The following is a 57,671-nucleotide window of genomic DNA, read 5'->3' on the forward strand; positions in this document are numbered from 1 at the left end:
TTAACCAATATCGTCCGGCAACAGCAGCAGAGGTAATCCTCATCTTCCAACTGCTGTGCCTCCCTATCCCTTTACACAGTTATCTAAACACTACCTCTATAAGGGTCGGGATATCCTCGGCTTATCCTTGGCTTATGTATGGGTTATTGTTGTGAGATGTCAGGATTTGATCCCCTTCAGACTTATCGTCATTTAAGATATTTGCTTATTTAAGGCTGAATCATCCATTGGTGTCCATTTTTTACATTTAAGTCTTCGGCTTTTGACTTATTTCATACCCTTACCTGCTTCAAGTCATACCCCAAACACCGGGAATAGATTTGTTTCGTATATCCAACCATATGACTCCGGTTTTGTTAACCTTTTGAAGGATGCCATCTTTTGGCAAAAAAGTAAATATTTTTACAGCTTTAAACATCCTTAATGCAAATACCTGCCGGACCGCTTTTACAAACGATCAATTCGCCTGAGGACCTGAAAAAGGTTCCCAAGGAGCAATTACACCAGGTGTGTGATGAATTGCGTCAATTCATTGTTGACGTGGTCAGTGTGCATGGAGGACATTTTGCAGCCAGCCTTGGCGTGGTGGAACTCAGTGTAGCCCTCCACTATATCTATAATACGCCTTACGACCAACTGGTATGGGATGTGGGTCACCAGGCCTATGGTCATAAAATACTAACAGGCAGAAGAGATAATTTCATCAGCAACAGGAAATACAAAGGGCTGAGCGGCTTTCCTAAAAGATCGGAAAGTGAATATGATACATTTGGAGTAGGACATTCCTCCACTTCCATTTCTGCTGCTCTAGGCATGGCCATGGCAGCAAAGTATAAGGGTGAAACCGACCGCAAATCGGTAGCCATTATTGGTGATGGTTCCATGACGGCTGGGATGGCCTTTGAGGCACTGAACCATGCGGGAGTCACTGATGCTGACATGCTGGTGATACTCAATGATAACTGCATGAGCATTGACCCAAATGTGGGCGCTTTAAAAGAATACCTGACTGATATAACTACCTCCCCAACTTATAATAAACTTAGGGATGATGTCTGGAACCTGCTGGGCAAGCTGCCGGTGGGCAAACGTTTTACCCGGGATATGGCCAGCAAGCTGGAAGCCGGCATTAAGGGAATGGTGACACGAAGCAGCAACCTGTTTGAAGCCCTCAACTTCAGGTATTTTGGCCCAATAGATGGCCACAATATCACGAAACTGGTTGATACACTAAAAGATCTGCGTAGCATACCAGGGCCTAAGTTGCTTCACATTATCACCGTAAAAGGAAAAGGGTATGCCCTGGCTGAAAAGGACCAGACCAAATGGCATGCACCAGGCCTTTTCGATAAGATCACCGGTGAGATCTTTAAAAAGAAATATGATATTCCACAGCCTCCCAAATACCAGGATGTCTTTGGATATTCCATAATTGAACTGGCGGAACAGAATAAAAAAATATTTGGTATCACACCCGCCATGCCTTCAGGCTCTTCCCTTAAATTCATGATGGAGAAAATGCCTGACAGGGCTTTTGATGTGGGTATCTGCGAACAACACGCCGTTACGCTGAGTGCCGGCATGGCTACACAGGGGATGAAGGTTTTCTGCAACATATACTCCTCCTTTATGCAAAGGGCCTTTGACCAGGTGGTTCATGATGTCGCCATTCAAAAACTGCCAGTGGTCTTTTGCCTGGACCGTGGCGGATTGGTTGGTGAAGACGGGCCTACGCATCATGGGGCCTACGACATTGCCTATTTCAGGTGCATTCCCAATATGATCATCTCTGCTCCAATGAACGAGCAGGAGTTGCGCAACCTGATGTACACGGCACAACTGGATAGTACAAAACTTCCTTTCGTTATCAGATATCCGCGTGGTGAAGGTGTAATGCCGGAATGGAAGAAACCGTTCGAGGAAATACAGATAGGTAAGGGAAGGAAATTAAGGGATGGAAAAGACATTGCTATCCTCACCATTGGGCATCCAGGTAATTTTGCAGCAGCTGCTATCCGTGATCTACGCCATGATGGTATTACCCCGGCGCATTTTGACATGCGCTTTGCTAAGCCACTGGATGAAGAATTATTGCATGAGGCACTACAGGGTTATTCGAAAATTATTACCGTTGAAGATGGAACTATTGTTGGTGGTTTTGGAAGCGCTGTCGCTGAATTTATCACTGAGCATGGTTATAAGAACGACCTGAAAATATTGGGTATCCCAGACCGGGTTGTTGAACATGGCACATTGAAAGACCTGCATCGCGAATGTGGCTATGACGCACAGGGCATAGCAGACGCGGTTAGAGATCTGGTCAAAGAAACATCGACTGTTTATAGTTTATAGTTTTTTGTTTCTGGTTCCTTAAAACATACCTGTTAGATTCCAGTTTGTTTTAGGTCAGAGACCAATTATTTAGGTAAAAGACTACAATTAAATGTTACCAATCTTTCTATGGTGTTTAATTTTATAGCTTAGGAGTTTTATTGATCTAAGGCAAATTTTTCTTTTTGCCTTTCTTCCTTTTCAACCTGTTAACCTGTCAACCCTATACCTTTGCCAACTACAACAGTCTCATATGCTCTTCATCAGTAAGACCCTCTTCTGCTTCGTTGTACTCAATAATGAAATTATTCTTGCCTTCACCAATCATGATGCGCAGAAACTTTCCCTGCACCAGTTCCAGCATGGATAGAAATATGAAAATGGCCTGTACCCTGTTCTCAATGGCATCAAAAACTCTTTCAAAAGAAAGTGTTCTTTCACTTTGAGCTTTGGATATCAGGTCAGTCTTGCTTTGTTCGATAGAATAATTGTAACGCACGACAGTATGCATTGGTTTATTGAACCGGTCGTGGTAGCGTTGCATCACCCGCTCAAAGGCCTTCATCAGCTTGAACATGGTAATGGTTTGTACTTCGGTTCCTTCGCTGGCTTCTTCACCTATTGAAGAAAGTTCCTTTTGAATATTGCCCCTTTTGATCATCAGCATCCTGTCGGCTTCCATTTCGGCCATGCGTGCGGATACTTCCTTATATTTTTTATACTCCAGGATCTTATCCACCAGTTCCTGCCTGGGGTCGATCTCGTTGCCCTGTGCATCTATTTCCTTCCTAGGCAGCAACATTTTAGCCTTAATGCGCATCAGTGTGGATATGAAAAGGATGAACTCACTGGAGAGCTCAATATTCAGGGACTCCTGTGAATGAATAAAATCCAGGAAGTCATTAATGATCTTTGTGATGGGAATATTATAAATATCCAGTTCATCCCTTTCAATGAAGAAAAGGAGGAGGTCAAAAGGGCCTTCGAACTGGTCTAGCTTTATCTGGTAAGTACTCACGGTCAATATTTAAAAGAAAAGTCCCGTTAATAAACGGGACTCGTCAAAAATACGATTTATAGCCCAATCAGGACCAGGTATAGTTATTTCCTCAATGAATCCCTGATCTCCATTAAGAGTTTTTCCTGCAGGGAATATTCCGGAGGTGCAGGGGCAACTTCTTCTTTCTTACGCTTCATTTTATTGATTCCCTGGATAATCAGGAATAAAACCATGGCTACCAACAAAAACTTTATGACTGCAGCCAGGAACTTGCCGTATTTAACAGCGCCCCAGGTGAGCTTGTCCAGGTCCTCAGCATGGGCAGCTTTTAAAGCAGGAGTTAAAAGAAGCGGTGTGATCACATCATCTACCAGTGACGAAACTATAGCACCAAATGCAGCACCTATGATTACTGCAATGGCAAGGTCTATAACATTGCCTTTAAGTGCAAATTCCCTGAATTCTTTTGCAAATCCCATAATAGTTAGTTTTTTGTTTAGCTAATTTAAGGTAATTGGATAGTTTATTTGACTTCCTCCTGGATTTGTGGATATTTCATATCCAGCCTGGTTAAAGCCTCTACCACTTCTTTGGCTATAACATATTCCTTGTACCAGTTCTGATCTGCAGGGACAATGGTCCATGGAATAACATTACAATTCTGAAAAACATCTTCATAGGCATTCATGTATTTCTCCCACATTGCGGCTTCTTCAAAATCCCTTTTATTGTATTTCCATTGTTTGCGTGGATCTTCCATTCTTTCCTTAAATCTTTCCTGTTGCTCTTCAGGAGATATGTGCAGGTAAAATTTAAATACCAGGGTATTATTATGAACAGTGAGCAATTGCTCAAAATTATTAATGGCATCAAAGCGTTTGAAAGCCGTTTCATCATCGCACCAGCCATGAACACGGGTGACGAGCACATCTTCATACTGGCTCCGGTTAAATATCTGGATCATCCCCTTTTCGGGTGCATTCCTATGGATACGCCAAAGGAAATCATGCTTTAATTCCTCTTCCGAAGGAACCTTATAAGATTTCACCTGTACACCCTGTGGGTTCAATTGGCCAAATACTTTACTGACCACACCATCCTTACCACTGGCATCCAGGCCCTGCAGTATTACCAATACAGCATGTTTGCTTTCAGCATACAACAAGTTTTGCAGTTCATCAAAGCGCTTAATGAGTTTGGCAGTTTCTCCCTTTATCTTTTCTTTATCAAGATCTTTAGGCGCTTTAGTACTTATGTCTGTTAACCGGCTCATGAAAAATATTTATTGTATTCAAATGTAATCCTTCTGCACTTTTGCAAACTCATTCTCCGCATGCTTGTTTCAGGAGAATGAGCCAATTAGAATTATGACCACACAAAAATTAAGGAGCTGGGGAATCTTCGTCCTGCTTTCGTTGATCTGGGGCAGTTCCTTCATTTTAATGAAAAAAGGGTCTGAAAACCTTACCGGCATTCAAATAGGTGCATTAAGAATCTTTTCAGCAGGTTTTGTCTTTATACCGTTTGCAGTATTTCATATTTCAAAGATTCCCAGGCAAAAATTACCCCTTGTAATAACTTCCGGTTTATTGGGCAATTTCTTCCCTGCCTTTCTCTTTGCCATTGCGATAGAGCATATTGAAAGTTCAATGGAAGGCATATTGAACTCGCTCACACCGCTTTTTGTGATCATCATCGGAATACTGTTCTTTAAGGCCAAAATGCCCAACCGAAAGATAGCAGGTGTATTAATAGGATTTATAGGACTATTGATCTTAAGTATTTCTAAAGGATCGGTTAGTGCGGTTAATTTAGGCTATACATTACTGATACTGCTTGCTACTTTCTTTTACGGATTAAATGTGAACATAGTGAGCCATTACCTGAAAGAAGTAGATCCATTGAAAATGGCCACTGTTTCCCTGGCCATTCTTTCAATACCAGCAGGCATCATTGCCTGGCAGCAAAATGTATTTGTCATTGCCCGATTTGATGAAGGCGCACAATGGTCCATTGCAGCATCGGTTTTATTGGGCGTGGTTGGAAGTGCTGTTGCTACGGTATTGTTCTATGGATTAATAAAAAATGCCGGGGGATTATTTGCCTCGTTGGTCACTTATGCCATTCCAATAGTCTCCATACTTTGGGGCATCCTTGATCATGAAAATGTTACTTTGATACAGGTAGGTTGCCTGGGAATCATCCTTGGGGGAGTATACCTGGCCAATAAATAGGGCCTACAGTTTATAATTAGCTGTGAGGAACATTAAAACTGCAGGCCTTTCAATAATTCAGACCACCATTATTTCTTTTTCTTTCGTTGCCAGGTGTTTATCTACCAGGGCAATATATTTATCTGTAACTACCTGGATGTCTGCCTCAGCATCTTTAGCAGCATCCTCGCTCAGGCCATTCTTCTGGGCTTTTTTAATGCTTTCGATGGCATCACGACGGATGTTACGAATAGCTATCCTCGAATGTTCGCCTTCACCCATGCTTCTTTTTACCAGTTCCCTGCGGCGTTCTTCTGTAAGAGGAGGAAGAAAGAGACGGATGATCACACCATCGTTCTGGGGATTAATGCCTATGTTGGAGTTAATGATTGCTCTTTCAATGGGCTGAAGCATATTCTTTTCCCAGGGCTGAATGGTTAATGTGCGGGCATCCAGGACACTGATATTACCAACCTGGCCAATAGGAGTAGGAGAACCATAGTAATCCACCACAATCCCCTCCAGCATTTGGGGATTGGCCTTACCTGCACGGATCTTTCCTAATTCTGCTTCCAGGTGACTAATAGCCTTTTTCATCGAGTCTTCGGCTACTTCAAGCGTTAACGACACTTCTTCTGCTGACATTCCTTTCAATTTTGTAGCGCAAATCTAATAAAGGATAGAGATTTTTGATCAACTCTTTGAACTATTGCCTGGCCACGGCAGCCTCATTTGTTATGGAAACCACCTTGGAAGAAATCTGTGGTTTATGATCAGTACCAGTTTGTACCAACACTAATTGCGGCTTGGTCTTCCATACGTAGATCAATGCCCCGATCAATGCAAACCAGCCAGTAATCATGGCGGCGAGTAACAAAGTGGAGCCCATGGAACGACCCAGGAAGGCCAAAGCTATAAAAGCTATATTCAATCCTACGCAGGAAAGAGTTACACTACTGTGATTGAGCCCCCTATCGAGCAATAAGTGGTGAATATGGTTCCGGTCCGGGGAAAAGGGAGAACGACCATTAAAAATACGTATGCTGAAAACCCTTAGCGTATCGAGCAGGGGTACGATCAATATGGAAAATCCAATAGCTACAGATGATGTCAGCGGTAATATAACACCCTTGGCATCTGCAGCGCTGATAAATTTGATCACCAGGATTGCGTTTACCATCCCGAGGAGCAGGGAACCTGAATCGCCCATAAAGATCCTGGCCGGGTGATAGTTGAAATACAAAAATGCTAACAGGCTGGCAGTCATGGCAAAAGAAAGCATGGAATAGGCTATTAGTCCTGCCATAAAGAAATAAATGCCAAACACCGTTGTAGAAACTACTCCCAGGCATGCCGCCAATCCGTCCACCCCATCAATCAGGTTAAATGCATTGATTATAACTATGATAGTAGCGTAGGAAAGGAAAATACTTGCCATTTCAGGCAATTGGTATACTCCCAGGAAGCCATGCATGCTATCAATTCGGATATGTGCCAGGTGAACAAGAATAGAGGTTGCAAGCAATTGGCCCAGGAACTTTTTAGTGGCTGAAATAATAAGAATGTCGTCCTTCAGGCCCAGGAAAAAGATCACCAGCGCAGAGGCAAAAAAATATTGAAAAGGAATATTGTCCTTATTTGAGATCAGTAAAAGGGTGGAAATAAAGAAACCCAGGAAAATGCCAACGCCTCCAAGGGATGCTATGGTTTTAGTGTGGAGTTTTCTTTCATCTGGCAGATCGAACAATTTTTTTTCGTCTGCTACCCTGATTATAGCAGGTAACGCTACGAAGGTGATCATGAAAGAAACAACTCCTGTCAATAGCACATTTAGCATTCAGCAGGGTTTAGGTGTGTAAATATAGGTTCCATCAGTTAAGCCCCACAATTTTTATGTGAATCCTGGTATAGGGATGTCAAAGGTAATGAGTTAAGCAAAACAGTTTTTAATAAAAAGGTTGCACATTTGCAACTCGGATTGCCAGCATACCTGGTAACCAGGACAATAAGTTATAAATTTTTATGCCAAGTCTAGTTGAAACAGCTTCACAAGTAAGGAGAGATATATTAAGAATGGTACATGGTGCCAACAGCGGTCACCCTGGTGGGTCACTGGGTTGCGCTGATTTTCTTACAGCACTGTATTTTAAAGAAATGAAGCATGACCCTAAAGTTTTTGATATGGATGCACGTGAGCAGGATGTATTTATTTTGTCCAACGGGCATATCTCCCCGGTATTTTATTCGGTCCTGGCAAGATCCGGCTATTTCAATGTGGCTGAACTGGCTACTTTCCGTAAGCTCGATTCAAGGCTACAGGGACATCCCACCACGCATGAAGGTTTACCTGGAGTGCGCATAGCTTCGGGATCCCTGGGCCAGGGAATGAGTGTGGCCATTGGAGCCGCCCTGACAAAGAAATTGAATAATGAACAGACCATCGTATATTCTTTGCATGGTGATGGCGAATTACAGGAAGGTCAAAACTGGGAAGCCATCATGTTTGCCCCTAACCATCATGTTGATAACCTGATTTCTGCCATTGACTGGAATGGACAACAGATAGACGGGCCAACATATAAAGTGAATGACCTTGGGGACATTAAACAGAAATTTGAAGCTTTTGGCTGGCACACCCTGGAAATGGATGGTAATAATATGGATGATGTGGTAAAAACTTTGGAGGAAGCCAGGTCATTGACGGGAAAGGGCAAACCCATTGCGATTATTATGAAAACCATAATGGGTAAAGGCGTTGACTTTATGGAAAACGACCACAACTGGCATGGCGTTGCTCCTAATGACGAACAATTAAAGACCGCTCTTGCCCAATTACCTGAAACTTTAGGGGACTATTAAACAATAGTAATGGGGTGAATTTATTCACTTCTTAAAATGAACTGCTGGGAAGCAGCTTTCCTGGCAGGGATATATGAGGCAATCAAGGCGATCACAATTACGGTTACACTTACCAGGATAAAATCGGTATATACCATTTTTACAGGAAAATAATTGACCATGAAGGTATTACCCTCCAGTGGTACCAGGTGATATTTCGTTTGTGCTGTACCAATCAGGAAGGCTAACAACATGCCGGCTCCCCCACCTAAAAAAGCCAGCAATAATCCACTGGTAAGAAAAATACGCTGTATAAAGGAACGGTCGGCTCCCAGCGCATGTAACACACTGATATCCTGCTTTTTTTCAAGCACCAGCATGGTCAGCGCACCGATCATATTAAAAGCTGCCACCACCAGGATAAGAGAAAGTATGGCATAAATCATCCATTTTTCTACCTGCATCACAGAAAACAAGCTGGCATTTTGCTCATAGCGATTCTGAACCACATACTCTTTACCAAGAAGTTTTTTTACAGCATCCTGGATGCCGTCCGCATTCAAATTATTGTTAATGGACACTTCGGCTCCTCCATAAGTGTCAGGCCCCATGCCCAGCATTTTTTTTACAAAGGCCAGGTTGGTCAATCCATATTTATTATCAAAATCCTGCTGGATCAAAAAAGTTCCGGAAGTATTGATAGTATCAACACTTAATGATTTGAAAGGGTCGGACAAACTGACCTCGCCCTTCCGGGGCAGGTAAATGGCCAGGGGTACCAGGTTCCTGTCTGTCTGCACGCCTACAGCACTTTCAATGCCAGCACCTAATACCAGTAAGGCATCATCAGCTGTTCCTGTATTAAAATCTCCTTTTACGATCTGGTCCCGGATATTCGTGACGGCTGTATAATTATCATCTACCCCCTTTAAGCTTATGATAGATTGGTAATCACCGTTTTTTAAAAGGGCTTTTTCTTCCACTACCAGGGAGACATTCCGTACACCCTTGACCGATCTTAATTTTTGAAGTTGCTCAAGTGTCAACACCATTTCTTTTCCAGAAGCAGGAGAAATTTTCAGATCCGGGTAAAAAGAGGAATACAATGATTTTACCAGCCCCTCAAAACCATTGAAAACACTTAGCACAAGGATAAGGGAAGCAGTGCCGATCACAATGGCCAGGATGCTTATCCATGAGATAACATTGATGGCATTGGTAGTTTTCTTTGCTTTAAAATATCTCCAGGCAAAAAGAAAATTCACTGCTTTGGGAGGTTTTGAGGTTGTCTTTTCAGTTGTTGAAATATTGATTATTCTTTGGTTGGTTGATTATCCCCTTCAGGTTTATCACCTTCCTCTTTCTTGATCTGCTTGAATAATTCTTCCATTTTGAAAACATGATCAAGGGTGTCGTCAAGGAAATATTTCATTTCAGGAATCCGGCGGAGTTGGTGTTTAACACGCGCTGCCAGTTCTTTTTTTACTTCCCAGGCCCTGTCCTCGATCTTCTTAAGCGCCGCTTTATTATCCTTTGCGTTAAAAATACTCAGGTAAACCCTGGCTTCTAACAGGTCCGGGGTTATTTTAACTGATGATATGGATACCATTCCACCATCAATGATATTCAAACCAAGATGCTGGAAGATGGTCGCCAATTCTTCATTGATCAATCCGCCAATCTGCTTCTGTCTTTTATTTTCCTGCATAACTTATCTTTTTCTAATGGTACTGTTATCGGGATGCAATTCGTCGATCTGCTGTTTTGTCCACTTATCATATAAGCTGATAAGATTTTGCTGATCGGCAAATGGCTTGCGTTTAACAGCATATTTTAAGGTCATCTTGCCATAATGATGAATAAAGGCACCAAGGGCTATCTGGCAAGGTTTGATATCCTTGTGGGTTTGCGCCCTGGTCTTTGTGCGCATGAACAGGTCAAAATCGGCTTCCTGCATACGTTCATCCCAAAGACCTACAAGGTTCAGGCCATGCCTGGTGATCATGACATTATTGCCAACAATGCCTTCCACAATATCCCAATGATACCTCTGAAACCTTGAAGCACAAAATTTTTCCCAGTTGCCATACATCAGCCTGTGCATAAAGGCCAGGTTCCTCCTTCCAAAGCCAAAAGCCATTAATGGATTCTTTGTGCGCTTCCATTTCCTGTCTATTTTCTGTGTATCCTTTTTATTACCCAGGTTCTCAATACCTGAGGCTGAAAGAACATCCACCTGGTGGCGCTCAGAAACTTCAATCAATATCGAATCCCATTTGGGAGATAAAATCAGGTCATTGTTTAAAAAGAACAGGTAATCTCCCCTGGCCGCAGAGATGCCCTGGTTCTGGCAATAAGGATAGGAGTAATTTACTTCATTGCAAATAACAATGGCTCCAGCATCCTGGAAATACTCACGACTGCCATCAGTAGAGGCATTATCTACTATGATTAACTCATATGGGTGTACAGTGTATTTTGAGAGTGATTCGAAAAAGAGCTGGTTAAATGCTAAGCCATTATGTATGGCGGTAATGATACTGATCAGGGGCATTCCATTTATTTATATTAACACGCTTTGAGCCAGCACAGCAGGTTTTTCACGTATTTTGCAAAAGTATATAATTAATAACAGCACAGCTTTCATGAAAATTTTCTTCCGGCTCTTACAATTTTCCAAACCCTATAGACACTATATCCCTGAATATTGTATTTATATTTTCTTTTACATCATTTTCGGCCTTCTCAATTTTGCACTCATCATTCCCTTGCTAGATGTATTATTTGAAACCAGGAAGCAGGTAGTGGTGACTTCCCTGCCTCCCTTCCATTTATCAGCGGAGTATTTTAAGGCAGCATTTTATTATAACCTGAATTACTACATTCAAACCACCAGCAAGATCAGTGTCCTGGCTTATGTATGCGCAGTCATGCTTTTATTCGTTTTTCTTAAAAACCTTTTTGGGTTCTTAAGCCAGAAAGTATTGACCAGGATGCGGGTAAACCTGGTGAAACGGATCAGGGAAGACCTTTTTCATCGTTACAGCACACAATCACTACAGTTTTTTCATACCCAGAAAAAAGGGAACCTACTGTCCATCATTAGTAATGATGTGGGTGAGATAGAAACAACTGTGGTGAGCGCTATACAGACACTTTTCCGCGACCCCCTTGTAGTGATAGCCACATTTGCCTTCCTGTTTTACCTGTCTCCTCAACTTACATTTTTTACGCTGGTTTTTTTCCCTGTTTCAGGCCTGATCATATCATCCATATCTAAAAGGTTGAGAAAGAAATCCCACCTGGGACAAAGCCTGTTTGGTACCATATTGAACCTTTCTGAAGAGACTATCAGTGGGATCCGTATCATTAAAGCATTTAATGCTGAAAATTTTATAAACAGGAAATTCCTGGTAGAAAGCAACAAGCTGGCGCGTACCACCAAATCTATTACCAACCAGAGGGAACTTGCTTCCCCATTATCTGAATTTCTTGGAGTGACTGTGATCGTTGTGATCATTATTTATGGCGGTTACCTGATATTGGAAGGAAGAAGTAATATGACTGCATCGGCATTCATTGCCTATATCGGTTTTTATTACCAGATCATTAATCCTGTAAAAAACATTTCTGTTGCTATCACTAACCTGCAAAGAGGGCTTGTGGCGGGTGAGCGGGTATTGAACATTTTGGACGAACCACAAAAGATCCAGGAGAAAGAAAATGCCTTACCTGTGCATGCATTCAACAGTGCCATTCATTTAAAAAATGTGGGGTTTTCCTATATGCAGGAGAATGTTTTGCACCATATTGACCTTTCCATTCCAAAGGGAAAAATGATTGCCTTGGTGGGTGAAAGTGGTGCCGGCAAATCCACGCTGGCTGACCTGATCCCCCGTTTTTATGATGTTACTGAAGGTTCCATACTTTTAGATGATACGGACCTCAGGGATTTTAAGGTTCATGACCTGCGGTCACTAATGGCCATTGTGTCTCAGGAAGCCATCCTTTTTAATGATTCCGTACTTAACAATATCACTTTTGGGAATACGATAGCAGACAGAGATTTAGCTATTGCTGCAGCAAAGGCCGCCAATGCACATAATTTTATTGCTGAACTGGAAGAAGGCTACGATACTATGATCGGTGACAGGGGAATGCGGTTAAGCGGTGGTCAGCGGCAACGACTTACCATTGCACGGGCCATTTACAAAAACGCACCTATACTGATAATGGATGAAGCAACATCAGCGTTGGATACAGAAAGTGAAAGGCTGGTGCAGGATGCCATCAATAAAATGATGGAGAACCGTACTTCAATTGTTATCGCTCACAGGCTCTCCACGATCAGGCATGCCGACGAGATCATCGTGTTGCAAAAGGGGGTTATAGTGGAAAGGGGAACGCATGAACAGCTTTTAGAGAAAAAAGGTTATTACCATAAGTTGGTGCAGATGCAGGAAGTAAAATAAATAAACCCTGGCGATGGATACGCCAGGGCTCCAAATATTATTGATTACTCAGGCTTTCAATACTTCCCTCGAAATGACAAGTTTTTGTATTTCACTGGTACCTTCTCCAATGGTACACAATTTAGAATCCCTGTAAAATTTCTCTACCGGAAAATCTTTTGTATAACCATAACCTCCAAACACCTGTACGGCATCATTGGAGACTTTCACTGCTACTTCACTGGCATAATACTTAGCCATTGCAGCCACTTCAGTCACTGGCTCATGTCTGTTCTTCAGGTCACAGGCTTTCAGCGTCAACAGTTCTGCAGCCTTGATCTCAGTGGCCATGTCAGCCAATTTGAATGAGATGCCCTGGAATGAAGCAATAGGTTTGTCAAACTGTTGGCGCTCCTGCGCATATTGAACTGCAGCCTCAAATGCCCCTTTGGCTATTCCCAGCGAAAGGGAGGCTATGGATATCCTTCCGCCATCCAGGACCTTCATGGCCTGCTTGAATCCTTCCCCAACTTCTCCCAATCGGTTGGCATCGGGAATAACGCAATTTTCGAAGATCATTTCAGCAGTTTCAGAGGCACGCATGCCCAGCTTATTTTCTTTTTTTCCTCCACTGAATCCGGCTGTTCCTCTATCCACAACAAATGCGGTAGCATTATTCTTTTCCCGTGGTTCGCCTGTGCGACAGATAACCACGGCAACATCACCACTGCGTCCATGAGTGATCCAGTTTTTAGTGCCATTTAAGATCCAGTTATCCCCATCTTTCACTGCAGTGCATTTCATATTTCCTGCATCGCTACCGGTATTAGGCTCTGTTAAGCCCCAGGCTCCCAGCCATTCACCAGTCGCAAGTTTTGGCAGGTAATGTTGCTTTTGTTTTTCATTGGCAAACAAAAGGATATGACCTGTGCATAAGGAATTGTGGGCAGCTACACTTAAACCAATGGAGCCATCCACTTTAGCTATTTCTTCAATAATGGTTTTGTATTCAAAATAGGAAAGGCCTGCGCCTCCGTATTGTTCCGGCACCAATACACCCATCATTCCCAACTGGCCTAATTGTTTAAATAACTGTATGGGAAATTCCTGGCTTTCATCCCATTCCATCACATGCGGCTTAATGTGTTGGCGGGCAAAGTCGCGGGCCGTATGGGCCACCTGGAGTGTTATTTCGTCGGGTTCAAAATTCATGTAGCAATCGTGTTAAGGGTGACAAATGTAATCGAATAGTTGGTATGATAAAAGCTGCATCAGACATGAATGACCAATCCATCATAAGCAAGGTGCCTGTTTTCAGGCAAAAGGAACTCTACCTCTGCATGACGCCCCAACTGGTGGGAAATATGGGTAAAATACCCTTTAGGAATTTGAAGTTTGTCAACCATTTCAACTGCCTCATTGAGATTATAATGTGAGATATGTTTTTCTTTTCTAAGTGCATTTAATACCAGCACTTCACTACCCCAGATCTTTTCCATTTCAGCTTCCTCGATCATATTGGCATCCGTGATATAGGTAAACTTCCCAAAGCGAAATCCGTATACAGGCATTTTCAGGTGCCATACCAACACGGGTGTAATAGGAATATCACCTATAGTAAAAGGCTCCATATCAATGGTGTTCAATTCAAGGTTGGGAACACCGGGATACTTTTTATCTGCAAATGCATAGGCAAATTCCCGCATGAGGGCATCAATGGTCATCTGGTTGGCATAGACCTGCATGGCCTGTTCCTGGAAAAAATTATACGCCCTTACATCATCCAGTCCCGCAATATGGTCTTTATGAGGGTGAGTAAACAGAACGGCATCCAGTGTTTTAATATTTTCCCTTAGCATCTGGATCCTGAAATCGGGTGTCGTATCCACTACGATGGTTGTACGTGCTGACTGCACCAGGATACTGCTTCGAAGCCGCTTGTCTTCTTTTGCGGGGGAAGAACATACCTCGCAATCGCAGGCTATCATTGGAACTCCGCTACTGGTTCCGGTGCCAAGAAATGTTATTTTTAAAGGGGGACAATGTTGCACAGGACAGTGTTTACAGATTCATCTTCAATCCGCTATTGATTATTGCTTAAATTTTCTTCCTCTCCTTTTCCTGCATGGTAACGACCCATAATATCATCAAATACCTTCCTGCTTTCAGGGGATAGTGCACCTGCATCGATCTTCAATTGTGGAATGAGCTCAATAAGTGTGTTGATACGACCTTCCAGTTGCAGGAATTTATTCAGGACAACCACCTTTCTATCTTCCAGAATGCAAAACCCGCTTTGAAAGGTGCCTCTTTCATAACGGATGATGTAGCCCATTTCTTCGATCACCTTTTCAATCTTATCGAGTGTATTCTGTGTATATTTCATGGAAAGGCAAAAGTAAAAACTAAAAGTTAATCCTTACATCTACGAAAACCAGCTATTTACTCACCATATGAATGACCGGGACGATCATCTCCTCCAGGCTGATTCCACCATGCTGAAATGTATTCCGGTAATAATTGACATAATGGTTGTAATTATTGGGATAGCAAAGGAAAACATCCTCCCCGGCAAAAATGTAGGAAGAATTGATGGTTGGTGATGGAAGGCCACCATCTTTGGGTTCACGGAAAGCCAACACTTCCTTTGGGTCATAATTAAGATTGCGTCCATGTTTGTACCGCAGGTTAGTGGTTGTTTGCTTATCACCAATCACTTTAACAGGTGTTTTCACCCGCACACTGCCATGGTCTGTGGCCAGGATGATCTTTACATTTTTATCAGCGATCTTCTTTAATGCCTGGTGCAGCGGGGAGTGTTCAAACCAGGAAGCTGTAATACTTCGGTAACTTACTTCATCACCCGCCAGTTCTTTCAGCACTTCCATTTCTGTTCGGGCATGAGAGAGCATATCAACAAAATTGTAAACGATCACGTTCAGATCATTTGACAATAAGTTATGGACATTATTGACAAGGTCCAGGCCAGCCTGGTTGTTGAGGACTTTTGTATACGAAGTCCTGAGCTGCTCCTCTCCCATTGATTTCAATTGAGCCTTGAAGAATTCCTCCTCACTTAAATTTTTACCGCCTTCCTCATCATCGTTTTTCCATTGCTGGGGAAATTTCTTTTCAATATCAATAGGTAGCATACCCGCGAATATGGCATTACGGGCGTAATGAGTAGCTGTTGGCAAAATGCTATAGAAAGTATCTTCCTCCACCAGCCTGAAGCTTTCCAGGAAAATGGGCATAATGGTGCGCCACTGGTCGAAACGAAGGTTATCTATCAGCACAAAAAAAGTAGATACGCCCTTTTCCACTGCAGGCAAAACCTTTTCACGGATCAGGGTATGTGACATCACAGGCTTACTTCCCCCTTTTTCTTTGATCCACGACAGGTAATTACGGGAAATGAATTTAAAGAATTCAGTATTCGCCTCATTTTTCTGTGTCAGGAATACTTCCTGCATTTCGGGACTATCACTGCGTTGAAGACTGAGTTCCCAATGCACCAACTCTTTATAGATCCCCATCCATTCATTAAAGTCAGGGCTGCTATTCAGGGCCATAAACAAATTCCGAAACTGCTGCTGGTAGGCCGTGGTTGTTTTTTCAGCTACTAATCTTCGGTTGTCAATGATCTTTTTCAGGGAAAGCCATACCTGGTTAGGATTCACCGGTTTGATCAGGTAGTCAGATATCTGGCTGCCAATAGCCTCATTCATAAGGTTCTCGGTTTCGTTCTTGGTTATAAGCACCACGGGTATCTGGGCATTCACTTCCTTGATCTTGGCCAGGGTTTCCAGGCCGGTTATACCGGGCATGGATTCATCGATCAATACTACATCAACAACATTTTCCTTTATATAATCAATGGCATCAAAGCCATTAGTAAGGGTTTGCACCTGGTAGCCCTTGTTTTCCAGAAATATCTTTTGCGATTGTAAACTTTCTATTTCATCGTCAACCCACAGAATTTTTGCCTGGCTCATGTAAATCCTATTATTTAATTGGTAAATCAAAAACGACCACCCCAGTTAGTTGTGCTCAAAGTGCCTGAAGAAACTTTGCACAACCTTTACGTCATTACGTACTTTGCGGTGAAAATCATTACAAGCTAACAAATTTACACAACCCTACAGGCATGTAATTTTAAAGCGGGGAATTATTAACAAAGCAGTTTCTCATGGCATATGTACGGAAGATAATTAATGACCCTGTTTACGGATTTATTACTATAGATGATCCACTGATATTTGAGATCATTTCCCATCCTTACTACCAGCGTTTGCGGAGAATACACCAAATGGCCTTTGCTTCCCTGGTCTATCCCGGTGCAGTTCATACCCGCCTGCACCATTCCCTGGGAGCCTACCATCTAATGGGCCTGGCTTTAACGGAACTACGCAATAAAGGGGTAGAAATATCAAAAGAGGAAGAACAAGGCGCCAAAATAGCCATCCTGCTCCATGATATTGGCCATGGCCCCTACTCACACGCACTGGAAAGAAAGCTCATCAAGGGTGTGCACCATGAAGATATCTCCTCCCTGATATTGCAATTATTAAATGAACAATTCAATGGCAAACTGGCCATGGCTATTGAGATCTTCAGTGGCACCTACCCCAAACAGTTTCTTCACCAACTGGTTTCTGGCCAGCTGGATGTAGACAGGATGGATTATTTAACCCGTGATTCTTTTTTCACCGGCGTTATTGAGGGCGCTATCGGCTATGATAGAATATTAAAAATGCTCACTGTTCATGAAGGCGAATTGATGATAGAGGAAAAGGCTATTTATACGGTTGAGAAATTCCTGGTTTCAAGAAGACTTATGTACTGGCAGGTTTACCTGCACAAGACTGTTGTAGCAGCAGAAAAAATGCTGGTTAAGATAGTGGATCGGGCCAATGAACTTATAGCCAGCGGAATAGAATTGCAAACTGCTTCCACAAACCTAAATTTCTTTTTGAAAGAGCACCAGCCTGATGGCAATTTTATCAAGCACCTGGAAAGATTTACCCAGTTGGATGACACAGATGTTATGTGCACACTTAAAAACTGGTGTGGTCATTTTGACCCTGTGCTGGGCCGGTTGTGCAAGGGATTGGTGGACCGGAAACTGATAAAGATCAAATTACAGTCAGACCCTTTTGACGACCTGTTGGTGGAAGCCTTACGGACCGACCTTGCCGAAAGGTTAAAAATATCCCTGGAAGAAGCCTCAAACTTCATTTTTACCGGTGAAGCGGTGAACACTACCTATAACCCGGACGATGAACATATTAAGATTCTTTACAAGGACGGGACCATCTCGGATATATCAAAGGTGGATAATGCCCTGATCCATCAACAAGTATCCTCCCCTGTCAAAAAATATTACCTTTGCTATTTCCGCTGAGCGGACAAAAGTTAAAAGTTTAAAATATTTACAGAAAACAATTAATAAAGCGTTTTTGTGTTATTGATGCCCGGAACTTTGAACTTTGAACAACCAATTTGAACTTTTACTTTTAATCTATGCAGTTTACAGCCGCCCAGATCTCTATATTACTGAACGGAAGAATTGAGGGGAATGCCGAAGTGACTGTTTCTTCATTTGGAAAAATAGAAGAAGCACAGGAAGGGCAGCTTACTTTTTTAGCCAATCCCAAATACGAGGATTTCCTTTATTCAACCAATGCGTCTATTGCAATCGTAAATGAGAACTATGAGCTAAGAGACCCTGTAAAACCAACCCTGATCAGGGTACCGGATGCATACACAGGTTTCGCTCAATTGCTGGGAAAATACCAGGAAATGGCTACACAAAAAATGAAGGGAATTCAGCAACCATGCTATATCTCTCCTTCGGCCAAACTTGAAGAAGATGTTTTCGTGGGCGCCTTCTCATATATAGGCGAAAATGTAAGGGTAGGAAAAAATACAAAGATCTTCCCCAATTCCTTCTTAGGGGATAATGTTCAGATAGGGGACGATTGCCTTATTCACCCCGGGGTAAAGATCTACCATGATTGTGTTTTGCAAAACCGGGTGATACTCCATGCAGGGACAGTTATTGGCAGTGATGGATTTGGTTTTGCGCCCCAGGCAGATGGATCCTTCAAAAAAGTACCACAGATCGGGAATGTACTGGTTGAAAAAGATGTTGAAATAGGTGCCAATACCACCATTGACAGGGCTACCATGGGCTCTACCTGTATTAAAGCAGGCGCCAAACTGGATAATCTTATCCAGATAGCCCACAATGTTGAAGTTGGGGAAAGTACAGTAATCGCAGCACAGGTAGGTATATCCGGATCAACCAAGGTTGGAAAAAATGTTATGATCGGGGGACAGGCAGGAATAGTTGGCCATATCCAGATTGCTGATGGTTCACGTATTAATGCCCAAAGCGGCGTTAGCAAATCGATGAAAGAACCATATGGTACTGTTACAGGATCTCCGGCGGCTGACTATAGCAGCGTTTTAAGGAGCCAGGCGATTTTCCGCAATCTGCCGGAAATGGAAAAGCGCATCTACGAACTTGAAAAAATAGTACGGCAGCTAATGGCTGAAAAGATGAATGGGGTTGCCAGGTAGTTGCTAAAACTTTCTCAGGGAACCATAATGCCATTAATCCATTCTTCAATTTGTTCCGGCCCGTATTCCGGGCAAGCTCCTTGTTTTGAAGCTATAAAGGCACCCACGGCATTAGCATATTGCAGTTGTTCATCTGGCCTGGCACCTTTAAGAGATTTATAAATAAAGGCCGCCAAAAAAGCATCCCCGCTTCCAACCGTATCACACACTGTAACCTTAAATCCTCCATGATTCAATAGTTCTCCATCATTGCAAAGAATGGCTCCATTACCGCCCCTTGTTACTATAACAACAGGTATGGAGAATTTATCCTGTAAAAACCTGATCTTATCATCGATCATGGAAAGGGAATGATGCGACTGGGTAATAAAATCCAATTCATGGTCATTTAACTTTACTATGTCTGCATTCCTCAACAGGTCATCTAGCAGTTCCGTATTGAAATGAGGGGGACGAAGGTTAATATCCAATACTCTTTTATGAGCCGCTTCCCTCAGCTTAAAAAGCGTTTTCCTGGATGTTTCATTCCGGGCAGCCAGGCTACCATAAACAAATACGGTTGATTCTTCCACAAGAGTTTGCATGGAAGCATTCCATTCAATAAAATCCCAGGCCACGGGGAAAACAATATCATACAAAACCTCGTTATTAGGCCTGAAAGTAGCATTGACAACCCCTGTTTCATGCTGCTCATCGGCCTGAACATATTCCAGGGAAATCCCGTTTTGGCGTAAAATATTTTTCAGCTGTTCCCCCCGGTCATCCTTACCAACCCTCGAGATCATTGCAGTATTAACTCCTAACTTTTGAAGGTGATACGCAACATTCATAGGAGCACCTCCGGGTAAAGCTCCCGTTGGCAAAACGTCCCACAACACTTCGCCGAAACATACTACTTCAGGTTTTTGTTTCATGGTTGATTATTTAAGTTGAACTTTAAGGATGCAAGCATTTTATCTGAGGTAAAAAGTGGAAGTTTTGCACATCAAAAAAGCCTTTTTAAAATCAAAAAAATATTTAATCGAGGCCTCTCAATTACTTTATCACCCTACCCTATTCACAATGAATTTAATGAAAAAACAAAGAACGCAGCAGCAAGGTTCATATTGATTTTTGGTTGCTTAAAAATGAAAACCAGAAACCATGGGAAAAAGCTGGTTTTTAACGTCTTTTCCATTGGTTATGAGGGCCTTTTTCGATACATTTGCAAGAATGGACCTGCACCATCCCCGGTGCTTAAATTTAAGCTTGAAATGAGTGATATTTTAGATTCAGTTGTAAGTACTTCCACACCTACAGTAATGCCCTCTTATGGCGCCGATTCCATCCAGGTATTAGAAGGCCTGGAAGCCGTTCGTAAGCGCCCTGCCATGTATATTGGCGATATTGGAGTTAAAGGTTTACACCACCTTGTTTACGAGGTCGTAGATAACTCAATTGATGAAGCCCTGGCAGGACATTGTAAAAACATCCTTGTCACCATTCATGAGGATAATTCAGTATCCGTTGAAGATGATGGTCGTGGTATCCCAACAGGTATCAATACCAAGGAAGGAAGATCTGCATTGGAAGTAGTAATGACCGTATTGCATGCCGGTGGAAAATTTGATAAGGATTCCTATAAGGTGTCAGGTGGCCTTCACGGTGTGGGTGTGAGTTGCGTGAATGCATTGAGTAAAAAACTTCATGTTACAGTATTTCGTGAAGGGAAAATATTCGAACAGGAATATCGTATTGGTGTCCCTCAATATACGGTTAGGGAGATAGGTGAATCTGAGAAGAGAGGAACAAAAGTTCATTTCTGGCCTGATGATACGATTTTCATTACTTCGCTATACATCAAAGACATCCTTGAAAGCCGCCTACGTGAGCTAAGCTTTTTGAACAAAGGCCTGAGCATTACCTTAAATGATCTTCGGGAAAAGGATGACGAAAGCGGGTTAACCTATTCCAAAACTTTTTACAGTGAAGGGGGTATAGTAGAATTTGTGGAAATGCTGGATGCCAATGCCGGTAGGCAAAGCCTTTTACCCAAGCCCCTTTTTGTAGAAGGCAGGGATGAGAAAAATAATGTAGCGGTTGAAGTGGCTATGACCTACAATACCAGCTATAATGAGCATATTTATTCTTATGTAAATAATATCAATACCATTGAGGGGGGTACCCACGTAGCTGGCTTCAGGCGTTCTTTGACCAGGGTGTTTAAAAGCTATGGCGATAAGAATGGCATGTTCGAAAAGGCTAAGGTTACTATTGAAGGGGATGACTTCCGCGAAGGATTAAGCGCTGTTATTTCTGTAAAAGTTCCTGAACCCCAGTTTGAAGGACAAACGAAAACAAAGCTTGGCAACAATGAGGTCATGGGTATTGTCGATACAACAGTTTCCAAGGTCATTGAAGCCTACCTGGAAGAAAATCCTAGAGAAGCTAAGAATATTATTCAGAAGGTGATATTAGCTGCGCAGGCAAGAGCTGCAGCTAAAAAAGCCAGGGAAATGGTACAGCGTAAATCCGTTTTAAGCGGAGGTGGATTGCCTGGTAAACTGGCTGACTGTTCTGACAGGGATCCTGAACGTTGCGAACTTTACCTGGTTGAGGGTGATTCGGCAGGTGGTACGGCAAAACAAGGCCGTGACAGGAGTTTCCAGGCTATTCTTCCCTTGCGTGGTAAGATCCTGAACGTGGAGAAAGCAATGGAGCACAAGATCTACGAGAATGAGGAAATACGAAATATGTATACAGCCCTTGGAGTAACCGTGGGTACACCCGAAGATCCGAAGGCATTGAACCTGGCTAAGCTTCGTTATCATAAATTGATCATTATGACGGATGCTGATGTGGATGGAAGTCACATTGCCACTCTTATCCTGACCTTCATCTACCGTTATATGAAAGAGATGGTCGAACAGGGATACGTATTTATTGCCCAGCCACCTTTATACCTGGTAAAGAAAGGTAAAGAACAGGCTTACGCTTATAATGAAGAACAACGCAAACTGCTGGTTGAAAAACTGGGCGGTGGGAATGAAGGCGCTGTGAACATTCAACGTTACAAAGGTCTTGGAGAAATGAACTCAGAACAATTATGGGAAACGACCATGAATCCAGGCACCCGCACATTAAAGCAGGTAACAATTGAAAGCGCCGCAGAAGCAGACCGCATATTCAGCATGCTGATGGGAGATGAAGTAGCTCCACGTCGTGAGTTTATAGAAAGCCATGCGAAGTATGCAAGAATTGATGTATAATCATTCAACACATTTTAATAGTAATAAGCCCGGATAACCTCCGGGCTTTATTTATGAATAATATTAAACATTCCTTAGTCTAAGCCTACCATGATCAAAAGGCGATTCTCATTCAATTTCCATTAAAGAATAAACTGCTTTATCAGTTTCAGTTAATTTTAGAGAATAATTCTTCAATATGAACTATACCCCTGATCCAGACAGGTATAATGAAATGCAATACAGGCGTTGCGGCAATAGTGGTTTGATGCTTCCAGCCCTATCATTGGGTCTTTGGCACAACTTCGGAGAGATTGATGATTTTGAAAAATGCAGGGAAATTGTTCATACCGCTTTCGATAATGGTATTACACATTTTGACCTTGCCAACAATTATGGACCACCCCCGGGAGGCGCTGAAGTCACTTTTGGTAAGATACTTTCAAGAGACCTATTGTCTTACAGGGATGAATTGATCATTTCGTCTAAGGCCGGATGGCCTATGTGGGCGGGCCCTTATGGTGACTGGGGATCAAAAAAATATTTGATGGCCAGCCTTGATCAAAGCCTTAAACGTATGGGTCTTGAGTATGTTGATATTTTTTACCACCATCGACCGGATCCTTCCACTCCATTGGAAGAGACCATGAAGACATTGGACCTTATGGTTAGGCAGGGAAAGGCATTATATATTGGCATCTCAAGTTATGCTGCTGAAGAAACTCAAAAAGCGATTGATATACTGAACTTCCTTGGCACTCCACTGCTAATACACCAGCCTAAATATTCCATGTTGGAAAGATGGGTGGAGGACAAATTATTGGATGTGTTGGATAAAAATGGGGTAGGCTGTATTACATTTTCCTCCCTGGCCCAGGGACTTCTTACAGATAAATATTTAAAGGGAATTCCGGTCGATTCCAGGGCTGCCAGCGCCAGAGGTAATGGAGCATTGGAAGTAGAGGCCATAACGCCTTCCACCTTACAAAAAGTTGAGCGGCTGAACACGATGGCCAGGGATAGAGGACAGTCTCTTGCCCAAATGGCGCTTTCTTGGGTGCTGAAAGATAAAAGGATCACATCTGTAATTATAGGAGCAAGTAAACCAAGCCAGGTTATTGATTCGATACATTGCATTAAGAACCCTGATTTCTCTGCAGATGAATTGGTGCAAATTGAAGAGATTTTAAAATAAGTTTGCGCATTTTATCAAACAGGAAAGCAGGAAATGAAGAATTATTTTGGCTTTAGAGAACTTCAGGTCATTAGTGTATTACTCATTATATGTGGTACAGCAATAGCGCAGGATAGTACTCAGAGATTTAAATCGGCAGGAGCCATTACAGGTTATGGACACCAGATTAATATAGAAACGAAGTATAATCCTATTTTCCTTGCAGGAGATTTTTCCTGGCAATTTGGGAAGCAAAGAAAAAAGAATTTTCTTGCTTTATACCTTGAACCACAGTTTAACCTGGTTGCTACTGTCCGACCATTAGACATTGAATTTGGATCCAATATAGGGTTACGTTATTATGAACATATTTCTCCCGGATTCTTACTGTATCAAATGCTGGGGTCAGGTCCTCATTATATTACCGCAGACCTCCCAAGACAGGCCAGGGGTTTTATTTTCTCAGATAACCTGGCCATTGGATTCTTTAAACAATTAAAGAAGGAAAGACCCTTATTCCTGAATTTCCAGTTTCGGGTCCGACATATATCTAATGCAGGGCTTAAATTGCCTAATTCAGGGGTAAATACCCTAAATGTAATGGTGGGACTATCCAAAATAAAATAGAATCTGAAATTTCATAAAATTTCTAACAGGCTCATCTGTTTACCGGGACATTTTTGGCCTTCAATTTGCCGAAAAAACGTAGATTTAAACATTACTAACCAAAAAACTTAATCATATGTCTGATGTGCAACTCACAGCTTATAACGTAAAGACCAAAGAAAAGGGTGTACCTATCCAGGATGCAGTGATCACTAAAACGGCTAAAGGCGCATACATGGTGCAGGGTCACGATGGCAAAGGAAACAAACTCACCACATTATGTAATGAGGCAAAGGCGATGGCTGCTATCAAAGCTGGTGTAGCAAAACAAGGCTGGGAATAATTGACCTTACGATATAAAAAAAGCTGCCAGGATCTGGCAGCTTTTTTTATTGGATTAAACCTGCTAAAATTTATTCAGCTTAAAGGTTTGATACTTATTGTTCCATTTGACACTGAGCAAATAAATCCCTTTGGCAAAAGCAGGCGAGGTAAGGTCCAAAGAAAACTTTTGAATGAATCCAGTACCATTTATTTTATTTGAATAAACCAATCTGCCTTTAGAATCAAATACTGATGCAACGAAAATTTCCCCGGCATTGACCTGGTAGATCAATTGGAACATTCCTTTGGAAGGATTGGGATACACCCGCCACAGCACAGCCTGATCAAATGTGATTGACCTGATCGCTGAATAAAAATAGCTTCCATCGGCATTTATAATTTTGATCCGGTAGTATTGAACGCCTAATTTGCCCGGTTCTTCATCATTAAAATTATACGTACGCTGCTGAAATGTATTACCCAGGCTTTCAACTATACCAATAGATTCAAACTGACCAGCCTGCATTTGAGCTTCGCCCCTCGCAACTTCTATCACATACCGGGACACTTCTGATTCGCTACCCACTTTCCAGGCCAATAATACATCTGAGCCTGTCCCCTTCTGAACTTGAAAATCCATCATTTTGACCGGAAGTGGAGTGGTTTTATCAAAACCTCCCTGGCTCAGCCAGAACTCCGAGAATCCCTTCACTTTGAATTCAGCATAATAGCCTTTATCAAATGGCACTAAAGCCAGCTTATTAGCCGGGATAAAGTTCCAGGTTCCCTGCTGATCATCAGAGATAGATCCATTTTCAAAGGCAGTGTCTTTATCGCTATAGGCAGAGACTCCTAATTCATAGGCTGATAGCGGTGTTATACAACTGTTGCAACCAGTAGCATTGATCAGGGAATCTGTTTCATTATCAAGGAAATAAAAGCGCACAATGGCTGAATCATTGAATGACCTGTTTGCCGGTTTAATAGTGATGTTCCTGTTATGATAATATTGGTTGTTATAATTCCTGGCCTTCCCATTGGAAATAAATACCTGTGCTGCTGTTTTTCCTAAATCCTGCCCGGATGGCAATAGGGAAGCGATAAGTTTTCCGCCAGATTTGAAGTCAATCCAATTGCTACCTGAAACATTGGATATTACAGGTGCGGCAAGTGTTACGCTATCATAGATACCACTTGTATTATCATATATATGTATGTCATCTATGGCCAACCCTTCACGGGTCACCCCAGGATCTGAATTCATAACAAACCGCAAGCGTAAACGGCTTGCACCTGTAGGTAATGGAACAGTAGCCATGTGCCACTTGAATGCCGACTGGGTACTCCACATCTGTGCCGTTGCCTGGTTATACCAATTGGTTGTATTTCCTGTAGTTCCCAGCTTATACCAGGATATTCCGTCTACAGAAAATTCCACCCATGCTGCATCACAAATATTGGCACCACAATCTTCAATGTCCATAGCAACACTAAAGCTCAGGGTAGGATTTACCAGCCCGGTAACATTTATGCACGGTGAGTACAAATAAGAATATTCGTTATCATTATAATTCCCCAACAACCTGGTTTTCCATGCTTTTGCTCCACTTGCAGCCCGATTTATCTTGTTGGATACCGGAGTTCCATATTCCCAGGAACTATTTATTCCTCCTGCATACCAATTCCCGTCAGAATTTTCAAAGTTTTGAAGATAAGGGAAGGAGGAGATTACAGGTGCATTCCTTACAACATAGGTTGCCGTGTCATTATCCTTAAAACTATCATTGTCCAGGTCTACCACTGCCTGTATGGTATAGGATTGAAAGGAGGAAAGATCTGCGGTACTTGTAAAAGTAAACGGTAAAGTTTCCTTAGCTCCTATGGAAGGGATCACTTCGGTAACCCAGGGACCTGCATTGATCCGGTAACGTACCGGTATATTGGTAATAACATTGGTGGAACTGTTTCGAACAGAAACTTTTATAGAAGTAGCATTGGTTAATCCGCAACTGGAAGAGAAAGGTGCATCTATGCTTTTCATTTGCATGTCGCTAAATACTTTGTATAGCCGGATGTCATCAAATGTGAACCCGTTGGCAAACATTTTATCCGTGGCCGGCAACTGGCCAAACTGGCCCCACCTTACCTGGAAGCTTTTGCTAAAGTTTTGAACTGAGGTGGACAACAGATCAGACAATTCAATACTCGACGTTTTTGTATATTGACCAGGGTTGCTATGATCATCCAAATTGTAAGCCTCTATCCAGGGATCGTTTTCAGAACCCCTGATCCATACCCGGTTATCCGAACTTAAAAACTGGTCGTGATTCAGGTATTGGAAATCAAGCCGGATATCACTTGTGGTTGTATCGTATGCCCCCAGATTAAAAGTCGCTTGCCAATAATTTTTGTTTCCTGCTGTATAAACCCTGTCGGCATCTATAGTAACAGCTTTGGAACCTGAAAAAGCAATTCCAGAATTAAAATAAGTCCTTGCTCTACCTACTGATGTACCTGGAATAAAATCATAACGATCTGCACCATCAAAACCGTACGTTGTATCATTGTATTCCTTTGAAGATGCAGATTCGAGGTCATCTGTGAATGTATGACCGAGATCTATTGGCTGATTGTTTAATTGCTTAACGATTAATAGGGAAGTATCGTTTTTACTGACCGGGTCACCAGCAGCATTTTTTACTACAGTTACAATTGAGTAGGTAGCCGGTGAAGAAAGATCTGCTGTGGTATTAAAAGTGAAAGAATAAGTAGCATTACTATTAATGGTAGCCGTGCTATTCTCCATAATCCAGGGACCACCATTGATTGAATATTTGGCTTCAAAACCTGTTTGAGTCGCATCATCAAGATTTTTTATCCTGATGGTAATTAGGGTATTTGCAGATAGTTCAGAAGTTGTAAATTTTCTTCCTGTTACCGGTGCCGTCACCGCTTCCAGCTCCAGGTCATTATCTGAAATACTTCCGCTACATGAACCTGAATCAGGTTTTCGGGAAATTGCCAAAGCTCTTCTACCCGCCTTACCGTCCAGGAGAGAACGTACAGTAACCCAATAGGTACTATCTTTTGAAAGTCCGCTTAAAGTATAACTGGTACTATTGGTAATGGCAACTTGTTTCATAATATCACCCTCCAATTTCATTACCTCGTAACCTGTTGCACCCGCAACTGATGTCCAGGCAAGGTTAATATAACCTTCACATTGTACCGGTGCCAGGGAAACCACAGGAAGAGCCAATACAACAAAAGAATTGGTAGAATTCGATTCTCCGGAGCCCTCTTTAGTTATTCTTACTACACCTTTACTGGATGGTAGATTGGGTACTGTCCATGTATAAAACGCACGATTAATATCTACACCCGATGCAATACTGTTCCAACTAACCCCATTGTCTGCTGAATATTCCAAAGAAACGGTTCCTGAAGAATAACCATACGCCTCCCAACTGATCTTGGTCAATTCTCCTGGAACAAGGCCCTGCCCCCCTGCCGGAGCTGTAAGCTTTAATTGAATTGGGATGGGATCATACACCAGGAAATATTCCTGGGATGAATTCTGTGTGATGGCTGTGGGAATAACTTTAATCGTATAATTACCGGCAGCAGGTTGATCAATCACTACCTGTTCCATGTTATTGATATGATCTGCTCCATTGGAAGCTGTATTCCCAACATTAGCAACTGTGGAATCTAGTAATTTAGGTAATACCGTTGCCGATGATGCATCCAGCACTTGAAGATCTAGGTCATTGACCAGTGTTTGCCGGCTCATTAATGAAGCTGCCGGATCATTCCAATACAACAGCACCTTCAATTGAGCCGTGTTGACAGGAACAGATATGGTATGAGAATTTGTTGTGCCAGGAATACTATTACCTGTTATATAATGACTGTTTTCGAGCATTTCCATGCTTCGCAACACATTGATCCAGCCAAAACCATATTGGTAATCTGGTCCTGCATTTCCCCTATCCACGGCTCCGTTGCAAAGCAGTGCCTTCATTAATCCATTTTTCGGATCTGTTCCATTATTTAATTGCCGGTATCGCTGGTACAATAAAGCCAGGGATCCGGAAGCAGAGGGAGCTGCCATGCTTGTACCATTATTATAGGAATAGATATTATTACTCCAGGTAGATAACACTTTTTGACCCATGGCAACAATATCAGGTTTGGTCCGGCCATCTCTTACAGGCCCGCGGGATGAAAAAGAAGCTATCGATCCTGAATCATCCGTGGCACCAACCGTCAATACATTTTTGGCTGATTGATATCCACCCAGTACCGTTCTATACCCTTTAGAATAAGGAACACATGAAGATGAACCGCTATTTCCTGCAGCGAAAACATTTTCCAGGTTTGGATACAGAAATGCCATCTGGTCAAGTATTCGGGAAGTAAGATCATACGAACCATTATAATCACACTCAATAATATCACCATAGGAATTATTGGTGATTACCATTCCATAATCTTTAATATAGGTTCCTGCATTTGTCAGTATTCCTGAAAAAGCCTGGCTAACAATGGTTGCCTTAGGTGCATACCCCCGATATAATTCATTGATAATTCCGGCGCCTCCTAATGTTCCACTTACATGTATTCCATGAGCCGAAGCAGTAACAGCTGCACGATTGATAACACGTCCTGAGAAATCAATATGGGACCGGATATCTGCATTATCTCCAATTCCTACTACAATGCCCTCGCCATTTAAACCCCTGCCACCATCAGCAATAGCTGCATTCAACAGATTCGTTCTTGAGGCAGTACGATCATTATAATTCAGTGGCTGGTCTTCAGGTGGAGCTGGCTGCACATAATCAATAAAGGGAAATGCTGCCAGTTCATTGAGGCGACTCACTGCAATACGTAAAGCAATAATATGGTAAGCCTGGTTGTTAAGAGATAAGACCTCTATGTTCTGTGCTTTTAAAGCATCTAATACCTCAGTTATTGAAAAGGACTTTGGAAAACTTACCCAAATGTCTACAGTGCCAGCCACCCTGCCTGCCCAGGGTGCAATTTGACCTTTAGCAAGTGAAGCACTCATTTTAAATTCGGGCGAGATTTCCATAACAGACCTCGCTTTGACCCTCGACAATGCAGATGCACTTAAATTTCCATTGATGGTAGCTGTATAGGCATTTCCCGATACAAATTCTAACAGCTCGACCCCGGTAGAAAGCAGTTCTTTACGTTGATTTTCTGTTGGCAATTTATCAAACTGGATAAGAACAAGTGCTTTATTGTTTGACCGCGCCATTCTTGAATTCAAAGTATCCATGTAGCCCTGCCTGATATTTTGAACTGGAGTTAAAGTACTGTTTCTGAGAAATATGGTATTGGGATTATTTTGGGCGAATGCGATAGCAGATAAAAATAACAGGGTACAAAGGATTGGCAGTCGGTTCAGTTTCATGGATATAGCAGTTCTTAAACTAAAAATAAAGAAAATAAATAATAATTGTATATCAAAGCCTCTGTAGAAAAGCTTCTTACGCTGTGGCACGAATAATATTTAAAAGTGAATAGTGTTTAAACTTGCGCAGGTTCCTTTGCAATCACTTGCGTATGCATTCTTTGTAAAAAGCCGTACACATCCTGCATGTCATGCACCGGCTCCACAACGATCATGAAAAGCTTACCAACCTGCTTTAACCTTGCCTTATTTGTTCCAGTTTGCAGGTATTGAAGAATTGCATTAAAGGTCTCCGATTCAAAATAAGGAGAGTCCGGCTTGTTGACAAAGTAACATTTAAGGGCATCGTTTTTAAGGATCATTCGTTCAAAGCCCAGTTCCACTGCCAGCTTCCGGCTTCTGACAGTTATAAATAATTCCTGCACCTGCGGCGGCAATGGTCCGAATCTATCAACCATCTCCTGCTCCATGGCAACCAGTTCTTCCTCTGTTTCGCAATTATCCAGTCGGGAATATAATGAAAGCCGTTCTGCAATACTTTCCACATAATCATCCGGAATAAGTATCTCCAGGTCTGTATCAATTGTACAATCCTGTACAAAATCATCCTGCCTGGATATTTCTTCTTTAAACAGTTCTTTAAACTGTGTTCGCTTCAATTCCCGGATGGCTTCGTCGAGAATCTTTTGATACATCTCGAAACCGATTTCAGCCATGAAGCCGCTTTGCTCACCACCCAACATATTTCCTGAACCACGGATATCCAGGTCACGCATAGCGATCTGGAAACCACTACCCAATTCACTATGCTGTTCAAGGGTTTGCAGGCGTTTTCTGGAATCTGTGGGCAATGTACTTATGGGGGGAGCCAATAAATAGCAGAAAGCTTTTTTGTTACTTCTTCCAACCCTGCCACGCAACTGGTGGAGGTCACTCAAACCAAACTGGTGGGCATTATTTACTATGATAGTATTTACATTAGGTATGTCCACACCACTTTCAACAATATTGGTACATACCAGCACATCATATTTTTTGTCAATAAAATCCATGATTCGCTCTTCCAGTTCATGCCCTTCCATTTGACCATGTGCAAAACCAATACTCAGGTCAGGACATAGTCCCTGGATCATGGCCGACATTTCAGCCAATCCCTGGATCCGGTTATGTATAAAGAACACCTGTCCTCCTCTTTCTGTCTCAAAGTAAATCGCATCCCTGACAAAATCTTCCTGGTATACCCTTACTTCAGTCTGGATTGGTTGCCTGTTAGGAGGCGGGGTATTGATAATGGAAAGGTCCCTGGCTCCCATCAGGCTGAATTGAAGGGTCCTCGGTATGGGTGTAGCCGTAAGCGTTAAAGCATCAACATTCGTTCTTAATGTTTTGATCTTCTCTTTGTGTGCTACTCCAAATTTTTGCTCTTCATCAATGATCAGTAATCCAAGGTCTTTAAATTTCACATCTTTTCCCAGGATGGCATGGGTACCTACGATGATGTCAACTTTACCTTCCTCCAGCTTTTTATAGGTATCTTTTTTCTCCTTTGACGATTTAAAGCGATTTACATAATCCACCGTAACAGGAAAATCTTTTAACCGCTCACTAAAGGTTTTGAAATGCTGAAAGGCAAGAATAGTTGTTGGCACCAATATGGCAGCCTGCTTGCCATCTAAAACAGTTTTGAATGCAGCACGGACCGCAATTTCAGTCTTACCAAAACCTACATCTCCACATACCAGGCGGTCCATTGGTGAAGGAGATTCCATATCTTTTTTTACATCTGCGGTTGCCTTGCTTTGATCCGGAGTATCCTCATAAATAAATGAAGCTTCCAGTTCTGTTTGCATATAATTGTCAGGTGCATGCTGAAATCCTTCCTGGGCCTTTCGTTGTGCATATAGTTTGATCAGGTCGAATGCTATTTCCTTGACCCTTGTCTTTGTCTTTTCCTTTAACCGGTTCCATACATCACTGCCTAACTTGTTGATCTTGGGAATAGTTCCCTCTTTGCCTGTATATTTAGCTATTTTATGAAGTGAGTTGATATTGACATAGAGAATATCACTGTCTTTATAAATGATCCTTACTGCCTCCTGCAGCTTACCATTTATTTCCATTTTCTGCAACCCGCTATATACCCCTACACCATGATCTATATGTGTTACAAAGTCGCCCGGCTGTAATTCCCTCAATGCACGTAAGGTCAGTGCCTTATTCTTATTGTATGCCTGCTTAACCTTGTATTTATGATACCGTTGAAATATCTGGTGGTCTGTATAACATACGATCTTCAGGTCTTCATCAATAAAACCTTCATGTATGGAAGTAGCGATAGGATTAAAATGAATCTCTTCTTTCAAATCCTGGAAGATAGTATACAAGCGTTCCAGCTGCTTGGGGTTTTCCGCAAACAGATTCAATTCAAATCCCCTTGCTTCCCAGCTTTTCAGGTCTTTCATCAATAATTCGAATTGCCTGTTAAAAGCTGGTTGCTCCTTTGTATGAAACTCTATTTCATACTGGCTATTTGCTGGAACCGCATGACCAAAATAGACTGCGTGCTTTTGATGGAGTTGTAAAAAGAAATCTGATGCTGATGTAAATTCATTCAGGTTGATCTCCTTTTTGAACATCTTATCTTCCTGCTCTGACTCTTTTGTCTTCGCCTTTAGATCATAGGAGTTAAGGAAAAGTCCAAGGTCTTCTTCAGATGTAAGCAATCTTTCCCGTACCAATTCCTCGTCCTGGATCCAGATCACCGTATTTTCCGGCAGAAATTCCAGGAGCGATACTTTTTCTTCATTATCAAACTGGAGGTCAACATTGGGAATGATACTTACCTGTAACAACCTTCTTTCACTTAATTGTGTTTCAGGGTCTATAATTCGGATGGAATCCACATCATTACCAAACAATTCGACCCTGTATGGCTTTTCATTGCCAAAGGAATAAATATCAAGAATCCCTCCTCTTACGGCAAACTGGCCTGGTTCATAAACAAAATCCGTTCTTTCAAATCCATAATTCACCAACCGGGCATACAGGTCATCAAGAGCCAGTTCATCTCCTGTTTTTATATGGATAATATTAGAGGATATAGCCCTGGATACGACCACTTTTTCAAACAATGCTTCGGGGTAAGTGACCAAAGCACCCACCCTTACGCCAGTACCTGATGAAAACTTAGAAAGCGCCTCGGTCCTGAGCATAACATGCGAAGGATTCAAAAGGCTGAAGTTCTTTCTGTTTTTAAAAGAAGAAGGAAAGTATTGTATGTTTAAGGCCTGTGTAAGGTTTTCAATGGTATTATGAAAATAGGCAGCATCCTCTTCATCATTACAAATGAAAACATGGTTCATTTGACTGCAGGAAGGGTGTAGAAAGATGGAAGCTGCAACAAACTGGGATGAACTTCCCCTTAAGTTTTTTAAAAATATTTTTTGCCCTCCAGACTCATTTGGGGCATAAGAAAGTTTGTCCGCCAATTGAAAAAGGCTGGAAGAACTTTCATATTTATTCAATAACTCACCAAAACTCATGTTCTCTTAGCTCCTCTTACATCCAAAGAACAGCAAAGATAGACCGCCATGACCTAAATTCAGGGATTAAGGATTAATGTAATGTTAACAGCCAACAGATCTTTCAACAGATAGTTAATCTGTTCACCTGTTTTCTTTGAATTCCTTATATTGCTATGGCATCGAATAAACACCAGGAAGAATGGCTGACCGATTTGATAATAAACCACTTCGCAATCGTTGTATTCGACCAAAACTATTATTCTATTAACCGACTATCCAAATGAATTTTAAACTAGCCGCCGCCAGGGTTATCTTATTCCTGGTAGTCTGTACTCCTTTTTTACTGTATCGCCAGGGAATGGTAAAGTCCGGGAAGAACTTTGTTTTTCCATCCTCCTTAAAACTTTCTGCACAGCAACCTTCGGAAGAGGAAAATGAAGAATTCACTGCAGAAAGAATGGCACACGAGTATAAGATGCTCAGCAACCCTGTGACAGGTAAGATTCCTGCACATATCCGGGAATTGGAATTGGAATCAGTTAGAAATATCCCTTCCAGGGAATCCAATAGTGCTTTGTGGCGTGGAGGTTCTGTCCTGGCTCAAAACACTTATGAAAGTGTTGGACCCAATAATGTAGGGGGCAGAAGCAGAACCCTTGCTTTTGATAAACGCAATCCAAGCATTATGATCACGGGTGGGGTAACGGGTGGCATATTCAGGAGCACGGATGGTGGAACCACCTGGACATTTGTTTCCGGTGAAAATGATATTCGCAGCGCTACAACCATTGCCCAGGATCCCTTTAATCCTGATACCTGGTATTGTGGAACAGGAGAAGCCTTCTATCCTATCAGTTCCCAGGATGTATCAAACGGAACATTTGGATTTGGAATATTTAAAAGCACCAATAATGGTGTCAGCTGGAGCAAATTGTCCTTCACCGTCCTTAATAATAATGAGAACCAGTTAGATAATGCATTTGACTTGGTTCATAAGATTGCAGTACATCCATTGAATGGTAATGTGTATGCCGCAGTACACAGGAGAATCATGCGATCAACAGACGGAGGTCAAACCTGGCAGGCTGTATTGGAAGGTCCTTCTCCGGCTACTGCATCAGCAGGAATGTCAGATGTCATAATATCATCTAATGGTTCTAAAATATATGCAGCCATCAGTGGAGCAAATCCTGACAGAAGCCTTGCAGGTGTATGGGAATCCGCATCTGGAGATGTGGGATCCTGGAAAAGAATTGCAGGTGGTGCCTTGGGTCAGACAGACTCAATTCCCGGATGGCAATCCTATCCTAACTGGGAAAGAATTGTACTCGCTTTAAATAGCACGAACAACAAACTTTTTGTACTGTATAAAAATGGCAAATCAGCCAGCGATGCAGTGCCGGTCCCCGAAGCTGATCTATTCAGGGCTGATGTTTCTACTGGAAATTCTGCTACCTACACGTGGACAAATTTAAACAGTTATGTTCCGGATGAACCTGATTACAACGAGGCAGGCATTGATCCTTACACCACGCAATTCAGTGGCTTTAACATGTCTATCAATGTGAAGCCTGATAATGATAATATTCTTTTTATTGGCGGCTCCGTATTAGAAAGAGTCAATCTTGCAACGACAGATCCCGCATTGAAGTTCAGGAGAGTCGGGGGATATGGCAAAGGGTTTTTTCCATCAGGAAATTTTATTTATCCCAATCATCATCCTGACATCCATGGCATCTACTTTCCCCCGGGCAGCAACGATGTAATGTTCACCGCTGATGATGGAGGTATTCACAAAACCACCAGCAGCACCATGGCTGATACAGTAACATGGACACCATTAAATACAAATCTGCAAACCATTCAATACCAGTTCGTAAACATACAGCAGGATACTGAAGCGGATTTTATTATTGGCGGAGCCCAGGATAATGGAACCTATATCAATCTCAACCCCGGTACAGGTCTTGATCATATCCAGTTAACTGGAGGTGATGGTGCTGCAGCAGCAGTGAGCCAGTTCTTTAAAACTGGTAATACATGGAAACAATATTGGTATATGACTGTGGTGCAGGGTGCAATATACAGGAGCAATTTAACCTGGCAGGTTTCAGGCAATAGTATTAACCTGACTGATTATAATCAAAACGACATTACACCCACTGGTCAAAAAGATAATGGACAATGGCTGACATTATTTGTGAACGATCCAGATTCAACCGATCATTTGTATTATAACAATAAAAACAAATTATACAGAACAAAAACAGCATCAACAGTTACTTCTTCCAGTTGGACAGATATGACTGGTGTCAATAACACCATTCCAACCAGCGAAGAGTTTTCTGCAATGTCTATCAGTAAATCAAGGAATGGAACCAAGTATTTATACTTTGGCACTATTGCAGGTAAAGTTTATCGACTGAATAACCCCAACACCAATACGACAACAACACCTGTTTCTATCACACCTGCCTCCATGTTACAGGGAAGCTATATTGCAGGAATAAGCGTCAATCCAAGAAACCCTGATACGGTCCTTGTTGTCGTTTCGAACTATGATGGAGTAAATTCAAGTGGTCAACAGGTAACTGTAAACAATATATTCTGGACTGGGAATGCTACGGCTGCAACTCCAACCTGGCAGGTAATTGATGGCGCATTGGGTACAGTATCATCCCAGAGTTGTGCCATAGTGGTAAAGAATAGCGGCGTTGAATATTATGTAGGCACTTCTGTCGGTTTATATAGTACTACAACCATTGCCGGGGCCAGCACTCAATGGTTCAATGAAGGAACCGGGATGATTAAAAAGGCTCTTGTCCGGTCGTTGGTCAACAGGCAAAAGGACAATACATTATTAGTAGGTACACATGGTAATGGAGCATTTGTGGCCAGCATAGGTGACGCTGTGGTCCTGGATAATAATATTATTACAGGTATCAATGACCCCGTTACTAACGATAAGAATTTTATCAGATTGGTTTATCCAACTTTTTCAGGTGATGAAGTGTTTTTCAAAACAGGAAATATGTACAGCATCAAAAACATATCAGTCGAACTGTTTGGCATGAATGGACAAAAGATAAGCCAGGCACAGCAGGCGTATCAAAATGGTTCGGTCAGGATAGGCACCCTTTCCCGGGGAAATTATATTCTTCAGATAACTAGCAGTGACGGCAAATACCGGCATGTACAGAAGATCTCTAAAAATTAGAAAAAAGGCTGCTTCCAATGAAGCAGCCTTTTTTCTACCTGCTTTATAATGCTTTTGACGTTACTATTTACTCAATACAATGACTTCATTTTTATATTCATTGACTGCCACATTTATAATCTGATATATAGAATGTTCCAGTGAAATATAAGATCTTTAAAACTGTTGGTTATCAACACATTACTACAGAAAGTTGCAGTAAGCAACCTTGCCATAGCCATAGCCATAAATAAGACACAATTGGTAAATCAATAGGATTGCAAGCCTGGTAATAGTGGCTTTCTTGTAAGATGAAAATGGGCAGCACCTATTTTACCACGGACTTTACCAGCCTTCCTCTAGGGTATGCACCGTGTTTGTACCGCCTCTTTAAAGGGGCGGCTCATACACGGCTCAAAGGCGTTTCAAAGGCGGCTCATACTAGTTGATAATTAGGAGCTGTACAATTCCAATTTGGGTAGTGATATACTAATATTTCATGTCAGAAAAGTTGCCAGGTTATAAGGTATCGTATCATTCACAAGATAGTAGCGGAATACACCAGCCTTTACATAAGTATCCGTACACACATATGCAATTATTTTAATAAATATATTGCTGTGTGTATAAGATCAGGACCGGGTAATTAGGGAAGCATGAAAATTGCATTGTGATTGTATCCAGCTTTCCTTATTGAAACCTTTGTGTGTAAACTCACGTATATAGATCCAGACAATTTGAAACCAGGGCAGTATCAAAACCCGTTTATACCAGGGAGCATAAATTAATGAAATGAAAACTTTCTTTTATTCAGTACTAACCGTTCTGGTGATTCTTAGCCTTGTTATTTATTACCCTAACATAAAAAGCATTAAAGCAGTTCATATCTCAGGCTTAGATGAGAAGGAAGTTGAAGCCTCCTATACCACAGAAAGGGCCAGGTACGAATTTGACATGCTGAAAGATCCTAAAACCGGGCAGATCCCGAAGGATATTTTTGAAAAGGAACTCCTGTTTGCCAAAGGACTACCCGTTCGGGAGAATTCCGGAATTCAATACCGCATGGATGCCCTTAATAATTACATCCCTGCAGGTCCTAATAATGTAGGGGGAAGAACCAGGGCACTGGTGTATGACCTTCGTTATGATGGCACCACCAATAAAGTGATCATTTCGGGTAGCGTCAGCGGTGGTATCATGCGATCAACAGATGGAGGTGCCACCTGGATAAGAGTTTCGCCTGAAAATGACATTCACAATGTAACCGCCGTTGTCCAGGACCCAAGGCCTGGTTTCCAGGACACATGGTACGCAGGTGGGGGTGAGCCAATTGGTAATTCTACAGGGATAATAGCCCTGACCCAATACCTTGGATGGGGAATATGGAAATCAGTTAATAATGGAGCCAGCTGGACCAAACTTTCCCTTACAAATTTTACGGATATTCCTGGCAATGCAGCTTCAGGTACATCACTTGAATTATTTGACCATCCTTTTGATTTTGTACACAAGCTTTCCGTGAACCCGGCCAATGGTGATTTATATATTGCCGCACACCGCAGGTTGATCCGCTCCAAGGATGGAGGCACTTCCTTCCAAGCAGTGTTTGGAGGCACTACAGGCGCGACACCGGAAAATGGTCAAATGGATGTAGCCATTACCAATGCCGGTAGAATATTCCTGGCAGTCAATGGTGGATTCCAGGATGTAGGCTTAAGAGGCGTTTGGGTTTCCAATAACGGGGACCTGGCTTCATATACCCGAATTGCAGGCGGACAAACACTTAATGTAGATTCTATCCAGGGCTGGAGAGGAAATGCCTACAATTTTTTTTCGGGAACCACATACTATTCAAAAAGGATTCTTATAGGCCTTGCTCCTTCCAATCAAAATGTTGCCTATGTATTGTATGAGAATGGATTGCTCAGCGATAATGGTCAACCAGAGGGCGACTTGTTCCGGTTGGATATCAATGGCAATACATTTACCTGGACCAACCGGTCTGCCAACATGCCCGACTTTCCAGGTGGAAATTTTGCAGGAGTTGACCCTTATAGTATCCAGGAAGGTTATGATATGTGTATCACCATAAAACCCAATGATCCCAATTTTGTTATACTTGGCGGCACTAACCTTTACCGGAGTACAGATGGATTTGCCAGTACCGCAAACACATCCTGGATAGGTGGTTACAGGCAGGATGATATCACGACCCAGAATCCTGCGATCTACCCTAACAGCCATCCAGATATGCACAATTTTGCCTTTAACCCGGTTAATGTAAATGAGGGCATATCAGCAGATGACGGAGGCTTACATAAAACCACTAATATTTCTGCTGCAACTGTTACATGGAGCATCGTCAATAATTACCAGACCTTACAATATTATTATGTAGCCATTGATCCCATACGGGGTAAAAACAACTTTGCCGGTGGAGCACAGGATAATGGAACAACAGTCAGGGATCAAACCGGCCTGTTTGGCACCCCCCCTGCAGATAGCAATAATCACAGGATATTGTCAGGAGGTGGAGATGGAAATTCAGTAGGCTTTTCAAACATTACTGGTTCGACACAGTATATCTATTATGGCATACAAAATGGGAGATTAAGGCGAACACCATTTCCCACATTGAACAGCAGCACGGAAATTCGCCCACCCAACCTTACAGCCAGTACAGATCCTCCGACTGAATCTGACTTTGGTGAATTCGTCACGAATTTTAAACTTGATCCGGATAACACAGAAGATTTGTACTATGTCAATTTCAACCGCCTTTTCAGAACTACCACGGCTTCCACTACCAGTACCAATTCGGGCTGGACGGAATTAACAGGTGTTGCCCAGGCCATCAATGCAGCCAATTCCACAAGCGGAAGAAATATCAGAATCAGGGCAATGGCATTTAGCAGGGGGCCGTATAATTCCAATCATGCGCTATACATTGGTACAACACCTGACCTGGATGCGACCACCAACGTCAGGCAGGGGAAAATCTTCCGAATAGATGATCCAAGAAATTTCCCGGCAACGGGTACACCTGTAGATATTACACCAGCTGGCTTGCAGGGTAATGTGCAGAATATTGCGGTCAATCCCAATGATGACAATGAGATCATGGCAGTAGTTTCCAATTACGGCGCTATAGGTATATGGTGGACAAACAATGCTAAAACAGCAACGCCAACATGGAAAGTAGCGGAAGGTAATTTAACGCTGCCCTCTATACGTAGCTGCATGATCGTGGTTAAAAAAGACGCAGGTAACAATCCAGTTACAGAGTATTATGTCGGCACTTCTGTAGGTCTTTACAGTGCTAGCGATATTGCCGCTGGTCTGTTGTCAGGAACAGCACCAACCTGGCAGCGTGAGGGCAATAATATTTTAAACTTTGCCGTGGTTCAATCACTGGCATACCGTCCTTCAGACAATGTTATGGTAGTTGGCACCCATGGAAATGGCATGTATTATACTTTTCTGGGAACGCCGAATTTTAACGGTGATGTAGGGACAGGCATTGAACCTGTGAATAATGATACCAGTTTCATTTCTAAAGTATACCCCACTATCACAAGCGATAGGGTTTTATACCAGGTGGGCAGCATACCAGGTATCAAAAAACTAAAAATCCAGGTACACAACAGTGGAGGTCAAATGGTACTTTCCCGGGAAACTGCTTATACAAATGGTGATATTGATTTGAGCAGGCTGTCAAAAGGTGTTTATTTTTTGATACTGAATACAATTGATGGAAGACATCGATTCGTACAAAAATTAATTAAGCGTTAAAGAACCAACGCACATCAAACATTCATCTCTAAATTGCTTCAAATACTATAATTTACCTTATCCCATTTCAACAACAGGTTTATGAAGTATTTTTTATTACTCTTTACGCTTTCTATTTTACTTTCCTCAGGATTGTTCGCGCAAAACAGGTCGGATGTAAAGTTATATGCCTATGCAAGACCCGTTACGGGTGGTGTAATGCCAAAAGTCTCCATCCAGGAAAATGGTAGTCAAACGATGATCACCCCAAAAACAAAATACAGTTACCTTTTTTACCTGGAAGGACCTAAAAAACTAAGGATCTATCCTGTTGAACTCTGGATAAAGGGAGAGAGACATGGAATTAAAACTTCAGCGGTCAACAGTACGCCAGTAGAAATATCAACAGGAGAATTACCGCAATATTCCAAAACCATCACCCTGGTGCCTAAAACGAATAATAAAGTAATAAAGCTGGATCCTGCTGTTGCTGTTAATGGAAAGGATTTTCCAAAGGCTAAAGCCAAAGCAGAAACAAATGAAATTGTGCTGGTGTATAAGTACGCAGGAAAATTCTATTATGCAGTCCAGGAGAAGATCAAGATACTGGATCCTATAGTATTACAATAAAAATAAGGCCGGTAAGAATACCGGCCTTTAACCTAAACCGTCCGACTAAATATCTTGAGTGTTTGTTATCGTCTTTTCACGGATATATTTTTCAACTTCTGTGCCAATAGCGAAAAATTGTGGATAACTTACAAACGCAATTTTTAATCAGCAGGTATTTCCAAATTGTTAAAACAAGTTTATGGCAGCTCCACCCTGGAGGACAGGTGTTATTACCCGGATAGAAGAAGAGACCTCAAATACACGACGTTTCTGGATCCAGATCCCTGAGATGGAGTCTTTTGATTTTGTTCCGGGGCAATTTGTAACCATTGATCTGCCTATTCATGATAAGCCCAATAAAAGATGGAGAAGTTACTCCATTGCATCATGGCCGGATGGGACAAATGTGATAGAATTGTTGATTGTTTTACTCGAAGGGGGTAAAGGAACTTCCTATTTATTCCAGGAAGGTAAAGTTGGATTGGAATTAATACTTCGTGGACCCCAGGGGGTATTCACACTACCTGATCCCATTGAAAAGGATCTTTATTTTATTTGCACCGGTACAGGCATTGCTCCTTTTCGCAGCATGATACATTATATCCAGGAACATCATGTTCCACATAAAGACATCTACCTCATTTTCGGCACCCGCAAAAGAGAGGACCTATTGTATATGGATGAAATGAAAAGACTTGAAATGGAGATAGAAGGCTTTCATTATATACCCACACTTTCCAGGGATCAATGGGAAGGTTGCTGCGGGTATGTTCATTCTGTTTACGAAAACCTGGTAAATGAAAAAAAGAATGATCAATCATTAAGGGAGGCAGGTTTCTATCTGTGTGGCTGGAAAAATATGGTTGACGAAGCCAAACAAAGAATACAAACACTTGGATACGATAAAAAAAGCATTCACCTGGAGCTTTATGGATAATCAGAACCGGTATTCCTTTCAGTAATTATCTTCGCCGGTCTATGTTTGTTTTATTAAAAGTTATTTTATTTTTTCTCAGGCCAATAGTATGGATAGTAGCCATTTTTATTATTGCCTTATTTCAATCCAATGCCACCAGGAAGCAACTATTATTTAAATTGGGGCTACTGTTTCTTATAGTTTTCAGCAATCCCTTTATTATAAGACAAGTACTAAACTATTACGAAGAAAAACCTTTTGATCCCGGAACTAATGCTCATTTTACTGCCGGTATAGTGCTTGGTGGATTTGTATCTTACAATAAAAATGATGACAAGGGATATTTTAACGCAGCCAGCGATCGGTTCATTCAAACTGCGTTGCTTTATAACAAAGGGACAATAGACCGGATAATTATAGCTGCCGGCAATGGATATATAACAAAACACGATTTTAAGGAGGCCAATTTTATTAAAGCAAACCTGGTGACCTTAGGAATTCCGCAGGAAAAGATATTAACTGACAGCAGCTCCAGAAATACAGTAGAAAATGCAATAAATTCCAGGGCAATCATCCAGTCAGAACGATTACAAGGTCCTTTTTTATTGATTTCTTCAGCCATGCATTTGCCAAGAGCAAAGCTTGCGTTTGAAAAGCAACATGTACAGGTAACACCCTATCCCTGTGATTTTGATTCAAGGAATGTCGGGAATAACTTTATGGAGGATTATTTACTTCCTTCTTCCCTGGCCATAAATAAATGGGAAAACCTTATCAAAGAAATTGCGGGGATCACAGTTTACAAGATCTCGGGCAAAGGATAAATGTTTGAAGTCATTAAAGGGCCTTCAATACTATTTCCCTGATCTTATCAATCGGTATCCTTTCCTGCAACATGGTATCCCGGTATCTTATGGTAACAGTATTGTCTTCCTTGCTTTGATGATCAACTGTTATACAAAAGGGTGTTCCTATTGCATCCATCCTGCGATACCTTTTTCCAATGGTGTCTTTTTCTTCATAAAAACATCGAAAATGCTCCATGCATGCATCCATAATGGTTCGTGCAATTTCGGGCAAGCCATCCTTTTTTACCAATGGAAGTATGGCCAGCTTAATAGGCGCGAAACGTGCGGGTAATTTCAATACCACACGGCTATCCTTTTTCTCATCAGTGCTCAGGTCCTGTTCTTCATAAGCCTCGCTGAGAAGCATCATTACCGTTCTGTCAACACCAATAGAGGTTTCAACAACATATGGAATATAATTACCAAATGGTTTGCCTGTTTCTTCGTTGATATCATTATCAAAATACTGCAGCTTTTTTTTGCTGTATTCCTGGTGATTCTTCAGGTCAAAATCCGTACGGGAATGAATACCTTCCACTTCCTTAAATCCAATTGGAAAATCATACTCTATATCACAGGCAGCATCTGCATAGTGTGCCAGCTTTACATGGTCATGAAACCTGTATTTTTCAGCGGGAATGCCCAGGCCTAAGTGCCATTTCATACGCTCTGCTTTCCAGTGTTCGTACCATTGTTTTTGCGTGCCAGGCCTGATGAAAAACTGCATTTCCATCTGTTCGAATTCCCGCATGCGAAATATGAATTGCCTGGCTACGATCTCGTTCCGGAAAGCTTTGCCTATTTGAGCAATACCAAAAGGTATTTTCATTCGACCGGTCTTTTGCACATTCAGGAAATTAACGAATATGCCCTGGGCCGTTTCAGGACGGAGATAGATCCTGTTCTCTTCTTCTTCAGAAGAAACTGCTCCAAATTCAGTAGAGAACATCAGGTTAAATTGTCTTACATCCGTCCAATTGCAGGTATTGCTTACAGAACAGGCTATCTTATTATTTTCAATTAAAGTCTTCAGGCCATCAAAATCATTAGCAGCTAAAAGCGTATCCATTTCCTTAAGTAAGATCTCTGCCTGTGGCTGTTGTCCATCCTTTTCCAGTTCATCAGCCTTTGCTTCAATTAAATGATCTACGCGATAGCGTTTATTACTATCCCGGTTATCGATCATAGGATCGCTGAAATTATCTACGTGACCGCTGGCCTTCCATGTAGTAGGATGCATAAATATGGCAGCATCTATACCCACTATATTCTCATGCATCTGCACCATGCTTTTCCACCAATGATCCTTGATATTTTTCTTAAGCTCACTTCCCCATTGTCCATAATCGTATACTGCTCCTAATCCATCGTAAATTTCAGAGGAAGGAAATATGTAGCCATATTCTTTACAGTGCGATATTATTGCCTGAAAACGGTTATTATCTGTTGCCATAATGGCGGCAAAAATAAGTTGAATGCCTGAGAACTGTACATTCACATTATAGGTCCGAAGCTTACTTTACGGTTATATTATCTCCGGTTTTTTCGTTTTCTTCTTTGATTTGTTGTTCGTGCTGCTTCAGGGATCCTTTCCCCTCTTCCACTTCCACCTGTTTTATCCATACAGCATATTGATCTGGCTGAATGCGGCTACCATAACTGCAGGCATAGGCTTTTGTGAACTCTGCCCCAAAATATAATATGATAGCAGAATAATAGATCCAAAGCAGCAATACCACCAATGAGCCTGCAGCCCCATAAGTGCTTCCTATATCACTTTTGCCTATGTAAAATGTAATGGCAAATTTTCCCAGCATAAATAAAATAGCCGTGGTCATAGCCCCCGTTATGACATCCTTCCATTTAATGATGGCATCAGGTAGTACACGGAATATGATGGCGAATAGTATGGTGGTTACAGAAAAAGTTATGACCAGGTTAAGGATGTAAACCAACGTAACTGCCATCTCCGGAAAATGGGCCTGTAACCTGTTCATCAATCCTTCTATAACACCGTTAACAATCAGGGATACCAATAGTATAAATCCAAGACTTACGACCACAGAAAATGAGATGAGCCTGTTGATCAACATTTTAAGCCAACCTTTTTTGGGTTTAGGTTTTAAATTCCAGATCATATTGATGGAATCCTGTATTTCTGAAAAAACACTGGTAGCACCAACCAACAGCGTAATGAAGCCAACAACAGCCGTTACATGACTTTTACCGCTTAAAGAAGCATTTTTAATAATATCCTGGATTTGCAAGGCTGCTCCTGGTCCAACAAAGCCTCTTAACTGGCCATAAATAGTGCCTTCAACAGCTTCTCTTCCATAAAACAGATCAGCAAAAAAAATGATCACAATGAGCATGGGGCCAATAGAAAATATGGTAAAATATGCCAATGCTCCACTTAGCTTAAATATTTTGTCGTTGGTAAATCCCGTAACAGACTCAGAAATTAATTGCCAGACCCCTTTAAGTGTCAACTTTTTGGTCATTCTTTTTTTATTGTAAGCTACAAAAAGACAGCCACGGTACTCATCCATGGGATTAATTACATACCGATCACCTGTCTTTATTAGAAGAGGTATTAAAAATATATAGGACAATACCCAATAAAACAGTGCCTAACCCTCCATTTTTATCCTTAGGCGATGCGGTTGCATAACCCATTTGTGGAGCCTTGCCAGGAACTGGTTTACGTTTTCCTTGTTCTGAAGGAACTGGTGTAATTCCCATTAATTTAGATCCCTGAACTACTGGTTCTTTATCCCATTTCGCATATTCATTTGGAATCACGGGCTCACCTTTTTGAAGGGCATAACTTCTGGTGAACTCAGCACCGAAATACAGGATGATAGCTGAATAATAGATCCATACCAATAGTATAACAAGGGAACTGGCAGCGCCATAGGTACTGCCAACATCTGTTTTACTTACATAAAAAGAAATGGCAAACTTACCTATCATAAATAGCAACGAAGTGGCAAGAGCTCCAGGCCATACAGCTTTCCATTTGAGCTTCACATCTGGTAAAACCTTAAAGATGATTGCGAATAAAACTGAAGCGACCACCAGGGTTAACAAAAGATTGATCGCATAAAATATTATAATGGCTATTCCAGGAAATGCTGTTCTTAATTTGTCGCCAATACCTTCCACAACAGCTGTGACTGCAAGAGATACCAACAATAAAAAGCCAAGTGAGGCTACCAGGCCAAAAGACAAAACCCGGCTTATTATCAATTTCATAATGCCAGCTTTCGGTGAAGCTTTTAATCCCCAAATACCATTGATCGAATCCTGGATCTCCCCAAATACAGAGGTTGCGCCAATTAGCAAAGCAATAACTCCAATAATTGCTGCTACACCTCCGTTGCCACTTACCCAGGCGTTTTTAATGATGACTTGCACCTGCCCTGCGGCATCACTGCCAATAAATCCCTGCAATTGCGAAACTATGTTCCCCTCTACTGCTTCCCGCCCAAGAAAAAGACTACAGAGAAAAATTACGACGATCATTAAAGGCCCAAGAGAAAACACAGTGTAATAAGCCAGTGAAGCGCTGAGCTTGGTTATTTTATGTATTGAAAACCCTTTGAATGCCAATTTGATTGCTGACCAGACCAATTTTCCGGAAAATTTTTTCATTGGATCTTTTTGGCGATAATTCTACAAAAAAGTCGCCAAGGGTATTTTCAACAACGAACAATCTAAAAGATAAAACATGCAGGTCTGTTTTTTTCACAAAACCTGCCAAGGCTAACCTGAAAGTTTATCATTTTGCCGGTGTCTTTGGGCATCCCTGGTATTCTTCTTATCAAAGTTTTTTTGAAGGGCTTCTGCCAGGTCAACACCGGTTTGATTGGCAATACAGATCAATACCCATAATACATCTGCCAGTTCATCAGCGAGCTCTTTTTTCTTATCACTTTCTTTGAATGACTGTTCCCCATATATGCGACTCATTAACCGGGCAACTTCTCCTACTTCTTCAGTAAGAATGGCCATGTTTGTCAATTCACCGAAATAACGAACACCAGTGGTTTTGATCCAATCATCTACTTTTTGTTGGGCTTCCTTTATGGTCAGATCAGAATTCATATCATTTGCAAGTTGAAATCAGAATAAATTGTGTTTTTAATTTCTTATGTTTTTTACCCTATGCCTTTGTGGTTAAGTTTAATATCCATCAAGGTAGCAATTGAAGCAGCTCTTTGTTTCATCAGGGTAGCTTTTGGGCCTTCAAAGTATTCATCAATGTTGAGATTGAAAAGCACCACCCACCTATCGAGATGCTCCTTTTTGATGGAAGACAGGGAATGTATGTGCTGGTGAACTTCCATAACATTTTTACGGTAAGAATGAGTACCCAGGATAACAGATTCCCAGAAATCAGCTATTACAGGAATATGTGTTTCCAGGTCAAGGGGAACTACTTCCGTAAAGAACCTACCTATTAATTCATCTTTGAATGCCTTATTGTAAAAGTTCTCTAAAAGCTCAACCAGGTCTGCACGATTCTCAATATCCCTTATATACTGCATTGTATTGTTTGTGGATGAAACTAAATCTATTCCCTGTTCTTAGTATCAATTAGAATAGTAACTGGTCCATCGTTCAATAATTCAACTTTCATATCGGCACCAAAGATGCCCTTTTCAATACCAGCTCCAAGGTCTGTTTCTAATTGCCTGATCATTTGCTCATATAAAGGAATAGCTATTGCTGGCTTACTTGCTTTGATATAACTGGGCCGGTTCCCTTTTTTAGTGGAAGCATGTAGCGTAAATTGACTGATCAGCAAGATACCGCCACCTATCTCCAATACAGACCGGTTCATGACACCATCTACATCATTAAATACCCGAAGGTTCACAATTTTATTACTTAACCAGCTGATATCCTCACTATTATCAGCATCCTCAATACCTAATAATACCAACAGGCCTGGTCCAATCTGGCCGGTTACTCTCTTATTAATAGTGACCCTTGCATAGTTAACTCTTTGAATGACAGCGCGCATAAAAGTTACGAAGTTAAAAGCATGAAACACGATTTTTGCATCAGAGGTAAATATGATCGATATTTCACAGGAACTAAAATTCCAAACAACCCGTAGCGGAGGCAAAGGAGGACAAAACGTCAATAAGGTGGAAACTGCCGTCATAGGCTATTTTGACATTCCGGCATCTACATTGCTCAGCCAGGACCAAAAAGAACTGCTACTGCATAAACTGGCAAACAGGATTAATTCCGGGCAGATACTGGTAGTAAGATCACAAACCTTCCGTACCCAACTGGATAATAAGCAGGATGTAACCAACAAGATTAATGAGTTGATAGCCGGGGCTTTAAAAAAGAAAAAACTCCGGATTGCCACCCGCCCATCCCGAAAGGTCAAAGAAAAAAGGCTTGAATCCAAAAAACGATCTTCTGAAATAAAACAAGGCAGAAAAAAATTTAACCCGGGACAATTCTTTTAACAGGAGCCAATAGTAAAATACAATAGATTAGGGGCACAATTAGGAATTATTGAAAATCAGAATTGTCATAGTTATCTTATGCCTTTCAATAGCTTCCGGCGCCATATTGTTAAACAGTTGCCGTAAAACACCCATTTCATTCTATAGACCTACACCCATTCAATTTAATGTTCCTAATGGATTTCCCAATCCTGTGTATAATTTTCAAAATAATCCTTTAACGGAGGAATCCTTTTTACTGGGAAGAAAGTTGTTTTATGACGGAAGATTGTCCCTGGATGGCAATTTCCCCTGCTCTTCCTGCCATCAGCAGGTGGCAGCGTTCACCACCTATGAACATGATAGGAGCCACGGATATAATCATTCTCATACCTTGCGGAATGCCCCGGGCCTGGCAAATTTGGCATGGTATCCTGTATATAAATGGGACGGAAGTGCTTCCTCTCTTGAAGCCATCTCGCTGGCTCATATCGCCGCCCCTGATGAAATGGCTGAGACCATGAATGGAATTATAGCCAAATTAAAAAATGATACGGCTTACCAACGTTTGTTCCAGGCAGCCTTTGGTTCGCCCCAGGTAACGCAGGAGGGGATTTTAAAAGCATTGACACAATTTGTTATTAACCTCGTTTCATCCAATGCTAAATATGACAGGGTAAAAAAAGGTGAAGCAAGTTTTTCTGCCGAGGAACAAAATGGCTACACTGTATTTCAAAATAAATGCAATACCTGTCATAGGGAACCATTATTTACCGATTTCAGTTTCCGGAATATTGGATTTGAAATAGATCCATTTCTCAATGATCTTGGGCGTATGAGAGTAACGGGAGACCCAAAAGATTCATTAAAATTCAGGGTACCCAGCCTGCGCAATGTGGATCTGACATCTTATTATTTACATGACGGGCGTTTGAGCGCGATGAGAATGATGTTAGAACACTACCGTTTTGGGATCAACAAAAGCCCTACGCTTGACCCTTTATTGATAAACGGAATAACACTGACGGATACCGAGGAAAATGATATGATTGCATTTTTACGAACCCTTAGTGATTCTTCCTATATTAATAACCCCAGGTATAGGGAACCATAAATATTTCACATTATCTTTCGCTTATCCCATTATAATGTTACATCCTTATAAAATATTGCAATGTTCAATTATGAGCCATTAAATTTGAGGCTCTTTAAATCTATATCCATTTGAGCGGCATCAAAAAATTAGCAGGGCAGACATTGTGGTATGGGGCCAGTTCTATTGCCGCACGCTTTATCAACTATTTACTCACCCCATATCTTACCTATGCCCTGAAAGGAGCAGCCTATGGCGAAATGAGCCTGGTATATGCCACCTTACCCTTTCTCAATATAGTATTTACGTATGGCCTGGAAACAGCCTATTTCAGGTTTTCAAAGACTAAAGAACAGGAAGGTGAAGTATATAATACTTCAATGGTGTCTCTTATAGTGAGCACAGCCATTTTGACCACAATTCTGATCTTATTTAATAAACCCCTGGCCACCCTGATTGGCATAAAGGAACATCCTGAATATTTTACCTGGAGCGCATTCATTATTGCTTTTGATGCCCTCACTACACTGGCTTTTGCCAAGTTACGTTACGAAGGACGACCGGTAAAGTTTGCCACAGTGCGCATTGCAGGCATATTGATCAATATTGCACTGACATTTTTCTTTTTGTCTGTATGTCCAAAGATCCAACAGCAATCGCCACATGGATTTATTGGCACATTCTATAACCCAAAAATTGGTGTGGGTTATGTGATCATAGCCAACCTGGCCCAATCCATATTTACATTACTGTTTTTGTCAAAAGAATTGATGGCATTCAGGTGGAAATTCAACACCAGGTTATGGAAGGATATCATTGTGTACTCGGCTCCATTGATCCTCGCTGGTTTTGCCGGAATGATCAATGAGACCTTTGACAGGATCATGTTGAACTGGTGGGCACCGGTAGCCACAGCAGAAGCTGCAAAAATTGAGGTAGGAACCTATAGTGCCTGCTACAAGCTTTCGATATTGATAACACTATCTGTACAGGCTTTCCGCATGGCTGCAGAACCTTTTTTCTTTTCAGCTTCTCATGGACAGCAACCACAAAGAGTGTATGCCAGGGTGATGAAATTCTTCGTTATAACGGTGTGTTTCATGTTCCTTGCCGTTGTTCTTTTCCTGGATGTCTGGAAGTATTTTATTCAAAACAAGGTTTTCTGGCAAGGTTTAAAAGTGGTACCCATCCTTTTGTTAGCCAACATATTCCTGGGCATTTATTACAATCTTTCCATCTGGTATAAGCTTTCCAATAAGACAATGGCTGGCGCCTGGATCACATTGATAGGTGCCGCAATTACACTTATCATCAACTTCCTGTTCATTCCACGGTTTGGGTATATGGCATGCGCCTGGGCTACATTCTTTTGCTATGGCAGCATGATGATAGTATCCTATACATGGGGGCAGAAAGAATACATGGTGCCCTATGCCTGGAAAAAACTTGTAGCCTATTTAATTATAAGCGTGGCTCTGTACGGCGTTTATACCCTGTTCGGCCTTTTGAATATTGGTGTATGGGTAAACCGTGGTTTTGCGTTGGTTCTAATTGCTTCTTTTGGCCTGCTGATACTGAATATTGAGAGAAAAGAGTTTCAGAAAATGCCTTACATAGGCCGTTTTGTATAAAAGTTGCTTTTAACCACTGCTTTACTTCTGTTATATTGGAGAATTCGATCAAATCATTTTTACAAATGGATTAGTTTTCATTTCATCTCCAATAGTGGTCGAATCTCCATGACCCGGATAAACAATAACATCGGCTGGTAAAGTATATAACTTCATCTTTATGCTTTCTTCCAGGGTTGTAAAATCACCACCAGGAAGATCTGTACGACCCACACTTCCCTGGAAAAGAACGTCACCACTGATCACAAATTTGGCATCCTTACTATAAAAACTGACACTTCCTGGAGAATGACCTGGTGTGAATATAACATCCAGTTCCTCATCCCCCAAAGAAATAGTTTGTCCTTCGGCAATGTAGATCAGTTCACCATCAAAATTATCAAACGGTAACTGCCATAGCTGGCCGGAAACAGGACCATAATCAAGAACAGCTTTTTCCAAATGGTGTAAATGAAGGGGCAGTCCATAGGTTTTCTGGACAAAACGATTACCGAAAATATGGTCAAGGTGGCAATGTGTGTTCAGGAGAAAAACGGGTTTGAGGTTATTCTTGTCAATAAACTCTTTCAATTGCTGTTCCTCGCTGGCAAAATAACAGCCCGGATCTATAATACAACAGTCCCTTTTCCCGTTGTATACGATATATGTATTCTCTTGCACTGGATTGAAAGTAAATGCCTGAACCGTTAACATGTACCTTTTTTGTATTTTTAGTTGCAATTTACTATCCAAAAATCGGGAGATACATTAAATCTGAAATTTCATCTACTTTATGATTAAATCGATTGGCCGGTTGGCCTGTGCAGCTTTTTTACTGGTATCTACCAATATAAAAGCACAGGTAAATGCCGTGGAGTATGGAAAAAACAGGGTGCAATATCAAAAATTCAATTGGAAATATTATCAGACTGAAAACTTCAACACATATTTTAGCCAGGATGGACTTGACCTGGGAAAATATGTGGCACAGGTTGCAGAAAAGGAATTGCCCCAACTGGAAGAATTTATTGAATATGGTCTCCAGAGAAGAGCTAATGTTGTAGTGTACAACAGTTTTGACGAGATGCAACAGTCCAACATCGGACTGGGTATTGATTGGCAGAATACAGGAGGTGTCACCAAATTGGTGAATAATAAAATGATGATCTATTTCGATGGCAATCATGAGAACCTGCGTCGCCAGATCAGGCAAGGTATTGCAGGTGTACTGATCGCGAATGTTTTATTTGGTGATGACCTGGGAGAAATGGCCGCCAACCAAACTTTGCTGGATCTCCCCAAATGGCTTACAGATGGCTATATCGAATATGCTGCTGAAGAATGGAGCCCTTCGTTAGACAACCAGTTGAAGAGTGCTTTGTTAAGCGGAGAATACAGCAATTTTTATAAACTGGCTTTTAATAAGCCAATGCTCGCAGGACATGCTTTCTGGTATTATATCGGTAATAAATATGGGCGGTCAAAGACCACTTACCTGTTATACCTCTCACGTATCTACCGCAACCTGAATAGTGCCACACAAAGAATTGCCAAGAAAAAGTTTAAAGCGGTTTTGCAGGACTTTATGACAGAAATGTCCCAAATGTATTACAAGGATATACGTGCACGCCGCCTGGTACCAAAAGGACAACTTTCAGTAACGGAAGAAATAGGAAAGAAAGACTTTATCAGATTCAATGCGAACCCACAGCAAAGGAGTTTTGCTTATGCCGTAGTTGAGTTCAAACAGGGCAAATACAGCGTGGTATTTCATCCCAATTTTGTTGACAGGAAAGTCATCCTGCAATATGGTGTACGCACCAGGGAAGATGAGATCAATCCTAATTACCCAATTCTTGCATGGGATGGCAAGGGCACAAGGCTTGCAGTGATATATAATCATGAAGGCAAGAACAAATTGTTTGTTTATGATGCCGTAAACCGTGTCAAGGTAGTGAACCAGGAACTCCCCATGTTCACGCAGGTTCAGGATATGAAATACATGCTGGATGCCAATACACTGATATTAAGTGCAGTAAAAAGCGGCCATACAGATATATTCGTTTACAAGATCGACAAACAATCCGTAGAGCAGATTACAGATGATGTGTATGATGACCTTGATCCTTCTTTTGTGGCTTTCCCAGGTAAAACAGGTATCATCTTTTCCAGTAATCGCCCTTCAGCAACTGCACCCAACAGCGATACCGCGGTTGCTTCCAGGCATTATAATATTTTCCTGATAGACAACTGGAACAAATCTGAATACAAACAGATCTCGCAGTTAACCAATGTTAAATTGGGCGACGCCCGTTATCCATCCCAGTACAATACCTCTCACTTTACTTTTGTAAGCGATGAAAACGGTATTAATAACCGGTATGCTGGCTTTTTCCGCTCAGAAAGGGCCGGTCTCGATACATTGGTATTCATTGGAGACGAAGTTTTGAGAAATCCTCCTCCCAAGGAAGTGGATAGTGTATTGAAAGAATGGGATAAGCCGGATATAGATTCAGTAGGATTTGTTTCTATTACCAACGATTCAGCCTATGTATTCCCCTTAACCAACTATCAAAGCAGTTTGCTTGAAACCAGGACGGCAGGCGATAACAGCCTGGTGAGTGAAGTGGTCAGGCAGGGCAATTATAAATTCCTGTATCGCCTGCGTGTAGACGAAAACACGTTGCGTCGCAGGAACGTCAGTGCCAAGCCAACAGAATATATGAAGAAGCAGATAGATAAGGCACGCATCGCTGCTTCCCGCAATGCTATTCTTGAGCAACCTGCCGGCGACACCACCAGGAAGCAAACTGACTTTTTCCAAAACGAGTTCCAGAATGAGAAAAAAGATACGACCACCTCACAACTGGGACAGGTTTTTGAGGCGGAAGAACTTCCATCAGAGACCATTCTCAAAAAAGCCAAATTGTATGAGTACAGGCCACCAAAATTCTTTAATGATTATGTAGTGGCAGGTTTGAATAATACCATGTTTGGAGTTAGCAAATACCAGCCTTACCAGGGTGGCCAGGGTCCAATAGAGCCCGCCAATGGTAATGATCTGAATGGATTGATCAGGATGGGTACTGTTGACCTGTTTGAAGATTACAAAATCTCAGGAGGCATTCGCCTGGCGCCTAATCTCCGTGACAATGATATCTTATTTGAATTTACCAACCTGAGGAAACGATTTGATTGGGGCTTCACCTACTACAGGAGCAGCGCTCAGAATATTATTGATACTTCCAATGGTACCAATCCCAATGGAATTGCCCTGGTGAAGCAGCATTCAAGTTATTATCTTGCCCGCCTGCGTTATCCATTTGATAAAGTAAGGAGTGTACGACTGACCATAGGACCCCGTTTTGATAATATCATATTTCCTGCTGTTGGCCTTGACGCAACAGTTGCTAATATAAAAGAGCCAAACAGGAAAAAGACTTATGGACAGTTTACACTGGAGTATGTGTATGACAATACCCTAAATCCTACCATGAATATCTGGCAGGGATTAAGGTGGAAGACTTATGTTGACTGGTTCACCCATCTGAACCCTGGCAATACTGAAGGTCGCTTCCTGTTCAATGCTGGTTTTGATGCCAGGCACTATCTGCCCATTTACAGGAATATTATCTGGGCACTCAGAGCAGCAGGTGATTTCTCCTGGGGTAACCAAAAAGTTGTTTACTACCTGGGTGGTGTTGACGGATGGTTGAAGTTCAGGGATAATTTCAAACAGGATCCTAATACAGGTGAACTTTCTTACCGGTATTTCGACCCTAATAATATGCCTGACCCGGATAATAATTATACTTACCAGGCGCTGGCTGTAAACCTTAGGGGTTTTAAACAAAATATCGCCAACGGAAACAATAATGTAGTGATCAATAGTGAGGTTCGCGTACCGGTGTTTAGCTCATTATTAAACAAACCTATTAATAATGCTTTCCTGCGAAACTTCCAGGTTGTACAATTCATTGACCTTGGAACAGCGTGGAATGGTCGTTACGATAATTTTGAAAGACCAACTTCCAGGTATGTAGATCAGTCTAATCCAACCGTATTGGTGAAACTAAAAGCTGGTGGCATAGGTCCATTTGCAGGCGGCTATGGTTTCGGTGCCAGGAGCACTTTATTAGGCTATTTTGTAAGATTTGACGCTGCATGGCAAATGAATGGTTTCTTTAGAGGAAAGCCACAGACCTACCTTGCTTTGGGCCTGGACTTCTAGTCTTTAATTGCAAAAATGTAAAAAGAGAGATGCTGATAACATCTCTCTTTTTTTATCCTGTATTCATTATAGTTATAGAATTATCCTATGAATGAAGGGAAACTGTTTAAAATTTTAACGAGAAAGAATTCTCTACACTCAGATAATCCTGGGAATGAATATAAGCGCACCTACAACCAGGGCTGCAATTGCGGTTATCAATACAGCTGCAGCAGCCAGGTCCTTGATCAATTTGATCTGGGGTTGGATCTCCTTTGAAAGAAAATCCATAGACTTTTCTATTGCCGTATTAAATAACTCAGCTGCCCAAACCATTGCGGCAACAATGACAAGTGAGACAACCTCTGAAAGGGTGATACGGAAATATATACTCAAAACAACAACCAATAAAGTAAGCCCGAGGTGTATCCAGCTATTATGTTCAGTTCTTAAAAGTCCCTTGATGCCATCCCAGGCATAACTAAAACTATTACCACGCTGTTTCCAGGAAAATTTGTTTTGTTGCATCAGCTACTTGTTTTATCAGCTATCCATTTCCACCAAAAAAACGCACAGGAAGTGTATACAAACATATGATACAAATCATCACTAACAGAGTGCCCATTCCGGATAATGGCCGCATAAACAGGTATTAAAAATAAAATTGTCAGTAAGGTTATGATAAATCCTATGAAATGAGTCGGAAAATAAGTCCACCCCCATTTTTTAAACCAAATTGTATTCATGATTCTATAAATTTTAAAATTACAAGATGCGAAGGTTCATACACACCAGGGATAAAATCAATATTCACACTATGGTAAGCTTTCCCAAATAATCTATGAGGTCTTTTATATTCCATACTGACATGTTTACCATTGAATTTTTCTTGAGTAATACATAATCACTCCAAGTGTGATAAATAATCCTACACTTCCCAGCAAGAGTGAATAATCCTGCAATTGAAGAATAGTAAACACATATACATACAATAACATAAGAATGGATGACAGTAATATAGCCAGTCTTGAAGATGCAAGTATTCCTTTGACAAACCATGCTATCAATCCTATAGTAAAAACAGAAGCAATCGCATATGCAGGATTAAACCCTATATATTCTGAAAAAGAAAGCAGCAATGTGTAAAACAGTATCAATGCCACTCCTATCAAACCATATTGAAATGGATGTATTGATTTTTTATTGTTTGTTTCGATAATGAAAAATGCAGCAAAGGTTAATAAAATACATAAAGCTGCATATTTAATGGACCTCATTGTTTTTTGATACCCGTTTACCGGAACAAATAAATCAACTCCAAATGAGGCGTTGGAAATAGTCGAATTTCCTGCAACCCGGTTTTCTTTAATTTGGTATACAAGGAAATCGTCATCCTTCCATTGCTGGGGAAAATTTCTTTTATGGCTAAGACTCTTCCATGTAGCAGAAAATCCAGAGTCATTCACTTGTGATGTTTGAGGTAAAATATTACCGGTAAAGCTGGGATGGGGCCATGAGGATGCCAGTTGCACAGAGGTGGATTTACCTACAGGGGTGAATAACAATTTTTCCGAGCCACTAAGGTTAAGTTCGGAAGAAAAACGAATGTCTTTTAAGTCATTTATACCGGTAATCGTTATAGGAGCTATTAATCCCTCTTCCATTGCAACAGGATCAATGGACTGTGCCATCAGGTTTAATGACTGATCATTCCAGGTTAATGTAGGTTCCTCGTTTAACCCTTTGTAGTCAGAAAGATGAAGCCTTATAAATGATTCACTCCAAATGATGTTTTCAACAGGGATATTTAACTTTTGGGGCTGAACAGTTTTGAATATGCCTGATATATTTATTTTCGAATTATAAAGTATTACTTTATAAATGCCTCTTGATTTCTCTTGCGGTATGAGTTTAGCACTCACATTTAACTCATCGGGCAGGAATGAAGAATAGTGCTTGGAACGCTTTTTTTGTGTACTGTCATCCTCATTTGCCCAATAGGGTAACACTAAAATTGGACCTGTTATATTTTGCTGACCTGCCCATTTGCTACTTACTTCTGCAATGGCTTCCTTTTGTCGTGCTTCTCTTTCTTCAATAAGATTTCTTACATAAAATGCCGGAATTTGTAATAATAATACCAGTATGCCGATAATTAATGCCTTGATAAGCAATTTGCTTTTTGTCCATACATTTTCAATTATTGTTTCCATACATGTTGATTTGATGAA

The 57,671-nt window shown here is 41.5% G+C and carries 43 protein-coding genes; 19 read left to right on the forward strand and 24 right to left on the reverse strand.

The window, feature by feature from the left end; all coding sequences use genetic code 11:
* Nucleotides 1–423 precede the first annotated feature (423 nt).
* Entirely contained in the window at nt 424–2,352 is a 1,929-nt protein-coding gene (dxs, locus tag BP74_RS16970) for a 1-deoxy-D-xylulose-5-phosphate synthase (protein ID WP_496375852.1), read from the forward strand.
* 217 nt (nt 2,353–2,569) lie between these two features.
* On the opposite strand, the gene BP74_RS16975 is transcribed toward dxs, so the two are convergent.
* From BP74_RS16975 to BP74_RS16985, 3 genes are all read right to left on the reverse strand, one after another.
* Complete coding sequence (locus tag BP74_RS16975) at nt 2,570–3,349, reverse strand: segregation and condensation protein A (protein WP_496375854.1); 780 nt, start codon at nt 3,347–3,349, stop codon at nt 2,570–2,572.
* Nucleotides 3,350–3,432: 83 nt separating this feature from the next.
* Entirely contained in the window at nt 3,433–3,810 is a 378-nt protein-coding gene (gene mscL, locus BP74_RS16980; RefSeq protein ID WP_496375856.1) for a large conductance mechanosensitive channel protein MscL, read from the reverse strand.
* A 44-nt stretch (nt 3,811–3,854) separates the two neighbouring features.
* Nucleotides 3,855–4,604: a PPK2 family polyphosphate kinase gene (locus tag BP74_RS16985; RefSeq protein ID WP_496375858.1), complete on the reverse strand. Its 750-nt coding sequence runs from the start codon at nt 4,602–4,604 to the stop codon at nt 3,855–3,857.
* 94 nt (nt 4,605–4,698) lie between these two features.
* Between BP74_RS16985 and BP74_RS16990 the strand changes: the two genes are divergently transcribed.
* The gene (locus BP74_RS16990) at nt 4,699–5,565 is read left to right on the forward strand and encodes a DMT family transporter (protein WP_496375860.1); all 867 of its coding nucleotides are present in this window, start codon (nt 4,699–4,701) and stop codon (nt 5,563–5,565) included.
* A 57-nt stretch (nt 5,566–5,622) separates the two neighbouring features.
* Here BP74_RS16990 and frr read toward each other — a convergent pair whose 3' ends face one another.
* Complete coding sequence (gene frr, locus BP74_RS16995; RefSeq protein WP_496375862.1) at nt 5,623–6,189, reverse strand: ribosome recycling factor; 567 nt, start codon at nt 6,187–6,189, stop codon at nt 5,623–5,625.
* Nucleotides 6,190–6,250: 61 nt separating this feature from the next.
* Nucleotides 6,251–7,381, reverse strand: coding sequence for a glycosyltransferase family 4 protein (locus BP74_RS17000; protein WP_496375864.1), 1,131 nt, complete (start codon nt 7,379–7,381; stop codon nt 6,251–6,253).
* A gap of 185 nt (nt 7,382–7,566) precedes the next feature.
* Between BP74_RS17000 and BP74_RS17005 the strand changes: the two genes are divergently transcribed.
* Nucleotides 7,567–8,403 carry a transketolase gene (locus BP74_RS17005; protein WP_496375866.1) on the forward strand — a complete coding sequence of 279 codons (837 nt, stop codon included), beginning with the start codon at nt 7,567–7,569 and terminating at the stop codon, nt 8,401–8,403.
* Nucleotides 8,404–8,423: 20 nt separating this feature from the next.
* Here the strand turns inward: BP74_RS17005 and BP74_RS17010 are convergent, their stop codons facing one another.
* Genes BP74_RS17010 through BP74_RS17020 form a run of 3 tightly spaced genes read right to left on the reverse strand, consistent with a single transcriptional unit; the run spans nt 8,424 to nt 10,936 of the window.
* Complete coding sequence (locus BP74_RS17010; protein ID WP_496375868.1) at nt 8,424–9,647, reverse strand: FtsX-like permease family protein; 1,224 nt, start codon at nt 9,645–9,647, stop codon at nt 8,424–8,426.
* Between the two features lie 47 nt (nt 9,648–9,694).
* A complete protein-coding gene (gene rbfA / locus BP74_RS17015; RefSeq protein ID WP_496375870.1) occupies nt 9,695–10,090 on the reverse strand; it encodes a 30S ribosome-binding factor RbfA in 396 nt (131 codons plus the stop codon).
* A 3-nt stretch (nt 10,091–10,093) separates the two neighbouring features.
* Nucleotides 10,094–10,936: a glycosyltransferase family 2 protein gene (locus BP74_RS17020; protein WP_496375872.1), complete on the reverse strand. Its 843-nt coding sequence runs from the start codon at nt 10,934–10,936 to the stop codon at nt 10,094–10,096.
* 91 nt (nt 10,937–11,027) lie between these two features.
* On the opposite strand from BP74_RS17020, the gene BP74_RS17025 reads away from it, so the two are divergent.
* The gene (locus BP74_RS17025; protein WP_496375874.1) at nt 11,028–12,854 is read left to right on the forward strand and encodes an ABC transporter ATP-binding protein; all 1,827 of its coding nucleotides are present in this window, start codon (nt 11,028–11,030) and stop codon (nt 12,852–12,854) included.
* Between the two features lie 48 nt (nt 12,855–12,902).
* Here BP74_RS17025 and BP74_RS17030 read toward each other — a convergent pair whose 3' ends face one another.
* Genes BP74_RS17030 through porX form a run of 4 tightly spaced genes read right to left on the reverse strand, consistent with a single transcriptional unit; the run spans nt 12,903 to nt 16,828 of the window.
* Nucleotides 12,903–14,045 (reverse strand): acyl-CoA dehydrogenase family protein, encoded by a 1,143-nt coding sequence (locus tag BP74_RS17030; protein ID WP_496375876.1) that lies wholly within the window; start codon nt 14,043–14,045, stop codon nt 12,903–12,905.
* Nucleotides 14,046–14,104: 59 nt separating this feature from the next.
* Nucleotides 14,105–14,884 (reverse strand): MBL fold metallo-hydrolase, encoded by a 780-nt coding sequence (locus BP74_RS17035; protein WP_496375878.1) that lies wholly within the window; start codon nt 14,882–14,884, stop codon nt 14,105–14,107.
* Nucleotides 14,885–14,916: 32 nt separating this feature from the next.
* Nucleotides 14,917–15,219 (reverse strand): hypothetical protein, encoded by a 303-nt coding sequence (locus BP74_RS17040; protein ID WP_496375880.1) that lies wholly within the window; start codon nt 15,217–15,219, stop codon nt 14,917–14,919.
* A gap of 52 nt (nt 15,220–15,271) precedes the next feature.
* Nucleotides 15,272–16,828: a T9SS response regulator signal transducer PorX gene (gene porX / locus BP74_RS17045; protein ID WP_496375882.1), complete on the reverse strand. Its 1,557-nt coding sequence runs from the start codon at nt 16,826–16,828 to the stop codon at nt 15,272–15,274.
* A gap of 194 nt (nt 16,829–17,022) precedes the next feature.
* Here porX and BP74_RS17050 point away from each other — a divergent pair, with 194 nt between their 5' ends.
* Nucleotides 17,023–18,237 carry an HD domain-containing protein gene (locus tag BP74_RS17050; protein ID WP_496375884.1) on the forward strand — a complete coding sequence of 405 codons (1,215 nt, stop codon included), beginning with the start codon at nt 17,023–17,025 and terminating at the stop codon, nt 18,235–18,237.
* 119 nt (nt 18,238–18,356) lie between these two features.
* Nucleotides 18,357–19,418, forward strand: coding sequence for a UDP-3-O-(3-hydroxymyristoyl)glucosamine N-acyltransferase (gene lpxD, locus BP74_RS17055; RefSeq protein WP_496375886.1), 1,062 nt, complete (start codon nt 18,357–18,359; stop codon nt 19,416–19,418).
* Between the two features lie 14 nt (nt 19,419–19,432).
* Here lpxD and BP74_RS17060 read toward each other — a convergent pair whose 3' ends face one another.
* Nucleotides 19,433–20,332: a carbohydrate kinase family protein gene (locus BP74_RS17060; protein ID WP_496375888.1), complete on the reverse strand. Its 900-nt coding sequence runs from the start codon at nt 20,330–20,332 to the stop codon at nt 19,433–19,435.
* Between the two features lie 213 nt (nt 20,333–20,545).
* Between BP74_RS17060 and gyrB the strand changes: the two genes are divergently transcribed.
* From gyrB to BP74_RS17080, 4 genes are all read left to right on the forward strand, one after another.
* Nucleotides 20,546–22,666 carry a DNA topoisomerase (ATP-hydrolyzing) subunit B gene (gene gyrB, locus BP74_RS17065; RefSeq protein ID WP_496375889.1) on the forward strand — a complete coding sequence of 707 codons (2,121 nt, stop codon included), beginning with the start codon at nt 20,546–20,548 and terminating at the stop codon, nt 22,664–22,666.
* Between the two features lie 178 nt (nt 22,667–22,844).
* A complete protein-coding gene (mgrA, locus tag BP74_RS17070) occupies nt 22,845–23,840 on the forward strand; it encodes an L-glyceraldehyde 3-phosphate reductase (RefSeq protein WP_496375891.1) in 996 nt (331 codons plus the stop codon).
* Nucleotides 23,841–23,873: 33 nt separating this feature from the next.
* Nucleotides 23,874–24,446 (forward strand): acyloxyacyl hydrolase, encoded by a 573-nt coding sequence (locus BP74_RS17075; protein ID WP_496375893.1) that lies wholly within the window; start codon nt 23,874–23,876, stop codon nt 24,444–24,446.
* 115 nt (nt 24,447–24,561) lie between these two features.
* Entirely contained in the window at nt 24,562–24,768 is a 207-nt protein-coding gene (locus BP74_RS17080) for a hypothetical protein (RefSeq protein WP_072834168.1), read from the forward strand.
* A gap of 63 nt (nt 24,769–24,831) precedes the next feature.
* Here the strand turns inward: BP74_RS17080 and BP74_RS17085 are convergent, their stop codons facing one another.
* Both BP74_RS17085 and mfd read right to left on the reverse strand, forming a co-directional pair.
* A complete protein-coding gene (locus BP74_RS17085; RefSeq protein WP_496375895.1) occupies nt 24,832–30,192 on the reverse strand; it encodes a S8 family serine peptidase in 5,361 nt (1,786 codons plus the stop codon).
* Nucleotides 30,193–30,308: 116 nt separating this feature from the next.
* The gene (mfd, locus tag BP74_RS17090) at nt 30,309–33,554 is read right to left on the reverse strand and encodes a transcription-repair coupling factor (protein WP_496375897.1); all 3,246 of its coding nucleotides are present in this window, start codon (nt 33,552–33,554) and stop codon (nt 30,309–30,311) included.
* 442 nt (nt 33,555–33,996) lie between these two features.
* Between mfd and BP74_RS17095 the strand changes: the two genes are divergently transcribed.
* From BP74_RS17095 to BP74_RS17115, 5 genes are all read left to right on the forward strand, one after another.
* Entirely contained in the window at nt 33,997–36,933 is a 2,937-nt protein-coding gene (locus BP74_RS17095) for a T9SS type A sorting domain-containing protein (protein ID WP_496375899.1), read from the forward strand.
* A gap of 771 nt (nt 36,934–37,704) precedes the next feature.
* Complete coding sequence (locus BP74_RS17100; RefSeq protein ID WP_496375901.1) at nt 37,705–40,704, forward strand: T9SS type A sorting domain-containing protein; 3,000 nt, start codon at nt 37,705–37,707, stop codon at nt 40,702–40,704.
* A gap of 81 nt (nt 40,705–40,785) precedes the next feature.
* A complete protein-coding gene (locus tag BP74_RS17105) occupies nt 40,786–41,313 on the forward strand; it encodes a hypothetical protein (RefSeq protein WP_496375903.1) in 528 nt (175 codons plus the stop codon).
* Between the two features lie 181 nt (nt 41,314–41,494).
* Nucleotides 41,495–42,232 carry a ferredoxin--NADP reductase gene (locus BP74_RS17110; protein WP_496375905.1) on the forward strand — a complete coding sequence of 246 codons (738 nt, stop codon included), beginning with the start codon at nt 41,495–41,497 and terminating at the stop codon, nt 42,230–42,232.
* Nucleotides 42,233–42,273: 41 nt separating this feature from the next.
* Complete coding sequence (locus tag BP74_RS17115) at nt 42,274–43,035, forward strand: YdcF family protein (RefSeq protein ID WP_496375907.1); 762 nt, start codon at nt 42,274–42,276, stop codon at nt 43,033–43,035.
* Nucleotides 43,036–43,048: 13 nt separating this feature from the next.
* Here the strand turns inward: BP74_RS17115 and BP74_RS17120 are convergent, their stop codons facing one another.
* The 6 genes from BP74_RS17120 to dtd all read right to left on the reverse strand — a co-directional run bounded on the left by BP74_RS17120 (nt 43,049) and on the right by dtd (nt 48,088).
* Nucleotides 43,049–44,512: a glycine--tRNA ligase gene (locus tag BP74_RS17120; protein WP_496375909.1), complete on the reverse strand. Its 1,464-nt coding sequence runs from the start codon at nt 44,510–44,512 to the stop codon at nt 43,049–43,051.
* A 61-nt stretch (nt 44,513–44,573) separates the two neighbouring features.
* Nucleotides 44,574–45,608 (reverse strand): YihY/virulence factor BrkB family protein, encoded by a 1,035-nt coding sequence (locus tag BP74_RS17125; RefSeq protein WP_496375911.1) that lies wholly within the window; start codon nt 45,606–45,608, stop codon nt 44,574–44,576.
* 19 nt (nt 45,609–45,627) lie between these two features.
* Entirely contained in the window at nt 45,628–46,713 is a 1,086-nt protein-coding gene (locus tag BP74_RS17130) for a YihY/virulence factor BrkB family protein (protein WP_496375913.1), read from the reverse strand.
* A 111-nt stretch (nt 46,714–46,824) separates the two neighbouring features.
* Nucleotides 46,825–47,166, reverse strand: a complete 342-nt coding sequence (locus BP74_RS17135; protein WP_496375915.1) for a nucleotide pyrophosphohydrolase — start codon at nt 47,164–47,166, stop codon at nt 46,825–46,827.
* 53 nt (nt 47,167–47,219) lie between these two features.
* On the reverse strand, nt 47,220–47,609 hold the full coding sequence (locus BP74_RS17140) for a group III truncated hemoglobin (RefSeq protein ID WP_496375917.1): 390 nt from the start codon (nt 47,607–47,609) through the stop codon (nt 47,220–47,222).
* A 26-nt stretch (nt 47,610–47,635) separates the two neighbouring features.
* Nucleotides 47,636–48,088 (reverse strand): D-aminoacyl-tRNA deacylase, encoded by a 453-nt coding sequence (gene dtd, locus BP74_RS17145; protein ID WP_496375919.1) that lies wholly within the window; start codon nt 48,086–48,088, stop codon nt 47,636–47,638.
* A gap of 52 nt (nt 48,089–48,140) precedes the next feature.
* On the opposite strand from dtd, the gene arfB reads away from it, so the two are divergent.
* The 3 genes from arfB (at nt 48,141) to BP74_RS17160 (ending at nt 51,251) form a co-directional block, all read left to right on the forward strand.
* Entirely contained in the window at nt 48,141–48,548 is a 408-nt protein-coding gene (arfB, locus tag BP74_RS17150) for an alternative ribosome rescue aminoacyl-tRNA hydrolase ArfB (RefSeq protein WP_496375921.1), read from the forward strand.
* 49 nt (nt 48,549–48,597) lie between these two features.
* Nucleotides 48,598–49,641 (forward strand): cytochrome-c peroxidase, encoded by a 1,044-nt coding sequence (locus BP74_RS17155; RefSeq protein WP_496375923.1) that lies wholly within the window; start codon nt 48,598–48,600, stop codon nt 49,639–49,641.
* Nucleotides 49,642–49,751: 110 nt separating this feature from the next.
* A complete protein-coding gene (locus tag BP74_RS17160) occupies nt 49,752–51,251 on the forward strand; it encodes a lipopolysaccharide biosynthesis protein (protein ID WP_496375925.1) in 1,500 nt (499 codons plus the stop codon).
* A gap of 48 nt (nt 51,252–51,299) precedes the next feature.
* On the opposite strand, the gene BP74_RS17165 is transcribed toward BP74_RS17160, so the two are convergent.
* Nucleotides 51,300–51,944: an MBL fold metallo-hydrolase gene (locus BP74_RS17165; RefSeq protein WP_496375927.1), complete on the reverse strand. Its 645-nt coding sequence runs from the start codon at nt 51,942–51,944 to the stop codon at nt 51,300–51,302.
* 79 nt (nt 51,945–52,023) lie between these two features.
* Between BP74_RS17165 and BP74_RS17170 the strand changes: the two genes are divergently transcribed.
* The gene (locus tag BP74_RS17170) at nt 52,024–55,461 is read left to right on the forward strand and encodes a BamA/TamA family outer membrane protein (RefSeq protein ID WP_496375929.1); all 3,438 of its coding nucleotides are present in this window, start codon (nt 52,024–52,026) and stop codon (nt 55,459–55,461) included.
* Nucleotides 55,462–55,599: 138 nt separating this feature from the next.
* Here the strand turns inward: BP74_RS17170 and BP74_RS17175 are convergent, their stop codons facing one another.
* Nucleotides 55,600–55,968 carry a diacylglycerol kinase family protein gene (locus tag BP74_RS17175; protein ID WP_496375931.1) on the reverse strand — a complete coding sequence of 123 codons (369 nt, stop codon included), beginning with the start codon at nt 55,966–55,968 and terminating at the stop codon, nt 55,600–55,602.
* Between the two features lie 344 nt (nt 55,969–56,312).
* Nucleotides 56,313–57,653, reverse strand: a complete 1,341-nt coding sequence (creD, locus tag BP74_RS17180; protein WP_496375933.1) for a cell envelope integrity protein CreD — start codon at nt 57,651–57,653, stop codon at nt 56,313–56,315.
* Between the last annotated feature and the right edge of the window lie 18 nt (nt 57,654–57,671).

The organism is Flavisolibacter ginsengiterrae DSM 18136, assembly GCF_059568575.1.

Coding starts and splice junctions, on each gene's coding strand:
- BP74_RS17095 (WP_496375899.1), top strand. CDS start 33,997: ATGAATTTTAAACTAGCCGCCGCCAGGGTTATCTTATTCCTGGTAGTC.
- BP74_RS17005 (WP_496375866.1), top strand. CDS start 7,567: ATGCCAAGTCTAGTTGAAACAGCTTCACAAGTAAGGAGAGATATATTA.
- dtd (WP_496375919.1), bottom strand. CDS start 48,088: ATGCGCGCTGTCATTCAAAGAGTTAACTATGCAAGGGTCACTATTAAT.
- rbfA (WP_496375870.1), bottom strand. CDS start 10,090: ATGCAGGAAAATAAAAGACAGAAGCAGATTGGCGGATTGATCAATGAA.
- gyrB (WP_496375889.1), top strand. CDS start 20,546: ATGAAAACCAGAAACCATGGGAAAAAGCTGGTTTTTAACGTCTTTTCC.
- arfB (WP_496375921.1), top strand. CDS start 48,141: ATGATCGATATTTCACAGGAACTAAAATTCCAAACAACCCGTAGCGGA.
- BP74_RS17165 (WP_496375927.1), bottom strand. CDS start 51,944: ATGTTAACGGTTCAGGCATTTACTTTCAATCCAGTGCAAGAGAATACA.
- BP74_RS17140 (WP_496375917.1), bottom strand. CDS start 47,609: ATGCAGTATATAAGGGATATTGAGAATCGTGCAGACCTGGTTGAGCTT.
- BP74_RS17060 (WP_496375888.1), bottom strand. CDS start 20,332: ATGAAACAAAAACCTGAAGTAGTATGTTTCGGCGAAGTGTTGTGGGAC.
- BP74_RS17125 (WP_496375911.1), bottom strand. CDS start 45,608: ATGGATGAGTACCGTGGCTGTCTTTTTGTAGCTTACAATAAAAAAAGA.
- mscL (WP_496375856.1), bottom strand. CDS start 3,810: ATGGGATTTGCAAAAGAATTCAGGGAATTTGCACTTAAAGGCAATGTT.
- BP74_RS17135 (WP_496375915.1), bottom strand. CDS start 47,166: ATGAATTCTGATCTGACCATAAAGGAAGCCCAACAAAAAGTAGATGAT.
- BP74_RS17170 (WP_496375929.1), top strand. CDS start 52,024: ATGATTAAATCGATTGGCCGGTTGGCCTGTGCAGCTTTTTTACTGGTA.
- BP74_RS17075 (WP_496375893.1), top strand. CDS start 23,874: ATGAAGAATTATTTTGGCTTTAGAGAACTTCAGGTCATTAGTGTATTA.
- BP74_RS16990 (WP_496375860.1), top strand. CDS start 4,699: ATGACCACACAAAAATTAAGGAGCTGGGGAATCTTCGTCCTGCTTTCG.
- BP74_RS17100 (WP_496375901.1), top strand. CDS start 37,705: ATGAAAACTTTCTTTTATTCAGTACTAACCGTTCTGGTGATTCTTAGC.
- BP74_RS17020 (WP_496375872.1), bottom strand. CDS start 10,936: ATGCCCCTGATCAGTATCATTACCGCCATACATAATGGCTTAGCATTT.
- BP74_RS17000 (WP_496375864.1), bottom strand. CDS start 7,381: ATGCTAAATGTGCTATTGACAGGAGTTGTTTCTTTCATGATCACCTTC.
- BP74_RS17085 (WP_496375895.1), bottom strand. CDS start 30,192: ATGAAACTGAACCGACTGCCAATCCTTTGTACCCTGTTATTTTTATCT.
- lpxD (WP_496375886.1), top strand. CDS start 18,357: ATGCAGTTTACAGCCGCCCAGATCTCTATATTACTGAACGGAAGAATT.
- mgrA (WP_496375891.1), top strand. CDS start 22,845: ATGAACTATACCCCTGATCCAGACAGGTATAATGAAATGCAATACAGG.
- BP74_RS17175 (WP_496375931.1), bottom strand. CDS start 55,968: ATGCAACAAAACAAATTTTCCTGGAAACAGCGTGGTAATAGTTTTAGT.
- BP74_RS17040 (WP_496375880.1), bottom strand. CDS start 15,219: ATGAAATATACACAGAATACACTCGATAAGATTGAAAAGGTGATCGAA.
- BP74_RS17130 (WP_496375913.1), bottom strand. CDS start 46,713: ATGAAAAAATTTTCCGGAAAATTGGTCTGGTCAGCAATCAAATTGGCA.
- mfd (WP_496375897.1), bottom strand. CDS start 33,554: ATGAACCATGTTTTCATTTGTAATGATGAAGAGGATGCTGCCTATTTT.
- BP74_RS16985 (WP_496375858.1), bottom strand. CDS start 4,604: ATGAGCCGGTTAACAGACATAAGTACTAAAGCGCCTAAAGATCTTGAT.
- BP74_RS17120 (WP_496375909.1), bottom strand. CDS start 44,512: ATGGCAACAGATAATAACCGTTTTCAGGCAATAATATCGCACTGTAAA.
- frr (WP_496375862.1), bottom strand. CDS start 6,189: ATGTCAGCAGAAGAAGTGTCGTTAACGCTTGAAGTAGCCGAAGACTCG.
- BP74_RS17025 (WP_496375874.1), top strand. CDS start 11,028: ATGAAAATTTTCTTCCGGCTCTTACAATTTTCCAAACCCTATAGACAC.
- BP74_RS17110 (WP_496375905.1), top strand. CDS start 41,495: ATGGCAGCTCCACCCTGGAGGACAGGTGTTATTACCCGGATAGAAGAA.
- BP74_RS17050 (WP_496375884.1), top strand. CDS start 17,023: ATGGCATATGTACGGAAGATAATTAATGACCCTGTTTACGGATTTATT.
- BP74_RS17105 (WP_496375903.1), top strand. CDS start 40,786: ATGAAGTATTTTTTATTACTCTTTACGCTTTCTATTTTACTTTCCTCA.
- BP74_RS17030 (WP_496375876.1), bottom strand. CDS start 14,045: ATGAATTTTGAACCCGACGAAATAACACTCCAGGTGGCCCATACGGCC.
- creD (WP_496375933.1), bottom strand. CDS start 57,653: ATGGAAACAATAATTGAAAATGTATGGACAAAAAGCAAATTGCTTATC.
- dxs (WP_496375852.1), top strand. CDS start 424: ATGCAAATACCTGCCGGACCGCTTTTACAAACGATCAATTCGCCTGAG.
- BP74_RS17115 (WP_496375907.1), top strand. CDS start 42,274: ATGTTTGTTTTATTAAAAGTTATTTTATTTTTTCTCAGGCCAATAGTA.
- BP74_RS17080 (WP_072834168.1), top strand. CDS start 24,562: ATGTCTGATGTGCAACTCACAGCTTATAACGTAAAGACCAAAGAAAAG.
- porX (WP_496375882.1), bottom strand. CDS start 16,828: ATGAGCCAGGCAAAAATTCTGTGGGTTGACGATGAAATAGAAAGTTTA.